Source organism: Paracoccus cavernae (assembly GCF_042430175.1).
Classification (GTDB): domain Bacteria; phylum Pseudomonadota; class Alphaproteobacteria; order Rhodobacterales; family Rhodobacteraceae; genus Paracoccus; species Paracoccus cavernae.
On record NZ_JBHMDZ010000043.1, the window covers coordinates 1 to 49338 of the forward strand.

Sequence of the window (49338 nt, forward strand, 5' to 3'; positions counted from 1 at the left end):
ACAAGCTCTCTTGTAGAGCATCCATGATGATCAGCCGCCTGTTCGAGCGGCAACCATTCCGATGAAAGACGTCCCACTTGCTGGGCACCCAGCAGCAGGCGCTCAACGATCGCCTGACCGGCAAGCAGATCCCAGCCCCTACCATGCCGGCCGCGCGCCCCATCAAGGAAGCTGCAATCACGCATGTCCTGAAACAGTTTTGGGTTGAGGGACAAGCTTTCGCAGAACTGGTCGTCGGATAGCCCGTTCGTCAAATCAGACAGAAAAGGCCCCGCCTTTTCGAGCTCATGCAGAGCCCAGTCATCCGGCTTATGGCGTGCGAGTTCGGTGCGTTCGGCCCCGAGTCTTTCTCGAAGCGCAGGCGCATCCATCTTCAGAAGATGCGCCAAGGCACCGATCGAAGTCCACCGTCTCTCAAGAACAGGTTCCCCCAGCAGTTCCGCGCCCGGACCTAGGGGCCAGCTTGACCCAATGTGTTCCCGCAAGATCTGTTTCAGTGGGTGGTAAGCCTTCGGACAGGCATCCCCCGTCAGCAAGGAATAAAGCGCACCGAACACCCGCTTCTGCCCGATCTCGGGCGAGTGACCTTCCTGATGCTCACTAAGAAAGCCGCAAATGGCGCCCTTCCCGGCCCGAGCCAGCCCAAATCCCAGATCAGCGTGATCGAGGTCGGAAAGGTCTGACGCGCCGTGTGCGCCGCTCTCGCGTTGCGCGACAAGGCTTCCAAGCGCCCCGCAAAACTTCGCTGCGGCCTGCAAGCCAAACTGATCCAGCCAGTTTGCCTGCTGCTTCTTTCCGGATAGACGCGCCCCTACCCAGTGGTCATAGGCCGTCGCGGATCGAGCCATCGTCAAACGGGAGTGGCCAGTGTTATCTCGTGCCGACTCCGCCAGCCGGAACGCAACATCATGACGCTCGAAACGATCATATCGCTGCCACAAGGGCTCGAGGTATTCACCGTGGCGTGGACAGGTGCGAACCAGTTCCAGCATCCAATCACCCCGGATGAAGCCTAGTCCGATCTCGCCGATGCTGTCATGCGCCAGAACGTCATCGGTCAAAATCAGCGTGTGAGAGCCGGCGGCATGGCGGAAATGGAAGCTGATCCCCGCCCGCTCCATCTGGCGGCGCGCGAAGTCGAGATCGCTTTCGCGGTATTGCACCGTATATTCCAGAGGCTGGTAATCACCGCCAAGCTTCAACTCCAGCGCGGGATCGCCGAGGCTTGCGTAATCCGACAAAAGCTCCTGCAGGATCTGGACTACGGTCTTGTTGTGAAAGATGCGCTGGTTGCGCCGCCGGCCGGCCAGCCAGAACCACGGGCGCAGCACCAGATCATAGCGGTGGCCGTTCTCGCCCACCCCCGCCCAACGCGCCTGCGTAACGATGCCGTCAAAAGCCCGAATACCCTCGCGCCCCTCGATTTCGACCGTGGCATGGGTCCCGACCAGCGCGTCGAAATCAAGATCGCTGCGCGTGGCCAAAGCCTCGACCCGATATTCGAAGAGATCGTTGAGCTGCTCGGTGCCGTCAAAGCGCAGGAGCACCAGAACATCGGGGCCGAGCGCGGTCGTCAGGCGGCCAAGCCGGTCCATCTGGCGCAAGGGAGCGTTCATGCGAGCCTCCGATCCTGTCTAAAAGGTCAGGTTACTGGTAGGCATATCGCGCAAATAGCGCAAGCTGGTCCGGACCGGAGGCGCGGAGGGACGGTCTTTTAGGGCATGGGGAGGCAAGCTGGCCCAAGGGAAATGCCCGTGAAAGTTGCGCTGCGAGGGGAAGCGAGGACACAGGACTGGACTCGTTGGTCTCCGCAACCGGAAAAGGGCAACTGCAGCGAGCGGGATCGCGGATAAGAACCGGTCGGGACAGCAGCAGCACGGGTTGGCGTCATGGGGGAAGGTTTCTTTCGGCTCTGCTACATAAATCTGGTGACGGATTCACTTTGTGAATCCAGCGTGATAGCTGGGTCGTATGAGCAGACCAACATCTCCGTCCTACAAGGCCCGTAACTGGCCCAGCCATAACCGAGCGCTGAAGCCCGTGGCTCTCTGACGATCAGGTTCGATCCGGCCATGACGTGGGAGCCTGCACCGGCCGGCAGGCGTGGCCGCCCGCCCGACTTATAGCGATGCCGCCATCCAGGCTTGCCTGGCATTAAAGTTACTCGTTGGGATGGCACTGCGCCAAACCACTGGGTTCGTCGAGAGCCTGATGCAGTTGATCGGCTTCGACTGGTCAGTGCCCGAGTTCAGCACGCTGTCGGGGCACCAGAAGACCCTCAAGATCAATATTCCTTATCGTGGTTCGGACGGTCCGCGGCACCTGCAGATCGACAGTGCCGGGATCAAAGTTGAGGGTCAAGGCGACTGGAATGCACGCAAGCATGGCAGGTCGATGCGACTCGTCTGGCGCAAGCTCCACATCGGAGTCGACGAGAAAACTCTAAAAATCCGTGCGGCCGTATTCACCGCCGATGGCGCCTTCGACATCCGTGAATGCCCATGATGCCATCGTCGCCCGAGCTGCCGCAGCGATCATCGTACCCCGCAAGAACGCCAAGCCCTGGAGGCCGTATCCCCCGGGGCTATCGCGCGCAACGCAATCCTGCACATATTGAAGCGCGTTGGCCGAACCATCTGGCGACGATGGAGCGGCTATCACCGTCAAAGCCGTGTAGAGACCCGAATGCACTGCGTGAAGCTGCTGGGCCAGCGCCTATCCGCCCGAGACTTCGACCGTCAGGTCGCCAGAGCTGCAAGTTCGAGTTGCCGTCCTGAACGGCTTCACCGCGCTCGGAAGCCTCGCAACGGAGCTCAAGGGATAAGTCCCCGTTCGGGGCAAGGCGAGCCGCGGCCGTCAGCTCGTTTGTGTAACTGGGCTGAGGCAAGGATCCGACCGGATTTCTGCGACTGGCCAATATTCCCTTTGTCGGCCTGACGCCCGATGGCCAACGCCTGCATCTGCTGCGCGTTGCTTCCGCGATCAGCGCCGATGTCGGCTCGGTATCGCCTTCCCCGTTCTCTATTCGCGACGGGCGGACGGGCGACGTCCCTGCGGCGGTCCGACATGCCACAATCATTTCGCTCAAGCTCGGCGGCAGCCCAATTGAATTTCATCGCATGAACAGGGCAATCACGGTGAGCATGACAAGCAGAAAAGGGCGGTTCCGGGCGCGGCTCGCCATGATCGGCGCACAGCCAATCCCTTAGGCGATCGACCCGGATCTCGATGCGGTTGCGTCGTTTCTGGCGCTGTCGTCCCGTTGATGCCGAACCGGAACCAGCCACAGTGTACAGGGGCTTCGCCGTAGGGCAACCAGAGCAATTGGCCATGGTTTTGGCCAGACCTATACGGTCGGCACGCAGGGCCGCTTTTCGCGACCCTGCCACTTGAGCGACACGCGCCGGTGCAAGTGCAAGTTCGGCTTGCGACAACACCATCACCATCACCATCACCATCACCAACCGCTATGGTCGGTCCCGCGACAAGTGCAAGCGACGGGGCAGCAGCCATACCAGCAAATGAAGCGCGGGCAATGACCACAGTCGAGCGGAGTCAGGTGATGAGCGCGTGGTTATTGTAGAGGTGATGGTCAGCCAGCTCGCGCGCCTCGCGCCCCTTCAGGAAAGGGCGCGCCGGCGCGAAGGCTTCGCGCGCGTCGCGCAATTGCGGGAACAGGGTAAAGATCTCCTCGCACGCGGTGGCCCCCACCGATTTCAGCGCTTCGGCACCCGTATAAAGCGTTTCCGTTTCCGCACCGTCCGAGGTGACGACTTCGTGGCGGTCGAAAAGCAGGTGGACATAGGTGACCGTGTCGCAATCCGTCGCGACCTCGATCCCGTCGAGCGCAAGAAGCTGCTTTGCCGCAACCAGCACCTCGGTTGCACCAAAAAGCTCTGCCGCGATGCGCGAGCGCACGAGGATCCGGTGTTGGGGCGAGACGACAAGATCGCGCGCAGGGGTGTTTTCGCCCAAGGCTCCGGCGGAAATGCGGATGGGGAGCAGATTTGGCGCGCCCGCAAGCGTTTCGCGTTCAAGCTTGCGCCTGCCGGTCCACCTCAGGGGTTGGGGCCCGTTGTCGAGGGTCAGAATAAGGTCGCCCACCGCAAGGGTTTCGACCGCGCGCTCCCCCTCCGGCGTGCGGATCATGGTGCCGGCGGTGAAACAGGGCACTGAGAGGTTCGGGGCTTGAATCCTAACGTCCTGACTCTCGAGAGTCGCAGAATCTCTCGCCCTGACGCTCAGAGTCTGTCCAGCTTGTTGGGGCACAGCCAGGCTCACCATGAAGTTCCCGTTCATGTCGGTCAGGCCCTGTCCGATCACTGATCCTTCCGCATTGCGCACTTCGATCACGGTATTCGGCTCAGCCTGCCCAATTACCGCGGTACCGTCCTGGTTCATGGACAGGTTGCTTGGCTCTGCCGGCGGTGTCACGTCGGGCGCGAATGCCGTTGCGGGGGACGAGGTGTTGTTGAAACTGTCGGTTGCCGTCACGAAAAGCTGCTCGCCGTTGGTGAAAGGCCGGGTCGTCGTGATGGAGTAGCGACCAAAAGGATCGCTGCGGGTGGTTCCGACCAACTCTCCCGAAGTGGTTCTGACCTCGATGGTCATGGACGGTTCGGCTGCACCGGAGACAATCGTTCCGGAAGTATTAATAATCGCGGTAGGGGTATTTGGCATGGGGGCTCTCTGACAGCGTGGGCTGATCTGCAATGCGGTGCCGGTTGTGGGAAATGCGGCAGTTCGCGTGGATTTCCGTTGAATTTACAGAACGTTGGACCAAAGACAAGGTTCCGGTCGACAGCCCTTAATATTGTTGTAGGTGCTATAGGGACTGTTACTCAAAGAGCGGCGCAGGAGGCAACTCAATCTGGAATCCGTCAGGGGCCGCGACCTGTGCACGGTGGGCACGGGTATTCGACTTCGCCTTCCGGCACCCGCAGCGCAAAGAAACGCGGTCGCGCCGGGGAAATGGCGGCATCCTCGATCACGGCAATATCCTGCACGCTGATCCGGTGATCGTCTTAGAGACACTGCTGCACCGGCGCGCCCCGATGTCCGTATCAAAACACGCGGGCCGAGGGGTGATAGATCGCCTCGTCATTGTCTTCGTTGATTCCCGCCGAAACCATCAGCGTGTCGGCAGAATGCGCTGCGGCACGGGTAACCATGATTGTCGGCCGCATGGAAACCTCAGGGAATGGACCGGAACGCTCCTGCCCTTAGTGCTTCGATGGTATCAGAGGGTAAAAGGCGGAAGGCGTTTCGCGCGGAGGAGTTGGCGCGGGTCTTCGCCTGCGAACCGTATCGCGATGGCGCGGCCGATCTCTACCGTACGATCGGGGCAAACGCGCTCCGTGGCGCTGCGCGTTGAAGCTGCGGCGGCCTGCGCCAGTGTTGCCGTGAACGGCGGTGTCGAGCGCTCGCCCAGCTTTTCAATCGCTTTATCGGGACATGCGCCGGATTGTGTTCGGTATCCTTTTTCGTCGCATGTCCCGTCACGCAATTTGCCCCACCGTCTTTCAGGTTCGGCATATTCGGAATCCGCTGGCTGCCATCCTTTCGTGCGCCATAGCGCAGAACCCGCCTCAGCGCAGATAGTGGATATGGGGCCTGCCGTGATGGGGCGAGGTGACGACGCGGGCCTCGACGCGGAAGACCTCGCGCAGAAGGGCCTCGGTCAGGACGGCTTCGGGCGTACCTTGCGCGACAATGCGGCCGCGGTCCAGCACCACCAGATGATCGCAAAACATCGCCGCATGGTTCAGATCATGGATCGCGATAATCGAGGTCAGCGAAATATCACAGATCAGGCGCAGCAACTCGATCTGGTGCTGGATGTCGAGGTGATTGGTCGGCTCGTCCAGCAGCATCTCGGTGGGGGCTTGCGCCAGCGCGCGGGCGATATGAACGCGTTGACGCTCGCCTCCCGACAAGCGCTGCCAGTCGTCGCGGGCGCGGGCCTCCATGCCGACGCGGGCCAAAGCATTGTCGACGATCTCGTCATCAGCCTTTGTCCAGCCACCCAAAGGCGGGTGATGGGGAATGCGGCCCAGTTTGACCACATCGCGGACTTTGACATTGGATTCGGTATTGGCGTGCTGCTCGACCAAGGCGATGCGGCGCGAAAGGGCCTTGCGCTTAATCTTTTGCAGGTCCTGACCGTCCAGTGTCACCCGCCCCGCATGGGCTTTGCGCAGCCCTGCCAGCAGGCGCAGCAGCGAGGATTTCCCCGAGCCGTTCGGACCCAGAAGGCCCAGCATCTTGCCCGGAACGGCCGAGATCGTGACATCATCGACAATGATCTTTTGCCCGATCTTCCAGCTAAGGTTTTCTGCCGCGATGGTCATGAGTTGCGCTGCGAACGGTAAAGGATGATCGAGAAAAACGGCACGCCCACCAATGCGGTGACGACGCCGATGGGCAAAACCTGCTGGGGCAGGATGATGCGCGACATGATATCGGCCAGCACCATGAAGATTGCGCCGGTGACCAGACAGGTCGGCAGCAGCCGCATATGGGATTGCCCGACGATAAAGCGCGCGGCATGGGGCACGACCAGACCGACAAAGCCGATCGAGCCGACCATGGACACGATCGTCGCCGTCAAAAGGGCGGTGACCCCAAAAAGGATGATGCGCACGGCATTGACCGAAATCCCGAGTGAGGCGGCCGCATCATCACCAAAAGCGAAGGCATCCAGCGCTTTGGCGAAATACATGCAGATCACAAAGCCTATGACGACAACGGTAAGCGCCAGCTGGAACTCGGGCCAGCGCACGCCGCCAAAACTGCCCAAAAGCCAGAACATCACATCCCGCGCCTGTTGCGCATTGCCCGAAGTGCTGACGATGTAGGAGGTAAGCGCATTGAAAAGCTGGCTGGCGGCGACCCCTGCCAAGATCGTCTTGCCCGCTCCGGCGCGCGCGCCGTCCGAGAGCAGCGCCACGAAAACGAAGGCGGCAAAGGCACCGACAAAGGCTCCGGCGGACAAGGTGACCGCGCCCGCGCCAAGCCCCAAGATCATGATCGAGACCGCGCCGGTCGATGCGCCCGCCGAGACGCCCAGCACATAGGGCTCGGCCAGCGCATTGCGCAAAAGCGATTGCAAGATCGCCCCGCACAGCGCCAGACCCGCCCCGCAGCAGGCCGCGACCAGCGCCCGGCTAAGCCGGTAGTCCCAGATCACGCTTTGATGGATCGGGTCCAGCGCGACCTCGCTCCAGCCGAATTTGTTGGTGACGGCGAAAAAGGTGGTGCGCAGCGGGATCGACATCTCGCCGATGCCCGTGCCCGCGGCAATGGCCAGCAGCAAAAGCGCCGAGGATAAAAGCAAAAACAGGCCAAGACCGGCCTGTTCCCCGAAATGTCGTTTGGGCATGCTCACTTGAGAAGACCAAGCTCTTCCAGCTGCGCGGCGACCTGCTCGGCGCCGTAAAGGGTGCGGATGGTCGGGTTCATGGCCTGGGCATCCATGGTCACGATATGGCCCTGTTTGACGGCCTCGAGATGGCTGATGGCGGGATCGGCCTTCAGGAAGGCGATCTTGTTTTCGGCCTTGTCCAGCTCCCAGCCGCGGGTCAGGGCGACCTCGCCCACCACGATCACATCGGGATTGGCGGCCATGATCCCCTCCCAGCTGACGGTGGGCCATTCCACCTCGGTCTGGATGACATTATGGCCGCCCAGAAGATCGGCGATGAAGCCCGAAGAGCCGTTCTTGCCACCCAGATAGGCATCCGCCTCGGGCGAGGGGCTGGAGAACCAGAAGGCGTAGGACAGACCATTGGCCTGCGTCGAAACCCGCGCGCGGATGGCCGCCTCGCGCGCCTTGAAATCCGCAATCAGCGCCTGACCGCGATCGGCCACATCAAAGATCTGCGAAAGCTCGTCGATCTCTTGGTAAAGCTGGTCCATGTTCCACATCTCGGCGCGCGCGCCATGCACATCGCCGCTGTTGTGGTTGGCGGTGCAAAGGGTTGGCGAGAGATAGCTGTTGATGCCGAGATTGGCGAAATCCTCGCGCTTGGCGACCTTGCTTTCGGGGCCGAGCAAATGGGCAAGCTGCGCCGCGACGAAATCCGGACGCTCCGCCAAAATCGATTCCAGCGTCGGAATTTCCTGAGACAGCCGTTTGACCTTGCCGTTCGCCTCGGCCAGTTCGGGCAGCACTTCCGAGGGCCAGAAAGCGGTGCCGACCATCTGATCCTCGACGCCAAGCAACAGCAAGATCTCGGCGCTGTTCTGGCCAAGCGTGACCGCGCGCTGCGGCGCTTTCTCGAAGGTCAGCTCGACCCCGCAATTGTTGATCACCAGCGGATAGGCCGTCGAAGCGGCAAAAGCGGGCGAAAGCGAAAGGGCGAGGGGGAATGCCATGCCGCAAAGGGCGCTGACCGACTTCAACGAAAACATGGCAACAGATCCAAAGCTGGAGGGCGGTTGACGCGAGAAAAACCCGCGCGCCTCTCCTATTGATGCGGGGCGGCGGGCGCAATACTAAATTAGTCAGGTAATTTTGAACATGAGGGAAACGTGCTGGTTTCCTCTTTCCAACGGGCTCTCTCTCGGGAGTTGGGTCGCGATCGAGAGGATCCGTGGCGCCATTGATGACGGGTCATCCGTCCCTCCCCCGCAAATCGCCCCGATGCCTTGGAAGTTCAGAAGATCAGACGATATCCGATGCCGGGCTCGGTTATGATCAGCCTCGAATGCTGGGCATCGTCGCCCAGCTTGTCTCTCAAGTGGCTGATCACAATGCGCAAATAATGGACGTCATCCCGATGGGCTGGTCCCCAGACGGTGCCGAGCAGATCGTGGTGCGAGAGCAGGCGCCCCGAATTGCGCGACAGAAGTGCGAGCACGTCAAATTCCTTGCGGGTCAGTTCGACCACCTGACCGTTCAGGCGAACCAACCTTTTCGCAAGGTCGATTTCCAGCCCTCCGACGGTGATGACGGCCGGCTGAGCGGCAGCCGCAACATTGCGGCGGGAAAGCGCCCGAAGACGGGCGAAAAGCTCGCCCGTGGCAAAGGGCTTGGTTACATAATCGTCGGCGCCCGCATCCAGTGCCGCGATGATCTCGGCCTCTTCCGAGCGGACGGAAAGCACGAGGATGGGCACGCGCGACCATTCCCTGATCGCTTGGATCACCTCTTTTCCATCGAGATCGGGCAAGCCCAGATCCACGAGCACCACGTCCGGCCCCAGGGTTGCGGCTTTGGTTATGCCTTCGCGTCCGCGAGCGGCCTCCTCGACGGTAAATCCCGCTCCTTCCAGCACGACCCGCAGAAAGCGGCGGATCGGCGCCTCGTCCTCGATGACCAGAACTCCGGTTGTGTCATTCATCTGCGATCTCGGCGATTGTCGGGGCATAGGGCAGGATCATGCGGATGGCCGCACCTGTGCCGGAGGGTGGCTCAATCGCTTCGACCTTGCCGTCATTCGCCTCGACCATGCCCTTGACGATCGCGAGCCCGACGCCCGTTCCCGCAGGCTGGCCGTCACCTTGTACGGCACGATGGAAGAGATCGAAGACACGGGCACGCTCGGGTTCCGGAATGCCCGGCCCCTGATCTTCGACAAGCACGGCGACGCCTTGGTCCAACGTCGTAGCGGAAAGCCGGATGGTGCTGCCTTCGGGGGCATATTTGGTCGCGTTCTCCATCAAGTTGACAAGCGATTGCCCGATCAGGACCGGATCGATCATGACCGCGGGAAGGTCTCTGGGCAAGTCGACGACCACATGAAAGACCGAAAGCGGCACGGCCAGATCGCTTTGCGCCCGCGCGAAAAGCTCGGCCAGATCGGTCGGCACCTGCCGCGCCGTCAGCGCGCCGTGGCCAAGGCGGGTCATGCTGAGCAGATTGGCGACATAGCGGTCGAGCCGCTCGGCCTCGGTCAGGGCACCGCGGATGAGCAGACGTTCGCCCTCGGGCGGCAGGCCGCCTTGCTCGACAGCCGAAAGCGAGCCGATCACCGTGACCAAAGGCGTACGCAGATCATGGCTGACACTGTTCAAAAGCGCCGCGCGCAGGGTCTCGGTCTCCGAGGCCAGACGCGCGCGTTCGAGATCGGATTCGATCTTGATGCGCTCGACGGCGACGGCGACCTGATCCTCGACCGCGGCCAAAAGGCGCCGCGTCTCGGGATCGCGTCCGCGCGCGGGGTCCAGAAACCGCACCCCGATCGCCCCGATCGGCGCGCCCTGCGTCGCCAAGGGCAGAAACATCCAGTCAGAGGCGGGCAAAGTGTCGGTCCCCGCCCCCGCAGGCACGTTCTTTTGATAGGCCCAAAGCGCTGCGGCAAAAATCTGGGGCGCCAGATCCTCTTCGACCGAGGGAAATCCCTGAACCTGCTGCAGATCCCCTGCCCCGTCCGGCATCAGGATCAGCGAGTGGCATTCCAGCGAATGGGCAATATGCGCCGCCGCCGCCCAAAGCACATCATCGGTCGTGCTGGCCGAGGCGATCTTGCGCGCAAAATCGTAAAGCGTCTGGGTGCGCGCCTGCGTAACGCGCATGAATTCGATCTGTTGCTTCAACCGGCCCGCAAGGCTGCCGGTGAAAAGCGCGGAAACCGTAAAGACCAACAGCGCCACCACCGATTCATGGCTGGCCACGCGCAAGGAATAATAGGGCGAGGTGAAGAAATAGTTATAGGCCAGAAAGCCCAGAACGCTGGCCAAAACCGCGCCCGCAATCCCGCGCCGCATCCCGATGGAGAGAACGCCCACCAGATAGATCACCGCCAGCGAGGCAACCGGCACGAAGCGATCAAACGGCGTGGCAATCGCGGTCGAGATCACCGTCACGCCCACAGCCTCGGCCAGAAGGATCGGCCAGCCCAAGGCCCTGCGCGGCGCCTTTTCGCGTCGGGGTGCGGGCTCGGATGTGGGGGCAAGGACCGTGACCTCGAAATCGACCGCTTTTTCAAGGATGCGCTCGGATAAAGGCGGCATGATCCGCGCGAGCAACCTTTGCCACCACCCCGCCCCGATCCTGCGCCCAAGGATCAGCCGCGAGGCCTTGTGACGGCGGCCCGCCGCCAGCAGCTCGTCCACGACATCGGCGCGGTCGGCGCGCAGGATCTGGACCTCGGCCCCCAGCCTTTCGGCCACGGCCAAGGCATCGGCCATCGCACCGGCGGCGGCAGGGCCGCGCCGCTCGATCTCGGGGGTGATGACGGTGGCCACGATCCAGGGAATGCGCGCGCGATCGGTCATGCGCCGCCCCGCCCGCACCAGCGCCTTGGCGCTGGCGGGATCATCCAGACAGACCATCAGGCGGTCCTGCGTCGCCAACCGTCCATTGCCCTGATTAAGCGCCAGCATGTCGGCATCGACACGGCTGGCGGCCGTGCGCAATGCCAGCTCGCGCAGCGCCGTCAGATTGGGCTTGGAGAAGAAGTTCAGAAGCGCGCGCCCCGCCTCGACGGGCATATAGACCTTGCCCTCGCGCATGCGCTTGATCAGATCCTCGGCGGGCAGATCGATCATGCGGATCTCGTCGGCGCGCTGCAAGATCGCATCGGGAACGGTTTCCTGCACGCGCACGCCCGTGATGCGCGCGACCACATCATTGAGGCTGTCGATATGCTGGATATTCAGCGTCGTATAGACATCGATGCCCGCGGCCAGAACCTCTTCGACATCCTGCCAGCGCTTGGGGTGGCGCGCGCCGGGCACATTGGTATGGGCCAGCTCGTCAATCAGCGCAAGACGCGGGTGGCGGGCCAGCAGGCCGTCCAGATCCATCTCCGATATCTGCCGCCCGCGATAGGTCACAATGCGGCGGGGCAGTTGCTCCAGATGGGCCAGCAATGCGGCGGTTTCGGCGCGGCCGTGCGTCTCGGCCAAAGCGACCACGGTATCGATGCCCGCGCCATGATCGGCGCGGGCTTCCTCGAGCATGGCATAGGTCTTGCCGACGCCCGGCGAGGCGCCCAGAAAGATCTTGAGCCGCCCCGGCGCCGAGCCCGCAGGCAGATCCGGCCCGGCCTCGGCATTGGCCTCGGACAGGAAGGTCTCGGGATCGGGGCGCGGGGCGTCATGGTCCATGGCGCGATCCTAGCGGATCATCGCATCAAGCGCGAGATTGGCCTGAAGCACATTGACAAGGTTTTCGCCAACAAAACCAAAGGCCGGACCGGTGCTGACCTCATGCAGCAGGGCGATCACCTTATCCTCGGGCAGATCGCGCGCCTGCGCGATCCGGGGCGCCTGACGCAGCGCCGCACCAAGCGTGATCTGCGGATCCAACCCCGAGCCCGAGGCCGTCGCCATTTCCGAGGGCACCGGCAGCGGCCCGAACGCCTTGGCGCGCGAGGTGACCTCTTGCAGCAGCGCCTGACTGGAAGGCGCAAGGTTGGTGCCCGTCGAGGAGGCCGCATTATAGGCCGGATCCGTGCCCGAGACGCGGCCATGCAGATAGCCCGGCCGCGTGAACTCTTGCCCGATCAGGCTTGAGCCGATGACGGCACCGTCGCGCGCAATCAGGCTGCCATTGGCCTGAGCGGGAAACAGCGCCTGCCCCAATCCGGTCATCGCCAAAGGATAGGCAATGCCCAGAAGCAGCGAAAAGAAGCCAAGGAAAACAAGTGCCGGACGAAGTTGCGAGATCATAAGATCACCTCAAGCCAGATGGGCCAGATCGACCAGAATGTCGATCAGCTTGATACCGATGAAGGGCGCGACAAGGCCGCCAAGCCCATAGATCAGCAGATTGCGGGACAAAAGCCCACCAGCCGAGGCCGGGCGGTATTTGACGCCTTTCAGCGCCAGCGGGATCAGCGCGACAATGACCAAAGCGTTGAAGATGATCGCCGACAGGATCGCCGATTGCGGCGTGCCAAGGCCCATCACATCCAGCACAGCCAGCCCCGGATAGGCCGCGACAAACAGCGCGGGCAGGATCGCGAAATATTTCGCGACATCATTGGCGATGGAAAAGGTCGTCAGCGCGCCCCTCGAGATCAGCAGCTGTTTCCCGACCATGACAATCTCGATCAGCTTGGTCGGATCGCTGTCCAGATCGACCAGATTGCCCGCCTCTTTGGCGGCGGGCGTGCCCGAGTTCATCGCCACCCCGACATCCGCCTGCGCCAAGGCCGGTGCGTCGTTTGAGCCGTCGCCGCACATCGCGACCAGCCGCCCCTGTGCCTGCTCGGAACGGATCAGTTCCAGTTTGCGCTCGGGCGTGGCCTCGGCAAGGAAGTCGTCGACCCCCGCTTCGGCGGCAATCGCGGCGGCGGTCAGCGGGTTGTCCCCGGTGATCATCACCGTGCGGATACCCATGCGGCGCAGCTCGGCGAAACGCTCGCGGATGCCGGGTTTCACGACGTCTTTCAGATGGATCACGCCCAGAATACGCCCGTTCAGCGCCACGACCAAAGGCGTGCCGCCCGACATGGCGATGCGGCGCACCAGAGGTTCGGCCTGAGCCGCGCCGCCTTCGGGAAAGCTGCGCGCCATCGCATCCGAGGCCCCTTTGCGGATCTTGCGCCCATCAGGCAGATCCACCCCCGACATGCGGGTTTGCGCGGTAAAGGGCACGAAATCTGCACCAAGACGCAAGATCCCCTCGACGAAACCATGCCGCTTGACCGCCAGATCGACGATGGATTTGCCCTCGGGCGTGTCATCGGCCAGCGAGCTGGCCCAGGCGGCCTCGGCCAGATCGGCCTCGGAGACGCCGGGGACGGGCAGGAATTCCTCGGCCATGCGGTTGCCGAAGGTGATGGTTCCGGTCTTGTCCAAAAGCAGCACATCGATATCGCCCGCCGCCTCGACCGCTCGGCCGGATTTGGCGATGACATTGGCCCTGACCAGCCGGTCCATGCCCGCAATGCCGATGGCCGACAAAAGCCCGCCGATGGTCGTCGGGATCAGCGTGACGAACAGCGCCGCCAGATAGACCACCGGAATCTGCGCGCCCGCCCAGCCCGCAAAGACCGGCAAAGTCGCCACGACCAGCAAAAAGACCAGCGAGAGCCCCGCCAGCAGAATATCCAGCGCGATCTCGTTCGGGGTCTTGGCGCGTTTGGCCCCCTCGACCAGCGCGATCATGCGGTCCAGAAAGGTCTCGCCGGGTTTTGCGGTCACTTTGACCACCAGCCAATCCGACACCAGCCGCGTCCCCCCCGTCAGCGACGAGCGATCGCCGCCGCTTTCGCGGATCACCGGCGCGGATTCCCCCGTGATCGCGCTTTCATCGACCGAGGCGACGCCCTCGATGATCTCGCCGTCCGTGGGCACGATATCGCCTGCCTCGACCAGGATCAGCTCGCCCGGCTCGATCGTGTCGATGTCTTTCATCTCGAAGAGATCGCGCCGCGCGGGATCAAGCAGCGCCTTGGCTTTGGCGCTCGAGCGCGTGGCGCGAAAGGCATCGGCGCGCGCCTTGCCCCGCCCCTCGGCCACGGCCTCGGCGAAATTGGCAAACAGCACCGTCGCCCAAAGCCATAGCGCGATCTGTAGCGACAGGAACGTGCCCGGCTGCCCCCATTTCGCCAGCGCCAGAACGGTTGTGACCAAGGCCACCAACCCGGTCGCAAAGATCACCGGATTGCGCGCAAGGCTGCGGGGATCAAGCTTGCGGAAGGCCGCCAGAACGGCTGGCCGCATGATCTCGGGGGCCAGCAGGCCGATTTCGGATTTTTCGTGTTTTGACATGGGTTTACCCTCAGAATGTCTGACCAGCCGAGATCGCCACCTGTTCGGCAATCGGGCCAAGCGCCAGCACGGGCAGAAAGGTCAGCGCGCCGATAATCAGGATCGTCGCAATCAGCAGGATGGTGAAAGCACGGCCATGGGTCGGGAAGGTTCCGGAGGTTTCCGGCGCGCGCGTCTTGGCCGCCAGCCCTCCCGCAATCGCCAGAACCGGCACGATATAGCCCCAGCGGCCAATCAGCATGGCCAGCCCGATCATCGTATTGTGCCAGGTTGAATTGGCGCCAAATCCGGCAAAGGCCGAACCGTTATTGGCCGTGCCCGACGTATAGGCATAGATCAGCTCGCTCAGCGCATGGGGGCCTGCATCCTGCACCGCCGGCTGGGCATTGCCCGTCAGAATCGACAGCGCCGACAGGATCAAAACGCCGATCGGCATCACCAGAAGGCTAAGCGCGGCCAGCTTCATCTCGCGGGCCTCGATTTTTTTGCCCAGCCATTCGGGCGTCCGCCCGACCATCAGCCCGGCGATAAAGACAGTGAGGACGACATAAAGCACCATGCCGTAGAAACCTGCACCGACACCGCCATAGATGATCTCGCCCAAAAGCATGTTGAACAGCGGGATCATGCCGCCAAGCGCCATCAGGCTGTCGTGCATCGCATTGACCGCGCCGCAGGATGCCACCGTGGTCGCCACGGTGAAAAGCACCGTCTGCGCCAGACCAAAGCGCGTCTCTTTGCCCTCCATCGAGACACCGGGATCGGTGATGCCAGCGTAAAGCGGGTTGCCATGGGCCTCGAAGAAGTAAGCGGCCAGCAGGACGGCAACGAACAGGACGCTCATCGCGACATAGATCGCGACCCCCTGCCGCTTGTCCCCGGCCATGCGCCCGAAAAAGAAGGGAAAGGCCGCCGGAATGCACAGAATCGCGTAAATCTGGATCAGGTTCGTCAGCGCGGTTGCGTTTTCATAGGGATGGGCGGCATTGGCGTTGAAGAAACCGCCGCCATTGGTGCCCAGCATCTTGATCGCATCCTGACTGGCGACCGGGCCTTGCGCGATGATTTGCTGCGCGCCCTCCAGCGTTGTTGCGGTGACCGATGCCAGCAGGTTCTGCGGCTGCCCCTGCCAGATCAGAGCAATTGTGATCACAATCGCGCCCGGCAAAAGCAGGTAAAGCACCGCCCGCGTCAGATCGACCCAGAAATTGCCCAGATCCTTGACCGAGCGCCCGACAAGGCCGCGCACCACCGCGACCGCCACCGCAATCCCCGTCGCCGCCGAGACGAAATTCTGCACCGTCAGGCCGAACATCTGGCTGAAATGACTGACCGTAGTCTCGCCACCATAGCTTTGCCAATTGGTATTGGTCATGAAGCTGACGGCAGTATTGAAGGCCTGCGACGAGGTCATCGCGCCAAAGCCCTGCGGGTTGAACGGCAGCCAGCCCTGAAGGCGCAGCACCAGAAACAAAAGCGCAAATCCCGCCGCGTTGAAGGCCAACAGGCTGATCGCATAGCTTGTCCAGCGCTGCCCCCGCCCCGAAACGCCCGCCACAGCCAGCAGCCGCCGCTCGAGCGGGTCGAAGAGGCGCAGCCGTCCGGTGAAAACCCGCTCCATATAGCCGCCAAGCGCCAAGCCAATCAGGGTCAGACCGACCAGAAACAGCGCAAAATAGATCAGATCGCCTGTCATCTCAGAACCTCTCGGGCGCCAGAAGCGCGAACAGGAAATAGACAAGCAGGGCCAGAGCAAGCGCTCCGCCCAGAACAAGGTCGAGCGTCATGACACCCCCTCAAAGACGGTCAGCCGCCCGCACCGCCAAGGCGGCGAGGGCAAAGACGGTCAGACCGCCTGCAAGAAACAGAAAGTCGAAAAGCATGGTTTTCTCCTGCGTTTTGATGGGAAAACTGTGCTTGCGGGGCGCGTAAAGGCGCTATGCGGAAAACCCCGATATGCGTAAAGCCAGCGTAAATTTTGCCGGCGAAGGCCCTCCTGCTCCTTGGCGGTGTCGAAGCATTAAGTTGTGTCGTGGAGGTGGCCTTGGGGCCTGTCGTGGTCCTCTCGTCGCGCAGCTTGCGCGGCGGATATGTCCGAGTTCACGCATCCCGCCCACAGAGCCGATACACCACCGGCTTGGGCGCGCTTCGGACGTTTGCGGGCTAGCAGCCTTCGGTTCCAAACCCATTGGTTTCAGGTTTCCGGCGTGATTCAAGTTCCGCAAGGAGACCAGACCGAGGGGCAGCTTCTACCGGCTTTTCGAGGGGCAGATTGAGCGTCTGAAGCGGTTTGGCGGGAAAGTGGTTCTGCGGGCGGATTTCTGACTCTCCAATCCTTCCAAGAGCCACGGCCCGCTCCGTGATCGCTTCGGAAACCGCCGCGTTTGGGAGGGGGCGCAGCTTGGAGCAACCGACCTCTGGCAGGACGGCCGGACCGTGAATGCGAATGATCCCCAATCATCACAATTCCGAGATTTCACCCCTTCGGAAACCTTCGGAAACCTTCGGAAAGTCGAGAGGAACTTCACTTTTAGCAAATAAAATCAGCGCAGTGAAAGAGACATATCCCAAGATCGAAAACCCGCCCGTCATTTCAGAACGGCCATTTACATACATTCGTGAATGTTTGTATGACCTTGTCTATGGTTGATTGAAGGTGGATCGCGACGTGAGACGGACCAAGGAAGATGCCGAAGAAACCCGCAATGCGATCCTCGATGCGGCCGAGATAATCTTCTCCGAAAAGGGCATTTCCGGCCCCTCGCTCGAAAGCATTTCGCGTGCGGCTGGTGCGACCCGCGGTGCGTTTTACTGGCATTTCAAGAACAAAACCGACCTGCTCACCGCCTTGCGCTCGCGCAGGGCGCTGCCGCAAGAAGAGCTGCTCGTGCTCGCGGCGACGCAGGGGCATGACGATCCACTCGGCTTTCTCGAAGCCACCGCCCATGAAATTCTCGCCATTTTCGAGGCCGACGAGAGCCAGCAGCGGATGCTGCGCATCTCGCTCCATGCCGCGGCCGATCAGGAACTGGCGGATTGGGTCAGCGGCATGAACAACGAGATTTTCGAGAACCTCCAGCGCGTCACGGTTCTGGCGCAAAAGGACGGCAGCCTCCACCCCGACTTCACCCCGCGCGAAGCGGCAATCCTGATGATGGTGACGATGAACGGCATCGTCAGCGAATGGCTGCGCTCCTCGCGGGCTTTCGGCCTGACCACGCTCGGCTGGAAGCTGATTTCGGCGCAGATGTCTCTGATCCGCAAGCCGCTCGGGCACAGGTCCGCGGGTTAACCCGCGACCCGACCAGCCAAACACCAACAGCCTGTTTTTTTCTCCTCCTCCCTGCCGCAAAGCACCCTCCCCGTCTTTGCGGCGCCGACTTTTCGTCCCCATCAGAAAGGCTCGTTATGAAACGACCCAGACTGCTTGCCTCCACCAGCCTGCTGGCCGGCGCCTTCCTTGCCGTCGCGGCCACCCTGCCCGCTTCGGCTCAGGATGCGCCGCCGCCCGTCGTCAGTACGGTGATTGTCAAAGAGGCACCTTTCACCCTGACGGCCCGCCTACCCGGCCGGATCAAGGCCTCGACCATTGCCGAAGTCCGCCCGCAGGTCTCTGGCATCATCAGCGAGCGCCTTTTCGAGGAAGGTCGCGCGGTCACGAAGGGCGAGCCGCTCTACAAGATCGAGGACGACACCTATTCCGCGGCCGTAGCCGCCGCAAAAGCCTCTGTCGAAGAGGCCGAGGCGAACTACGAGTTGGCCGTCCGCGAGGCCGAACGCGCCGAAGAGCTTTTCGCCACCCGCGCAGGCTCGGCACAAAAACGCGACAGCGCGGTCGCGGCCCGCAGCGCGGCCAATGCCGGTCTCCAGATGGCCAAGGCCAAACTGCAAAGCGCCGAAATCGATCTGGACCGTACCACGATCACCGCGCCGATTTCAGGCATCATCGGCCTGTCCCAGGCGACCACCGGATCGCTTGTCGGCGCGCAGCAGACGGGTGCATTGACCACGATCCGCGCCATCGACACGGTTTATGTCGATGTGACCCAATCGGCCAACGACCTTCTGGACCGTGCCGCCGACCTCAAGAACAACAAGGAAAGTCTGTCGGGTCACGCCACGCTTTTGCTGCCCAACGGCGTGACCTATCCCGAGACCGGAGAGTTGCGCGCCGCCGAACCGCAGGTCGAGCCGACCACCGGGATGGTGACGCTGCGGATTTCTTTCCCCAACCCCGACCTGCTGCTGCTTCCGGGCCTTTATGTCGAAGTCGAGTTGCCGCAGGCCACCGCCGACAAGGCCGTGCTCGTGCCGATGAATGCGGTGATGCGCGACCAAACCGGAGCGGCGAGCGCCTGGGTGGTCGAAGACGGCAAGGTCGCCGTGCGCGAACTGACGATCCTGTCTTCTTCGGGCAACCAATGGGTTACGACATCGGGTCTGGCAGATGGCGACCGGCTGATCACCTCCGGCTTCCAGAAAGCGGGCCCGGGCGCGCCGGTCTCGATCGCGCCCGATGAAGCTGTTGCCGGTCAGGAAGGCGGAGCTCCCGCTGCTTCCGGCGCGGCCGAGGAGCAGGCAGCCGCCAGCCCCGCAAGCGGCTCCGGCGCGCCGGTCCAAAGCGCAGAGGCCCGCTAGAGCATGGCACGGTTCTTCATCAACAGACCCATCTTTGCATGGGTCATCGCCATCATCATCATGGGCCTCGGCGCACTGGCGATCACGCGGCTGCCCATCTCCCAATATCCCTCGATCGCCGGTCCTTCGGTGGTGATCGGCGCGACCTACCCCGGTGCATCGGCCGAAACAGTGGCCGATACGGTCGTCCAGATCATCGAGAAGGAAATGACCGGCCTCGACGGGTTGCGCTACATCAGCTCCTCGACGACATCGACCGGACGCGCGACCGTGACACTTACATTCGAGATCGGAACCGATCCCGATATCGCGCAGGTTCAGGTCCAGAACAAACTGGCGCAGGCCGAAGCGGGCCTGCCCTCGGTCGTGCAGCGTCAGGGCGTGACCGTCGAGAAATCGGCGACCGGCTTTTTGATGGTCCTCGCGCTGGTGTCCGAGGACGGCAGCAAACGCGACCTCGACCTCGCCGATTACCTCAACTCCTATATGGTCGAGCCGGTCTCGCGGCTTGAAGGCGTCGGCAAGGTCGAAGTCTTCGGGTCGGAATATGCGATGCGCATCTGGCTCGATCCGCAAAAGCTGAAATATTACGACCTCTCGCCCAGTGTGGTGACGCAGGCGATCTCCGCACAGAACGCGCAGATTTCGGCGGGCAGCTTCGGCTCCATGCCAGCGCCCGAGGGGCAGCTGCTCAACGCCACCATCACCGCGCAATCGCTTCTCCAAACCCCCGAGGATTTCGAGCGCATCGTCCTGCGCACCGATACCGACGGCGGCATGGTTCTGCTCAAGGATGTCGCGCGTGCCGAACTCGGCACCGAGAACTACGAGATCGAGGCCTTCTTCAACGGCAAGGCCGCCGCCGGCATGGCGATCCAGCTCGCATCCGGCGCCAATGCGCTGGATACGGCCGAACTCGTCAAAGCCAAAATGGCCGAGCTGGCCGAGAGCCTGCCCGCCGGTGTCACCTACGAGATCCCTTATGACACGACGCCTTTCGTCGTGATCTCGATCGAGGCGGTGATCCATACCTTGATCGAGGCAATCGGTCTGGTTTTCCTCGTGATGCTGGTTTTCCTTCAGAACTTCCGCGCCACGCTGATCCCGACCATGGCCGTTCCGGTCGTGCTTTTGGGCACGATGGGCGTGATGGCAACGCTCGGCTTTACGATCAACACGCTGACCATGCTCGCGATGGTGCTCGCGATCGGCTTGCTGGTCGATGACGCCATCGTCGTCGTCGAGAACGTCGAGCGCATCATGGCCGAGGAACATGTCGGCCCCAAGGAAGCCACAGAGCGGTCGATGGACGAGATCTCGGGCGCGTTGGTCGGGATCGGCATCGTGGTCTCGGCAGTCTTCGTGCCGATGGCCTTTTTCGGCGGCTCGACCGGCGAGATGTACAAGCAATTCGCGGTAACCATCGTTTCGGCGATGGGACTTTCGGTGCTGATCGCCCTGATCTTCACGCCCGCGCTTTGCGCCACCATGCTCAAGGCGCACAGCAAGGAGCCGCCCAAGACTGCCATCGGACGTCTGGGCGCGGGCTTCAGCCGCGGCTTCGAGCGCCGTTTTTCCGGCCTGACCTCGGCCTATGCCGGCGGCGTGCGCCGGGTGACGGCAGGTCCGATGCGGATGTTGATCGTCTTTGCCCTGATCCTTGTGGGCATGGTCGCGCTTTACCAGCGCACCCCGACATCCTTCCTTCCCGACGAGGATCAGGGCGCGCTCATGACCATTGTCCAGCTGCCCTCGGGCGCAACCGCCTCGCAAACCGAAGCGGTGCTGAGAAAGGTCGAGAACTACTACAGCACCGCCGAGGCCAAGAACGTCGAAGCCGTCTTTTCCATTCGCGGCTTTTCGTTCTCGGGTCAGGGCCAGAACATGGGCATGATGTTCGTCAAGCTCAAGGATTGGAAGGAGCGCTCCGCCCCCGAGGATTCCGCGCAGGCCATTGCCGCCCGCGCCTTCGGCCCCCTGATGGGCGGGATCAGCGAAGCGATCGTGGTTCCGATCGTGCCGCCCGCCGTGATGGAACTGGGCAACTCGAACGGCTTCTCTGCCTATTTGCAGGCGAATGCCGGACAGAGCCATGAAGAACTTCTGGCAGCCCGCAACCAGCTTTTGGGCATGGCATCGCAGGATCCGCGCCTGACCGGCGTGCGTCCGAACGGGGTCGAGGATGCCTCGCAGTTCCGCCTCAATATCGACTGGGCCGAGGCGGGTGCGGTCGGCGTCACCGCCACCGATGTCGGCACCTTCCTCACGACGATCTGGTCGAGCTCCTACGTCAACGACTTCCTCTACGAGGGTCGAGTCAAACGGGTCTATGTGCAGGGCGAGCCCTGGGCGCGGACCTCGCCCGACGACATGGCCTTGTGGCGCATCCCGAATGCCAACGGCGATTTTGTCGATCTCTCGACCATCGCGACGCAGGAATGGGTCTTCGGCCCGCAGCAGGTCAGCCGCTATAATGCGCTGCCCTCGATGGGAATCGAAGGTTCGCCCGCAAGCGGCTACTCCTCGGGCGATGCGATGAACGCCATGGAGGAGCTGGCGGCGCAATTGCCGCCGGGCTTCTCGCTGCAATGGACGGGCATGTCGCTCGAGGAAAGAGAGGCGGGTGCAGGCGCCATGCTGCTTTACGCCTTGGCGCTGAGCACCGTCTTCCTGTGTCTGGCCGCGCTTTACGAAAGCTGGTCGATCCCGATCGCGGTGCTGCTGGCGATGCCGGTGGGCATTCTGGGTGCGCTTCTGGGCGCACTGATCGGCGGGCAGTCGAACGGCGTCTACTTCCAGGTCGGGCTTCTGACCGTGGTGGGCCTGACCGGCAAGAACGGGATCATGATCGTCGAGTTCGCCCGCGAGCGGATGGCGACGCTTGGCGAAGGTGCGCTCGAGGCCGTACGCAAGTCGGCAGAGCTGCGGTTCCGCCCGATCCTGATGACCTCTCTGGCATTCGGGCTCGGGGTGGTGCCACTGGTCCTGTCCTCGGGCGCGGGTGCGGGCGCTAGGGTCGCGATCGGCTATGCGACGCTCTTCGGGACGATCACGGGCACCGCGCTTGCGATCTTCTTCGTGCCGGTCTTCTTCATCCTCGTGACGCGGCTCTTCGACCGCTCGGGATCGGATAAAGGTGCCCCGAACAGCAAGAGCGCCGCGACGGGTCCGACCACGCCGGTCGCGGCCCAAGCCGCAAGCCCGACCACGGCGACATCTGCGGGCGCTTGACCCGCGGATGGATTCCTCCGGCACAGTTGCTCCGTTCTGCCGGCCCCGATCAGGCCGGCAGACAGCACCGGCGGCGGAAGCCCTTTCCGCCGCCGGATCTACCCGGGTGCCCCGTGCGGCAACCGCGCCGCGCGCCACCGGCTTCCCCCGCGCCCTGCAAGGGCCGCATGTTCGACCTTCCGCCCCGTCAGCAAGTCTGCGGGCCAATAGAAAAGGCTTTTTCACGGGCCGAAAACGTCAGCTCTCCCCCTTTTCGGCGTGACGCGCGCCACCCAGCCCTTTCCCTCAGGACGAGACAAACAGATGACACAATCGACACGCCTTTCCCGCCGCGGCCTTCTGGCAGGACTTTCCTCGGTCGGCCTGCTTGCGGCCTGCGGCACGACCACGCCCTTCACCGCACCCAAAGCCGATGTTGCCGACCGTTTCGCGGGCAATTCTCCGGCACGACGGGCGGGTGCGAATACATGGTGGGCGGCCTTCCGCGATTCCCAGCTCGACCGGCTGGTCAATGACGGGCTCGCGCGCAACCTCGACGTCATGAGCGCCGTCGCCTCGATCCGCGAGGCCGAGGCCAATGCCCGTCTTGTCGGCGCTAGCGATCTGCCGCAGATCACCGCCTCGGCGAGCGGCCAGCGCGGCGACAGCACCGGCGCGGGCACCGTTTCCGAAACGAGCTCGGGCACGCTCGGCGTTTCCTGGATGATCGATGTATTCGGTGCCAACCGCGCGGCACGCCGCGGCGCGCGTGCCGATCTCGATGCGGCCTATCTGTCGGCGGATGTGGCGCGGCTCACCGTCGTCAGCGCCATTGCTTCGGCCTATATCGACGCGCGCTATTACCAGAACATGCGCGATCTGACGCGGCAGAGCCTCGAAAGCCGTAAGCAATCGCTGCGCCTGACCGAGCAGCAGGATGTTCTGGGCGCTTCGACCCGCATCGACGTGCTGCAGGCCGAGCAACTGGTGACCCAGGCCGAAGCCGCGCTGCCGCCGCTCGAAACCGGCTTCGACCAATCGGTGAACCGGCTGGCGACCCTGACCGACAGCACCAGCAGCGCGGTCGCCGCCGCCCTGCGCAAATCGGGCGGCACCCAACCGCGCGCGCGCTATAGCGCCAGCGTCGGGGTTCCGGCCGATGTGATCCGCGCGCGTCCCGATGTCCGCATGAGCGAGCGCCAATTCGCATCCGCCATGGCCGGAGTGGATCAGGCACAGGCGGCCTTTTACCCCCAGCTCACCCTCTCCGGCTCGGTCACGCCGCTCAATATCAGCGGTGGCGGCAGCATGAAGACCTGGGGCTTCGGCCCGCAGCTTTCGGTTCCCCTCTTTTCGGGCGGAGCCAATAGCGCGCGTCTTTCCGCGGCCCAGGCCCGGGCCGAACAGGCGCGGCTGGCTTGGCGTTCGTCGGTTCTGGCGGCGGTCGAAGAGGTCGAAAACGCTCTTGCCGGCTATAACCGCGACTCGCGGCTGGTGGCGGCCCAGACCAAGCTTGTGGGCAATGCCGAGGAATCGGTGGGGCTGACGCGGGATTCCTACGAATACGGCGAATCCGAATTCTTCCCCGTTCTGGATGCCGAACGCGTGCTTTTGTCCTCGCGTCAGGAACTCGCCGGTGCACTGCGCCAGCAGAGCCTGAACTTCATCAAACTGAGTGCGGCGGCCGCAGGTGGTATCGGCCTGAAAGCGGCTGCTTCCTGAGACAGCGCGCCCTCACAAAGACGGATCGGGCCGGAGGCGGCCCGATCCCCAGACGCCCGCCATCACAAGCCCAAGCGGGCATTCGCCATCGACGGGCGGCCTCACCCGTGCCTAGACTTCTTCCGGCTGCCAGCGATCGGCAGCGAGATCCAAAGGATAGATCGGACGGCGAAGCTTCCGGAACGGGAAAAGGCTGTAATCCGAGCCGGTCACGCCCCCTCCGGCACATTCGACGACCGCGCTGGCGAGCGGTTCGAAGACGGGACGGCAATACATGCGCGATTTCATCACCAGATAGCGGGCCTCGGCGGGATCGATGCCGACCGAGAGGAAGACCGACTGGTCCCAAGGCTCGTGCGTGGTTTCGGTGACCAGCAGTTTTGCGGTACCGGTATCGATGACCGCCGCGCGACCCATCGCACATTCCATACCGGTATAGATCGGGCCGGTGATGGTGTAGCGTCCGTCCCCCAAGCGCGAAACCCTGCCCGTCACCCGCAACGGAGGGCGCGGCGCGGGAAAGCCTTCGGCCGCGATCTTGTTGCCGAGCTCCAGCGTGATCTCGCTGCCGCTTCCGGCGGCAAAGGCCTCCGCCACAGCTTGGGGATCATGGAACGGACCGGCGACAATGCCGCCCAGCCCCGCCTCGAGGGCTGCTTCGAGCACATCCATATTGTCGCAAGTGCCGCCCGACATGCAGTTGTCGCCGTGATCGAGCATCAGCACGGGCCCGCCATATTGCTCCGCCGCGCGCCGCGACGCGGCGATAGAGTCGGCCAACGGCTCCTGCGTATAGACGAAGCCCTCGCGCCTCGCCCAAACCGCGTCGGCGATCTTGCCCGCAACCGCTGCCGGATCGAGATCCGCTGTCGTCACCGCAACGACGCAGGGCCCCGCCTCGGCCAGATCGGCAGCCGGAAAGCCGCCGAAGAAAGTGACCCCGAGGACCCCCGCCTCTGCCTCTGCCGCGCGTGAAAGCGCGACAATATCGGCCATCGCGCCGTCAACGGTTGTATTCATCATCAGCGTATGCGCCAAAAGCGGCGGTTGGACGAGCGCCATGCGCGGCCGCGCCCCGCCCGAACGGATCTGCTCCATCACGCGGCAGACATGCGCGCCGGTCTCGAACATGTCGATATGGGGATAGGTCTTGAAGCCGATCAGGACGTCGCAATTCTCGACCATCTTGCGGGTGATATTGCCGTGCAGATCCAGCGCGACACCGACCGGAACTCCGGGCGCGGCACGGCGGATGCGGGCCAGAAGTTCCCCCTCGCCGTCGTCATGGCTCTGCGTGACCATAGCGCCATGCAGATCGAGCAGGATCATGTCGCAGCCGAGCCCGATATCGGCCAGAAGCGCAGCAGCCATGGCCTCGAAGGCCTCGTCGTCGACCGGACCGCTCGGCCAGGCATGTGCGACGAGCGGGCAGGAGATTTCCGCGCCAAGCCCCTCGGCATAGCGATGGAAGGCACCAAGGGCCGTCGACATCCCGTCGGCCAGAGCAAGCGCCTCGGCCCCCCAAAGCGGATTGAACGCCGCAAGCGGTGTGGGAAGCGGAGAAAACGTATTTGTTTCATGGTTCTGGCGGGCGATGACGATACGAATGGCACTGATCCTGCGACTGTCGGAGACGTGGGCGGAGCTAATAACATTCGCCGCGGGTGGGCAACGGCAGGCGCTTCAGACTTAGGGTTGAAGGGGGGCAGATCCGGCCACGTCGGCACGCGGCCCCATCAAGCGGGGGCGGCGAGACCCTTGCCTGTCCATCCGTCAGGCAGATCTCATGCGGAAAACAGCAAAGGCGGCACAAACCTGAAAATGCGTGGCGTCGGTCAGGCTGTGAACAGCCCGCCCGCTTGACCCGAAAGCATGCGTCTCTTCTGCGCAGGACTGAAAGTGCGAGGATTTGCGTCCATAACCTTGTCGCTCGAAGCAAGCCCACGCCCTTTGCTCTGTCGATGTCCCGACATACCCGCAGCGTCCCGACACCCGACGGAGACAGGCCGCGCCAAAGCCCTCCGGCTCGCCCGATCAGGCGAGCGAAACGGATTTCGTGAACAGGGTCCATATGCGCGCTTCGACCTCCCAATCGTCCTTGACGACGGGGCGGCTCGCGATCTCCCGATAGCCCTTCGCCCTGTAAAGACGCAGGGCGTCGCGGTGGGTGTCCGCCGCAATCAGGCTGATCGTGTCGTGACCGGCGGATCGGGCGATGGTCTCGGCCTCGGCCAGCAGAGCACTGCCCAGACCCTTGCCGCGAAACGCCGCATCCGTGGCCAGAACATTCAGATACCACGACCCAGGTGCCAGCGCCTCGAGCTCCAGCAGCGGCACGAAAATCGGCGGCGTGTCGGGCTCGATCGGGGCGGGCTCCTCCTCGGCGGGATAGCCGAGCAGACAGGCGCCGACCGCGCCGCCGCTCTCGGCAAGCCAAGCGTTGCGGTAGGAAAAATTGCCGCTCTCGCGCGCCGCCCGCTCTTGGCCCAAGGCCCAAGGGTCTCCATCCGGTCCGGCCGATTTGCGCCAGAAATGCAGCGGCAGATCATCCGCCGCCATATTGATGAAGCGCACCAGATGAGCGGCATCCGACGCTCTTGCCCTGCGGATCTCCATAGCTCTTTCCCGTCCTTGCCCGCGCCCTTTGCGCCTGAACGGTTTTCGACGATTTGGCGCGCGCTCGCCAGCCCTTTCCGGCACCGCAGGGCTGAGCAAATCGTCTGGCTTGCGCGGCGCGGCGTACCCGCCTACCAAAGACCATCACGCAGGCAACGCCCCATGAGGACAGCATATGAGCGAGACGGTTTTCCGCTTCCCCGCCCCCGGCCCCGAGCCCATCACCACCGATCTGGAGGGCTGGACCAAGATCGAGGGCAACCCGACCATGCGCTACTGGATCCAGCACAGCTCGCAGGACGGCAGCGTCATCTCGGGGACCTGGGAGGCGACGACCGGCACCTGGCGCGCGCATTACCAGTTCTACGAATTCGTGCATCTGATCGAGGGGCGCATCACCATCACCCCCGATGACGGCGCGCCCGTCACGCTGAACCCCGGTGACGCTTTCGTGGTCGAACCAAACTTCAAAGGCACCTGGACCATCGAAGCGCCGGTGCGCAAGCATTTTGCCATCAAGCTGAAGTAAGCCGCAGTAAGCCGCGCCGCCGTTCCGGTGCCTCCTTCGGGACCGGAACGGCCTTTGCAGGACCAACCGAAATGACTGCGCCCGATCTGATCCTGACCAATGCCCGCATCCTGACGATGGACCCCGACCGCCCCCGCGCCGAGGCCGTTTCCCTGTCGGGCGGCCGCATCCTCGCGGTCGGACGCGCGGACGAAATCGCGGCTCAGGCGGGTCCCTTGACCAGAACCATCGATGCGGGCGGCCGGACCCTGCTGCCCGGCTTTTTCGAAGGCCATGTCCATGTCGGCCTGGGCGGCGCGGATCTGACCCATCTCCATATCGGGCATCTGCACGGGGCGGAGGAGGTCGGCGCCGCCTTCCGCAGTTTTGCCACGAAAAACCCAGATATGCCGCTTCTGATGGCGCAAGAGGCGCATTACGACATTCTGGGCGGACCCGCGACGCGCCACGATCTCGATGCGATGATCGCCAACCGCCCGATCGCGATGATGTCGCCCGATCTGCACACGGTCTGGGCCAATACCGCCGCGCTCGAAGCCGCCGGCCTGCTTCACGGCGCATCCATGCCGCATGGCCACGAGGTCGTCATGGGCGCGGACGGGCTCGCAACCGGAGAACTGCGCGAGTTCGAGGCCTTCGGTCCGGTGATCGCCTATGCGGGCGAAGGCCGCATCAATCTCGGCATCGCGACCGGAGAGGAGCCCGACCCCCGCCCGAATGCCGCCGAACGCGCAGCCGACAAGACCCTGCTTTTACGGGGGATGGAGCATTGCGCCGCCCACGGGATCACCAGTCTCGTCAATATGGACGGCAACCGCTACACTTTGGAACTTCTGGCCGAGATGCAGGCCGAAGGCAGCCTGATCCTGCGGGTCAAGGTGCCCTTCCATTTCAAGCCGCATATGGGGCTTGATGCGCTTGAACGCGCCTCGGAGATGACGGCGGATTTCGGGGATGACTGGATCAGCTCGGGCTTTGTCAAACTCTTCATGGACGGGGTCATCGACAGCGGCACCGCCTTTATGCTGCACGACTACCCCGACCAGCCCGGCCACCGCTCGGAGCCGCTCTTTGCCCCCGCGCGCTTCAATGAAATTGCCGCCGAGATCGACCGGCGCGGCCTGCAAATCGCGGTCCATGCCATTGGCGACGGCGCGGTGCGGGCGGTGATCGACGGCTATCAGGCGGCGCGCGAGGCCAATGGCGCCCGCGACAGCCGCCACCGCATCGAACATATCGAGCTGATAGAGGCGGGCGATATTGCGCGTCTGGGCGCGCTCGGAATTACCGCCAGCGTGCAGCCGCCCCATCCTCCGGGGGTGATGGACTTTCCGCTCCAGCCGACGCTGTCGCGGATCGGCGCGGCGCGCCGGCAAGATGCCTATCTCTGGCGCGATCTGGCCGATGCGGGCGCCCCGATCGCCTTTTCGAGCGACTGGCCGGTGGCCGATGTCTCGGTGCTGCGCGGCATCGCGGCGGCCATGACGCGCAAGCCCTACGAGGGGGGATCCGACCAGCGCCTGTCGCTGATGGAGGTCTTGCGCGCCTATACGGCGGGCGGCGCTTGGGCGGCGCATCGCGATCAGGTGACGGGAATGCTGCGCGCCGGACTGGCCGCCGATCTGGTGCTGCTCGGCGGCGATATCGAGGCGACCGAGCCCGCGTTGATCCCCGATCTGGGCATCGCGCTGACGATCTGCGGCGGCCGCATCCTCCACCAATCGGGCCTTGCGGATTAAGGCAACGCGAGGCTTTCACGCGCGGGAAGGGACGGAAAGGGCATGGTGAGGGCATGGGCGCGCTCGGCCAAAGCTGCTAGAGAGACTGCAAAAACAGCGCCCGAAAGGACCCTCCGATGATCCGGCCCACAACCTCGTTCAAAGACAATCTCGCACTTTTGCCGCCCATCGACACGATCGCGCGCCTTGATCTTGTCGATCCCGATGGCGCGCTTGTCGCCTCCATCGAAAACCAGCCCGGCAAAAAGGGCTCGATCGCGGTTTATCAATATCTCGACCAGAGCTTCGGCCTGCTTGATGCCGGGGCCGCGACCCACGGCCTCGCGGTTTTCGCCGAACATACCGAAGATGCCCGCAACCGTCCCGGCGCCCATCCCAATATCGACCGTTTGCTGGAGATCGCCGCTGGCGCGACACCCCTGAGCATCGTGATCGTCGCGACCGAGAAACAGGGCTGATAAGCGTTCTGCGACGGCGCGCGCATCAATTGCCCGCGCGCCGACTTCGCCCCCCACCTGCCGGACCCTTGTCCGGATCTCGCCAGCCTGATCAGCCGGCCAAGGACGTTTCCCTGCCTGCATGGGCCAGCCTGCCCTTGTGGAACACGGCACCACGGGCGGGCAAACGCGCGACGGCTTCGGCCGAACAGCTGGCGGGCAGCAGGTTGAAACTGGCGTCGTCGCCGACCTTCGGCCAGACCTGAACGCCCCCGTCGTCGAGCGGCGTGACAAAGCCCGTCGCATAGCCGAGAGAACGACTCAGATCGAATTCGGTGCTGCGATATTGCAGGCGGGCGATCTCGTTGGCCTTTTGCAACATATCGCAATTGCCGAAGGAATCCCACCAATCGATCACGCTGTCGGTGCCGCAGATGACGTCGACTCCCGCCTCGTGGATCTCGCGCAGCGGCATGGCCTGCCTGCCGAGCGGGACGGCGGTTGCAAGAGTGACGCCCAAAGCCCTCATGCGCGCGACCATATCCGCCAACTCGGGCGCGGACAGCTCGGCCAGCGCGAAAGCATGGCTGAAGGTCACATTGCCCCGAAGCTGCGGATTTTGCTCCATATGACCCATGAGGCGCAGGAAAGTCGGAACGGCGGCCTCGCGCCCTTCGTGGAAATGGATGTCCAGCCCGACACCGAACTCCAGCGCGAGCGCGACGGTGGTATCAAGGGATTTCTCCATATCCTTGTCGAAAGACGTCGGATCGACACCGCCGAGATAGCCGACACCGCCCGAAGCCAGAGCCTCGCGCACCAGCCCCACGCTGTCCGAGGCCAGCAGGCCATGCTGCGGAAAGACGATGATCTCGGCTTCGAGCGTGTCTTTGACCCGCTCCAGCGAGGCCTTGAGATGCTCGAGATTGCCGAGCTTGCTGACCGGATCGACGTTGCAATGGGTGCGGCAAATCGTGGTGCCGCGGGACTGCATCAAGCGCACCATCGCGGCCGTCCGCTCCTGCGCGACCGGCAGCAGACCGGACAAAAGCGCGCGCTCCTGCGCGATGCGGTCCGCGATACTATGCTCGGTCGGAAGGCTCGCCTCCCAAGGCCCGCCATAGAAACTTTTGTCGAGGTGGATGTGCATGTCGCGAAATGTCGGCAGCATCAGCTGGCCCTGCGCATCATGGACGGCGGCCCCGGACGGGATGACCGCATCCGCGTCGAGGATCGCGGCAATCTTGGCCGCCGCGATGTGCAGCGTCTTCAGCTCGGTTCGGGTATGGGTGATGACGGGCTGCGAGAGCCATGATTTGCGCTCGTGGACAAAGCCGGTCTCGAGGCGGACATTGCGCAGATAATAGGCCTCGGGGAGTACCGCGAACGCTGTTTCCGGCGTGGTGATGATGCTGGTATCGATCATCGAGACCTCCTGTGCTGCGGCGCGGCCTTGCGCCAAAATGACGGCATAGTATTGTTCACAATATATCCGGAAATCCACAGCCCGCGCGCTGCGCCCTTGGTTCAGGCCACGAGCCGCAGCGGAGCACCGCCCTATCCGGCGAGATCGACCTCGGTGCCTATGCCTTTGGCACGGGCGCGCGCCACCATAAGGGCGCAAATCGCGATGTCCTGAAGGGCCAGCCCCACCGAGTTGAAAAGCGTGATCTCTTCCGCCGAGGTCCGCCCCTGCGTCTTGCCGGCAATGATATCGCCGAGCTCGGCAAAGGTCTGGTCCCCGTCCAGCGCCCCGTCGGCAATCGCCAGAAGAAGATCGCCGGAATCATGCATGGCAACCGGCAGGCAATCGAGCACGACCCGCGCCCGCGCCATCCCCGCCGAGTCGATCTCGCGGTGATCCCCGCGCGGCGGCGCACCGACCGCATTGATGTGCTGGCCGGGTTTGAACCAAGCCCCCTCGACCACAGGATCGCGCGAAGGGGTCAGCGTGCAGACAATATCCGATCGGGCAAAAACCTCCTGTTTTGAAGCGGCCGCTTCGACCACAAGGTCCGGAAATTCCTGCGCAGCAAGGGCGATCAGATTGGAGACGGTCGCATCCTTGCGCGACCAGACCAGAACGCGCCCGATCGGACGCACGACCAGATGCGAGCGGATATGTTCAAGTGCAAGCGCCCCCGCACCGATCAGGCCCAAAATGCGGCTGTCGGGACGCGACAGATGGCGCGAGGCGACGGCGCTGGCGGCGGCCGTGCGGATACGGGTCGGGATCTGGCCGTGGAAGATCGCGACCGGTGCGCCGGTATCCTTGGCCACCAGCGTGATCACCGAACGCTGCATCGGCAGGCCCTTTTCCACATTGTCCGGCACATCCGCCAGCAACTTCAGGAGCGCAAGATTTTGACGGTCGGCCAGCGCAGGCATGACAACAAACGCCCCCGAGCCGGAGGGCAGCGACATCGACAAAGCCCCCGGTTGTAGTGCGGTGCCTTTGGAAAGATCGGCGAAGATCGTCTCGACCTCGGCGACAACCTCGCCCATGGTCACGAGCCCCTCGACCTGAGAGCGCGACAGGATAAGCGTCGTTTTCACGGCTTGGTTTTGATCGGCACGGGCATCGGCATTCATGGGCGGCTCCGGTTGTGTTTGGGCTGGCAATGGATGGGCGCAGTCGTTTCCCATATGGCCCGACGGTCTTTCCCGTCTCTCGGCCCTGCCTTTACTGACTTTAATTGTGCACAATATCAAATACAGATGTTGACAATTACTTACAAGCTTTCGTGATGAGGCTCGAAGGACCGACAGCATCGACCCGCCAAAATCTTGACGGAGCGGCGCAAGGCGCTATTGCCGGTGACAGGCGGATCAAAAGCCGCGACAAAGACCAAGAGGGCCAACGCTTTTGCCCGCGAAGGCGCGGGTGCCCCCTTGATGACGGAATGCGGGAAACGAACGGAACGGGTGCACCGGTGAGCGAAGGTCATAGCGGGAACATGCCCGATCCGGACGGGGCGCGCCTGCCCTCCGACGAGGAACGGGTCCATGGCGATATCGTCAAGGCAATTTACGAACAGCGCCTTCGCCCGGGAACCAAGCTTGGCGAAGAGGCCTTGGCGGCCGCCTTCTCGGTCAGCCGCGCGAAGATCCGGCGCGTGCTTTTGTCGCTTTCCCAGCAAAAGCTGGTCGAGCTGATCCCCAACCGTGGCGCATTCGTCATCCGCCCGAGCGAAAGTGATGCGCGCGACGTTTTCACCATCCGCAAGAGTCTTGAAAACATCGTCGTCGAGCGGGTCGCCGCCAAACCCGATCCCGCCGTGATCCGCCAATTGCGCGCCCATGTCCGCGCCGAGATCGCCGCCCGCGACAAAGGCCAGCGGCGCGAGGCCATCCGCATGGCCGGCGAGTTCCACATCATGCTCGCCCGCTTGTCCGACAGCCGCGTGTTTCTGGGCACGCTTGAACCGGTCCTGATGCAAAGCTCGCTCATCGTCAGCCTCTATGGCGGCGGGCTGGTCCCGAGCTGTCCGGTCGAGGAGCACCAAGCAATCGTCGACGCCCTTGCACAAGGCGATGGCGCTGCGGCCTGTGCCTGTATGGGACAGCATCTCGCCCATCTCGAAGGCACGCTCCGGCTGGAGCTCGACGATGATGAGGAGCCCGATTTCGCGGCGATTTTCAGTTAGGTTCCGCCTCGGGTTGCCTATGCCTTAGCGGTCTGTCGGCCAGCCGACGCTAAGGGCAGCCCCCGCTACGGACCGTCCTTGATCCTCACCAAAGAGCGGGCAGCCCTTCCCTCTGCCACACGTCAGGGTTGTTGCGCGGAATGCCGCTTGCCGGTTGGGCTGCGCGCTGTGTCGCCTGCACGAAGCCTCCCGACCATTCAGCGCATTGTTTAGACGAAACAACCCGCTCCGGCGCGTCCGATCCGGGCCGCTATGCGCGCCGGATCTGATTCGCCGCAGGCCGGATCATGCGGCCAGCACACGACCGCTAAAGTTGATTTTTGGACCCGTTCGCGGCAGAATCTCCTCAAGCCGAAGTTTGATATCCGTCACTGGAAGGAGACACGATATGGCTTACTACACCGGCTCTGTTCTGGCCGTCCCGACCGCGAACCGGCAGAAACTCATCGATCACGCCGCCGCCATGTGGCCGCTGTTTCGCAAATATGGCGCGACCCGTATGACCGATCATTGGGGCATCGACGTGCCCAAAGGCAAGCTCACCGACTTTTACGGCGCGGTCGCGGCCGGACCCGACGAAGCGATTGTCTTTTCCTGGATGGAATGGCCCGACAGGGCCGTCGCCGACAAAGCCTGGGAAGACATGATGCAGGATGGCGACATGCAATCCCTGCCGGAGATGCCCTTCGACGGCAAACGCATGATCTTCGGCGGTTTCGATCCGATCCTGAGCGAGGGCAACGACAAGGGCGCGGGCTATCTTCAGGGCTTCGTTCTCGCCGTGCCCGAGGCCAACAAGGCCGCCTATCTCGCCATGGCGCGCACCGCATGGGACGAGGCGTTCAAACCCTATGGCTGCCTTGCGCTGGTCGAGGCCTGGGGGGCGGATGTGCCCAGAGGCCAACAGACCGACTTCTACCGCGCGACCAAGGCCGAAGCGGGTGAGGTGGTGGTGTTCAGCTGGACCGCCTGGCCCGACAAAGCCGTCTGCGACGCGGCGGGCAAAGCGATGGAGGCCGATATGGAGGGTAAGGACTTCCCCGAGATGCCCTTTGACGGCAAGCGCATGTTCTGGGCGGGCTTTGAAAGGATCACCGACTTTCAAGCCTGACGCGCGGTGCGGGAAGATATGGGCTCCGCCCGCCGGCTTGCCGCCTGTAACCGGCGTGGCGTGGTCTTCGGATCCTTGCCGCTTGCCGTGCCCTGCCACGCCCAAGCCGCGACCGGCTCGCGCCCATCGCCGCAGATTGTGATTTGTGGCGGATTCCGGCGGACGCTATGAATCAAGGAAATTCAGGAGGTTCCATGATCCGTTCAGCCCTTCCCGCCCTCTCCGCGCTTGTGCTTGGCCTTGTTGGGGGCGCGGCTTCTGCCGAGGTTGCCGTCACCATCCCGCTGGAGGTCGGCCCGACCAGTTCGGTTCTTACGGCGACCTATAGCTGTGCCGGAGGCGAGCCCTTTGCCGTGCAATATGTCAATGCCGGCGCGAATGCCTTGGCGCTCCTGCCGGTGGACGGTGACGAGCGTGTTTTTGTCAATGTCGTCTCGGCTTCGGGCGCGCGCTATGCTTCTGGGCCTTATATCTGGTGGTCCAAGGGCGACAGCGCGACGCTGGAAAACGAGATGGAAGACGGCAGCCTGACGGAATGCACCTCGACGGATTACCCTGCCGCCGAGTGATTTGCGGCCGAGCAAATCAAGGTCGAGCGACTTGAGGCCGAGGGACTTGAGGCGGAGGGACTTGAGGATCGAGTGATCCTGAGCCGGTGGCGGGCGTCAGCGGCTCGGCCCCTCTGTTTGCTCCTGCCTGCCTACCCTTCCGGCACGGGCTTTCGCCCATCAGTGGAAATCGCGGCTCGGGAACAGGCGCTTGGCCTGTTCGCGCGGGTGGCGCGCGGCGGAGCGGCCTTTGGGCTGCGCATTCGGGCGCTGCGTCTCGCCGCCCTTTTCGGTCTCCGCCCCGAAAGTCTCCGCGCCCGAAGACAAGGGCCGTCCCAAGGCGCCAAGGCGGGAGGAGAGATCCTCGATCCGCTCTGCCAGAAGATGGGTGACCGCGCCCTCGTGCTGGAGGCGGCCCGTGACGCGCAGCAGCCGCCCCGTGACGACGGCGGTGCGGAAGGTCTCGTAGATCTTGCGCCAGACCACGACATTGGCCGTGCCGGTTTCATCCTCGAGCGTCAGAAACACCACGCCCGAGGCCGTGCCCGGACGCTGGCGGGTGATCACGAGGCCGGTGATCGTGACCCGTCCCGCTGGCCTTGCCGGCAATGCCTGATTGGGAAGACTTTCCGGCAGGCCCGCCCGCAGAAGCTCCAGTGGATGGGCGCGCAGGGACAGACGCATCGCCAGATAATCCTCGATCACCTCCTGACCCAGGGTCATGCGGGGCAGATGGACCGCAGGCTCGGTCCCGCCCTCGCCGTCCATGTCGAACAGCGGCAAAGGTCTGGGACCGCAAAGCGCCTTGGCCTGCCACAGGGCCTCGCGCCGGTTCAGGCCGGTATCGCCGAAGACATCGCCCTCGGCCAGACGGGCAAGGTGATCGGGGGGGATCCCCGCGCGCCGCCACAGGCTTTCGACATCGGGATAGCCGTTGCCGCGCGCCGCCACGATCCAGCGCGCATCCTCTTCGCGCAGGCCCTTGATCTGGCGAAACCCCAGCCGCAGGGCGAGCTCTCCATCCGCGCGCTGCTCGAGCGTGCAATCCCATTCCGAGGCATTGACCGAAACCGGCCTGACCTCGACCCCGTGATCGCGCGCATCCCGCACCAGCTGGGCGGGGGCATAAAAGCCCATCGGCTGCGCATTGAGCAGCGCGCAGGTGAAAATCGCGGGATGGTGGCATTTGATCCAGGCCGAGATATAGACCAGCCGCGCGAAACTGGCGGCATGGCTTTCGGGAAAACCGTAAGAGCCGAAGCCCTCGATCTGGGCAAAGCAGCGGTTGGCGAAATCGGCGTCATAGCCGCGCTCCAGCATGCCGCCGACAAAGCGCGCGCGAAAGCCGCCGATCGTGCCCATGCGCTTGAAGGTCGCCAGAGACCGGCGCAGCCGGTCGGCCTCGGCCGGTGTGAAACCGGCGGCAACCACCGCGATCTGCATGGCCTGCTCCTGAAAGAGCGGCACGCCATAGGTCCGCGCGAGCACCTCCATCATCGCGGGGCCGAGGTCTTCGACCAGTTCGAGGCCCTGTCTGCGGTTGATGAAGGGATGGACCATGCCGCCCTGAATGGGGCCGGGGCGGACGATGGCGACCTCGCAGACCAGATCATAGAAATTGCGCGGTTTCATGCGGGGCAGGAAGTTCAGCTGCGCACGGCTTTCGACCTGAAAGACCCCGATCGCATCGGCGCGGCAGAGCATGTCGTAGACCTTGCCGTCATCGGGCGGCACATTGGCCAGATCGCGATATTCGCCGCGATGCCGGTCCAGCAGCTCGAAGCTCTTGCGGATCGCGGTCAGCATGCCGAGGGCCAGAACATCGACCTTCAAAAGCCCCAGAGCGTCGATATCGTCCTTGTCCCATTCGATGATGGTGCGGTCCTCCATCGCGGCGTTTTCGATGGGACAATAATCGTCCAGACGCCCCTGCGTGATGACGAAGCCGCCGACATGCTGGGACAGGTGGCGCGGAAAGCCGATGATCTCGCCGATCAGGCGCAACGCCAGCTGCACCCGCCGGTCCGAGGGGTCCAGCCCCGCCTCGCGCAGGCGGTCCTCTTCCGGCGCGCGGGAGGAAGAGCCCCAGATCTGCCCCGAGAGCCGCGCGGTGATATCCTCGCTCAGCCCCATGACCTTGCCGACCTCGCGGATTGCGGCGCGGGCGCGGAAATGGATGACCACCGCCGTCAGTCCCGCGCGCTCGCGGCCGTAGCGTTCATAGATCCACTGGATGACCTCTTCGCGGCGCTCGTGTTCGAAATCGACATCGATATCGGGCGGCTCGCCGCGATCCTTGCTGATGAAGCGCTCGAAGATCAGCGTGATGCTTTCGGGGGGAACCTCGGTGATGCCGAGCAGGTAGCAGACAACGGAATTGGCCGCCGAGCCCCGCCCCTGACACAGGATCCCTCTGGAACGGGCGAAGGCCACGATATCGTGCACGGTCAGGAAATAGGGCGCGTAATCGACCTCGTCGATCAGGGCGAGCTCCTTTTCGACGCGGCTGACGATTTTGGCGGGCGGGCCGGCGGGATAGCGGCTTTGCAGCCCTTGACGGGTCAGTCGCGCAAGCCGCGCCTGTGCCGGTTCGCCGTTCAGCGCCTCGTCCGGATATTGATAGCGCAGCTGGCCCAGATCAAAGGCGCAGGCATCGGCGATTTCGATGGTGCGGCGGATGGCGGCAGGGACGCGGGCGAAAAGGCGGGCCATTTCCTCGTGGGATTTCAGGCGGTGCTCGCCATTGGCCAGACGCCTGAGACCGATCGTATCGATGGTGCAGCCCTCGCGCAGGCAGGTCAGCACATCGGCCAAAGGCCTGCGGGCCGAGCGGTGCATCATCACATCGCCCATCGCCGTCAACGGCAGGTTCAGCGCCTGCGACAGGCCCGACAGAAGCGTCAGCCGCTGCGCGTCGCGCCCGTCATAGACCGGAGCCGCGCCCAGAAAGCAGGCGCCGGGGAAATGGCGGGCGATCTCTTGCAGATCGGCTTCGGGCGGCGGGGTCTCAAGCGGATCGGGCGGCAGCGCGATCAGGATCATCCCCGCCCCCCAGTCGATCAGATCGGCACGACCGAGACGACATTCGCCTTTGGGCGCGCGGCGTTTGCCAAGCGTCAAAAGCCGCGTCAGCCGCGACCATGCGGCAAGATCCCTGGGCAAGGCGATCCAATGGACGGGACTGTCGGTCAGAACCAGCCGCGCACCGGCGATCAGCTTGGGCAAGGGCGCGGCCCCAAGCTGCGTTCGCGCGGGCGCCTTGCCGTGAACCTGCCGGCTCGAGCCGTCCCGACGCAGGGCCGAGCGGATCTGCGGGGCATCGGTTGTCCGCAAAGCCGCCCCTGCTGCACCTGACGCTGCATCCGCCCTCGCCCCTCCATCAGCCCCCGCCCCATCGCCGGCGGCTTGGGCGGCGGCCAGCTTTTCGGCCTCGATCTCGCGCAGGCGGGCCAGTTCCTTCAACGCCGAATAGGCCCGCACCACCCCCGCGACCGAATTGCGGTCGGTGATGGCAATCGCCTTCAGCCCCAGCTCGGCGGCGCGGGTGACCAGCTCTTCGGGATGGGAGGCCCCGCGCAAAAAGCTGAAATTCGAGGTCACGCAAAGTTCGGCATAGCCGCTCACAGGAATTCTCCCTGCACCGACCAACCGGGGGATTGCGGAGTGTGAAACAGCCACAAACGCGGGCCTTCGCGGGTCTCCACCCGCCAGTAATCGCGCATGCCCAGGCCCCATGCCGGATCATCCTCCCACCAATCGGGGGTGATGCGTTCGGGGCCATGGGCGCGCCATGTGTGAAACGCCATGCGCCGCCAGCGGAACGAAACCGGCGGGTGCCCCGAGACCGAGACCAGCTGCTCGGGCGCGAAAAAGATCACCGGACGTTTCGGCCCCGAACGGGCTGGCCAGAGGCTGGGCGGGCGATAGGCGGCAGGAACCTTGACGAAGCTGCGCTCGGGCAAGCGGCTTTCGACCGGATGGGCACGGATGACGGCACCAAAGCCGAGGCGGTTGCCCAGCTGCGAGATCAGATCGGCGAGATCATCCTCGGCCTTGGCTGCCTGATTGCCGATCTGCTCGGGGGCCAGAGGCTCGACCACATGGGCCTCGAGGCGCAAGGCTTCGATGCCGAAGCCGGAATCGGCCTCTTCGACATGACGCAGGAACAGGGCCGAGATGCGGGCGGGATCGCGCATGGGCCGCGCAAGGCCGATGTCGATGTGCAGGGTTTCGTGATCCACGCGCTGCAGATCCAGACGCAGACGCCGCGCCCCCATCTGCGCTTGTGCCAGCTTTGCGCAAAGCCGTTCCAGTAGCCGGTCCAGCCCCGCCATGACATCCGCCGTCAGCCCGATCGGCTCGGGCAGGCTGATGCGGACATCAAAATGCGGTGCCTCGGCAAAGGTCGCGATCGGCTCGGGCAAAAGGCCCAAAGCCTGATCCAGACGCTGCGCCGGTTGCGGGCCGAAGCGGCGGGCCATGGGGGCGCGGGGCTGGTCCATCAGATCCCGAATGCGGTTCAGCCCCATGCGCGCAAGGCTTTCCAGCAGATCATCGGACAGGCGCAGCGCCGCCAACGGCAGCGGGGCCAGCGCCTGCTCCACCCTGCCTTCCGCAATAACGCCGCCACCATGGCGCGCCAGTGCCCATGCCGCGCCTCGCGTCGGCGCGATGGCGGTTCGGGCGTCAAAGCCCGCGCGTTCGAGCCGCGCCTGCACATCCTCGCGCAGCGCCGCCTCGCCGCCAAGCAGATGCGCGGCCCCCGTGATATCGGCCACCAGCCCCTCGCCGCCTTCGAGCCCGACCAGCGGCGCATAGCGCAGCATCCAGCGCCGCAACCGTCGCAACCCCTCGGCCTCGAGGGCGGGATCGGCGGGCGCGGTCGACAGATCGGGAAAGACCGCGCGGGCATCGGCCAGAGGCATGCCGCGATGAAGCCCCAGCCCCGCCGCCGCGCTGTTGACGCAATGCAGCCGGTCGGAATTGCCCGCACGCGCGATCAGCGCAAAGGGCCCCGCCACGGGGCGCTTGCGCAACCAGAGGTCGCTTGCGAGCCTCGTAAATGCTATGACCAGCAGCCGTCGCGTCATCCCGAGCCACAACCCGACTTTAAGTGTTCCCTATTTGTTCTAGATAGGCCGGCAATGAGGCAAAGTCGAGTCCACCGCGCGGCCCTTGGTTGCAACCCGAACCGCGTCCGCAACCGGACCGCCGAGCCGGGCCGCCGAGCCGGGCCGGATCAGCGAACGCTGCGCAGGTCGGGGCCGAGAGGTCGAGGAGCCGGTCCCTGCGAGCCCGCCTGCGGCGCCACCCGATCCGGCACCAAACAGACACTGTAAAAGCACACCGGATTACACCGCCAAAGGCGCTTTGCTCACTTTACTTTAACATTGATTTGCCCGACAACTCACGCATGTTTACCATAGATCGTGTTTTGACGAATGCAGGATCACAGGCGCTCGAAGCCGAGCGTCGCAACCTGCGGATTGAACGCTCGACCGCATTTCTGCGTCGCCGTTTCCCCGACCGGATCGCCCATCTCGGCGACGGCGATCTGGAAGAATATACAACCGCGCATTTCGCGGGAATGGCACGGGGCGGGCTGGTTTCCGAACAGGACCAGCTCTCGGCGCTCGCGCCTGCAATTTACTGGGGGCAAAGCTGGTGGGATGACGACATGCCCGCCAGCATGCTGTCCCATGGCGGCCATTGGGAGGGACCGGCGACCCCGCGGGCCTTCCTGTCGCGCTGTCTGACCGGATTGGAGATCTGGCACAAGGCCATGCGCGCGGATCTGGAGAACCGCAATCGGGTCGCGACGCTGATGCAGAGCCTCTATTCCGACCAGCGCGCCATTGCCGCCCGCGGCACGGATCCGCACGTGTGGTGCGCGGAATTCGCGCCCGCGATCTGGTCCCTGATGGACGAGAAAGCCCGCCACAACCATACGACGCAGGCGGTGCGGAGTGCCGCGCGCGTCCTGCCCTCCTTTCAGGACGGCATCCTTTTTGCCTGTATCGGCTTGGTGCTTGGCGTCAACTTTGCGCAAAACCCGCTTTATCCGCAATTCGCGCGGGCCTTGGCGGGCGAAGAGCCTGACGGGGCCAGCAGTCGGCCCGAAGCCGGTGCCGACGCACGCCGGCTTGCATTGGGACAAGCGCTTGTCGCCTATTGGAAACAGATCGAGGGAGAGCCCGAACAATGATCCCCCCCGCGATTGCACAAGGCTGCATCGGCTTCTGGGCCGGCCTGACGCAGGGCTTTGCCGCCCCCAAGGTCACGCCCTTCTCTCCGCCAGCATCGCAAAACGGCTCGGGCCCGACCTCCGGCACGACCTCGGGGACCGCGGCAGGAAACGGGAGCGACTCGCTCGCCCGCGAAGTTCAGGAGGATGCCGCCAAGACAGGTGCCTCGGGCGACGGCCAATCGACCCAGACCTGCTGCCCGCCACCCGACTGGATGCCCATCGCTTTGGGCGAAAAAGGCGTGTCCGAATATGCGGGGGCCAAGATGAACCCGCGCATCGCCGAATATTTCAAGGCGGCGAAATTCTGGGGCAAGGACGATTCCGGCGCCGAAAATGCCTGGTGCGCCTCTTTGGTGGCCTATGTCATGAAAACCGCCGGATACGGCATCGCCACCGATGCCTTTCGCGCCCGCGAATGGGAGGCGCGCTGGCCGGACGGGCAAAAGGCCAGCCGGCCGGTTTACGGTGCGATTGCCGTGAAGACGCGCAAAGGCGGCGGCCATGTCGGCTTTGTCGTGGGCACCGTCCCCGGCAAGCCCGGATATCTGGCGATTCTGGGCGGCAACCAAAGCAACACCACCAATGTCAGTGCCTATCCGGCCTCCGATTTCCATGCTTTCATGCTGCCGAAGGGCTATGATTATTCGTGCTGCGTGCTCGAGGATTATAGCGGAAAGATCGGCGGGAAAGGATCTGAATCGTAATGTCCGGAGCCGCGCCATGAGAAACGTCCTTTTCGCCGCCGCACTATGCACGACCGCCCTGCCCGCCTACGCAGCCGAGGAACGCGGCATCGTCGTGCTGAGCGGCAATGTCTGGGCCGATGGTGCGCGCAGCTCGATCGAGGGGCGCGCCATGATCTGCGGCCTCAAGGGCCCGAGCTCGTTTTTGTCGCTGCGCACCGCCCCCGATCGCGCCTCGGTCGAGATCGCCAAGCTGGGCGAGATGGTGATCGTCGAGCTGACCGGCGAGGTAGAGGACAACTGGGCGAAAACCAAAACGGTGATCTACGAGGTGGCTCAGGACGGCAACCTTCTGCCCGAGGAAAACCGCGGCAGCCTGAGCATCGCAGGCTGGCTGCACAGCGATTATCTTTGCAATTACATGTATTGACGAACAATGAGTTACGGCCTGAATGCGCCGCTGCGCGCCAAAGAAAAGCAATGGCTGATCGAAGCCGAGCTGACCCGCGGCGCAGCGCCCCGCTCCGCAGCCGAGCCCGTGCGCGAATGGATGCGCATTGCGGTGCGCGCGCCGACCGAGGATGCGGCCCTGCAGCGCGCGGACAGCCATTTCGGCACCCCGCTTTCGGTGCGCCATATCGCTTTGGACAGCACAGCCTCGCTTGACGAAGAGGCCGAACTTTTGGCGCGGCTTTCCGACGGAGCCGCCCTCGTCGCGACCCCGCCGCGACCCGCCCGTGTCGCCGGTGCGCACCTGCCGGACCGGCTGGTGGTCGGCTCAACCGCCAAACCCCAACTCCGCTCCCGCCCCCAAGACAGCGGCATGGACCTTTTGCCCGATGCCGTCCGCGAGGCGGGCGCACAGGTCTACGCCGTTCTGGATGGTGCCTCGGTCTTCGGATTGGCCGAACGTCTCGAGGGCTCGGGGCTGGCGTGGAAATGCCTGTTTCAGGGCGAAGCCGCCCAGATCCATGCCGCGGCCGCGCCCTATCTCGTCGCGCTGCGCCCCGACAATCCCTTGACCGCGAAACTGCTGCGCCCCCTGCCCGACGGACGCGAGGCCAGCCCCTCATCGGCCCTGCAAAGCGGAATTTTTCTGGCAAGTCCGGTTTCGCTCGAAGGGGTGTGGCGTCATCTGCGCAAATTCACAATGCTCGAAGATCCCGCGCGCGGCGGGCGGGTCTTTTTCCGCTTCTTCGACCCTCTGGTTTTCCGCACGCTGGTCGCCAATCTCGCGCCCGATGATCTGGCGGCTTTTTGTCGCGGAATCTCGGCGCTGGCCGCGGTGAATGCCGAGGGCGGCTTTACCACGATCACGCGACAGGATGCGGCATCATGAGCCGCCGGATCCTGCCTGTCCCCGCCCTGCTCGATAGCCAGTTCGGAGAATTCCCGCGCCGCTCGGTTCCGCCCGAACTGGAGAGCACCCTTTTCGCGCCCGGAGCCGAGACCTATGCGATCATCGATGCCGGACGGATCGCGATGTTCGATGCCGAGACCCTCGCACAGGGCGCGCCCTTCGCCTGCCTTCTTGGCGGGGAAGCGGTCGAAAAGCTCGGAAACTGGGCGGCGTGGATCTTCCGGCTGGGCAAGGACGACCGGCTGACGCGGCAGCTCTTCACGATGGCGCAGGACGGGCGCGGCGGGCTCTGGCCCTTGCGCAGCGCGGTCTTTTTGCGCTCGACCGAAAACCTCGAGACGCTGCGCAGCCATTTGCGCCGCTTCACGCAAATCCCCGACGAGGCGGGCAAGCGCTATTTCCTGCGCTTTTACTGCCCCGATGCCCTGCCCGTCATTCTCGGGCATCTCGAAAATGATGGTGCCCGGCGCGAACGCTGGTACCGCCATCGCGGTAAAACCGTGGTCGAGAGCTACTGGATCCCCGATCCCGATGCTCCCGCGATGATCGTCCATCACCACGACGACACCCCGCCCGCCCATCCGGCAAACATCCCCTTCCAGCTCGATGCGGCCTACCGCCATATCATGGCCGAGATCCGCCGCATCCAGCAGCGCCGCAAGATTGCCGATGCGGTTCTGTTGAGCGAAGGCAATGCGCATGATCTGAGCGCGCATGACTGGCACCGGATTGTCGATGCCACCATCGATGCGGCATGGACCGCCGGCGTCGGGCCCGAGCGCGCGATGGCCTATATCGCGATGGGTGCTTTGACGCGCGGCCGCGCCGTTTCTGCCGAAGAAATCTCCCGGATCCTGCAGCTTCCCGACAGCCCCGGCCAGCAGACCGAACGGGCCCGCCGCTTTGCCGAAGGCGCGGAGCAGGCCCCTGTTATTCACGATGATTGGGTTTTACGCAGATGAGCGATTTCAAAACGACTTACGAGACCGGACAAAACAACGGCATCGCATCGCTGTCGGCTTCGGGCTCTGCCGCCGCGACCACAGCGCCCTGCGAACGCGAGGACATCATCTCGATCTATCCGGTCCGCATCGGCTGGGGCGATCTGAAAGGCGACGTCAACGGCGGCTTCACCTATCCCGCCAGCCTCGCGCCCTTCGCCTCCCCGAGCTCGCCCGCATCGACGGGTGGCTTTGCCTTGCGCCAGCTGCGCGGCGGACATGTCATGATCTATGACGTCAAGGAGCGCACCTGGTCGATCTTTTCCTATGCGCGCAACGCCACTCCGGCGGGCGGCAGCTTTACGCATTGGACGTGGAAGCCCGGCGACACCGATTGGCACCAGAGCGGCGCGGCGACGCCGATCGCTTTCGTACCCGACAGCGCGACCGAGATCTATATCTGCTTCATCGAACATCTGTGGTCGCGCGCCACATTCCAGCGCGCCCACAACAACGAGAACGGCTTTCGCGACAAGGTGATGCGGCGCGTCACCCTGACCGCACCCTCGGCCGCAACCTTTTCCGCGCCCTTGTCAGAGCTGGCGCAAAAGGTCGAGGAGTTCTCGCCCAACGGCCTTGTCCAGCCGCATGAGGACTGGCGCGTCCTGAGCGAAACTCCGGGTGCCAAGATCGATCCCGCAGCGATCCTCAACGTGCCGATGGCGAAGGGAAAGAAGGTCGCTCCGGTCATGATCGCGCTGCATGATCCGGCGGGTGTCGTCCTTGAGATGGCGATGTCGCATGCCAACCGCATGGCGATCCGCGCGCAATATCTCGAGGTCAACGCCTATGCGCTGACCACCGCCCGCGCGACGCAGGTCATGCAGAATTACGCCAAGCAGCAATTGCTCGATCCGCGCCTGTCCTATTTCAAGAAATACGCGCTCGAGAAATGGGGCGACGCGATCAGGCCCGAGCGCGACAGCTTCCTGATCGAGGCCGAGGAAACGCTCAAGAACTTCGAGGCCACGATCAAAGGGCCGCTCGATGCCTGGCAGAAATATTTCGAAATGGGCCTGCGCAGCCCCGATGCGACACCGGGTTCGCTCCAGACCCATCTTCTTAACTTCGACCGCACGCCGACCGACGGCCGCGATGTCGCGGGACTGGCGCGGTTCGCCCATGATTGCGTCGCCACGATCATCGGCTCGCAGGCGGGACAACAGCGGGTGTCCAAAGTGCTGATGGCACCGGACCGGTGGACCGAACAGCTCAATCCCGTGAAGGCCTTCATGCAGATCGTGGGCGCGGGGCTGACGTCGGTCAAGGAATACGCCAGCTACAGGACCTCGATCACGCAGGCCGCCGACGAGCTGTTGCGCGACATCTCCCTGCCGATGGCCTTCGAGATCACCAAGCTCGGGCGCGAGGAGCTTTTGAAGGATGTGAACATCGTCGGCAAGCACATCCACAACCGCACGGTGACGCGGGTTTTTGTGAATGTCGACGACGCGATGAAAGAAATCAACCGGCGTCCGCGCGAGACCTCCTCGACCGACAATCTCAACCGCAGCCACAGGGTTCACCACGTCCAGACGCCGCTTGGCTTGTACAAATATGACGGGATCGTCCATGTCGCTGGACCGGACGGGGTGGCAACGGTCGGGGCGGTCGCCTCCGGTTTCGGCATTCTCGCGAATTCGCTCAACATGATGGAGCTGATGGCGGCGACCGAGCGCTCCAAACTGAGCGGGATGGCGGGCGCGATCGGGAGCAACCCCTATCTCGGCCTCACCCTGACGACCATCGACACGATGAACCAGCTCTTCGAATTCACCAGCAAGCTGGCCGCAAGGGCCGGCATGGGAGAGGCCCGCGGCTACCAGATTTCCGGCAAGCTCAGCCGTGCCCAGTTGACGGCTTTGATGAAGGGCAAGACCGTCACGCAGGATCTGGTGAAAACCGTGGTCGCGCGCGGCGGCGAAGCGCCGCCCGTCACCCGCGTGGCTGCTGCGCCGCGCACCATGATGGCCACGGTCGGCGTCAAGGTCCTGAGCGGCGCGGGCATTGCGCTTGGTCTGCTCGACCTCTTCAACGCGGCGGAATCCTTCCGGCGGGGCGACAATATCGGCACGATGTCGAATATCGCTTTGGGCGTCGGCGCGATCTTGATGGCTTGGGGCGGCTTCGTCGGTCTTTCGACGGGTGCGAGCGTCGTCGGCGCGATTGCCGGCCTCATTTTGGTCATTCTCGGCGCGGTCCTGTCCTTCTTCGTCGATGATCCGGTGACGAGCTGGCTCAAGAACGGCTATTGGGGAACCTCCCGGTCCTATCTTTACTGGCGCGACACCAGCCGCGTCGCGTTCAGCGCCGCAAGCGGCTCGGCCCATCTCGGGCAACGCGACTACATCGTGCAAAAGAAGGCCGATTTCGATTTCCCCAAATATTTCGCGCGCGAAATGCAGCAGTTCAACGAATTCGTCTACTGGCCGCAAAACAGCCCCGACCCTGCCGCGATCACCTCGAACGACCGCAATTGGCTGGGAATCAAGATCCGCACCGCCGCTCCGGTCAGGGCCTATTCGGTCTCGTTCCGCCTGCCCAACTACATCCCGGGATATTCGGTCTTCACCGGAAAGATCATGGCGGTGGTCTTTGCCGATTCCCCGAGGCTCAGACAATCCGCGAGCAGCCGCTGGGATGTCTCGGACCAGTTCTGGGAAAGCGCGACCTATACGCAAGGCGATATCGTCACCGGAAGCTTCTTTCTGCGGGTGCCCGAGAACCAGAATGCGAGCACCTACGACGACATCAACTGGGAGCTGCTGCGGGTCGAACTGGACAAGGGTTGGCTCTACACGCCTCTGCCAGGCCTTGTGCTTCCGCGCAAATACAAAGATCACTTCTTCGGCGGCGAATGGGACGACAAGGGCAGTGGCGAGGGGGATGCGATCGTGATCAGTGGCAGCGCATGAACAGCGAAGATCTGCTGGTTTTCTCCGTCATCGGATTCTTCATTCTCGTCGGCGCGGTCGGGATCTACCTGCTCGCCCGGCTGGCCAAGCGGGACAGGGTCCGTTTGCTCTTGCGCAGAAAGACGCCGATGCCGCGCGAGCGTGGCGCGGGCTCGGCCTATGCTTTCGCCGCGCTGGCGGATTGGCAGGCGGATGCCGGAAGCGCACTGGCTTCGGTCCGCAAAAGCATTCCCGCCACCGGCCCCCATCTGCTCGCGCGCGACGCCGATGTCGCGATCCTGCGCAGCGCGGGAGACCACCTGCGCCGCATCGTCTTGGTCGTCTTCCTTTTCGTCCCGCTGATGGGTGCGAGCCTGCTCGTCTTGATCAAAAAGACGGCGCGCTTCATCCTCTATCCGGCGGATCGCGGCTATACCAGCATGGTTCAGACGGAAAGCGGCGTCGATGTCCAGCACCATGTCTACGACCTGATATTCGCCAATTACCTCCGCAGCCTGACCGACGATTTCCAGTTCTATTTCAGCGAGATCGCCATCCGGAATTTGGGCGGCCTCGGCAAGGCCATTCAGGCCTTCCTGCTGTCGGATCCGTTTTTCCTGAGCCTCTTCGTTGCGCTTCTGGTCCTGACCGCCGTGGTCATCGTGCCGCGAACCGCGCCGCCGCTGGCCTTCGACCGCAGGCGCGACATGATCTATACGGTCCGGCGCGGCCGCCTTTATGCGGCGCCTTGGTCCAAGGCGATGGTGACGATGGCGGCTATCGGGCGCAACACCTCTCCGGCTTTTGCGCTGGCGGATCGGGAGGGTAGCGGCGGCACCCGCTGGTTTTCCCTCGCCGCATGGGGCGATTTCCATTCCCCCGTTGATGACAGCCACCTCGTGAGCGTCATCGACCCTTCGGACCGCTGGGTCGCGCAACTGGAATGGCTCGAGGGTTTCAGGGCGGGTTCGCCCGATCTGCAAGGCAGCGCGCAGGCTCCGCAGCCGATGCGCCTGCTGCTTCCGCGCGAAGGCCGTCTGCCCGAGGGGCTGCCTGCGCGGTTGGACATGATCAAGCGCGAGAAAAAGCGGGACTGATCCGACGGCAGTCTAATCGCGGGCGACAAGGCCCAGATCCGCCGCGCCCTCGGGGCACCCTGCCCCCGAAGCCTATGGCGCAACCGGCTGCAATCAGCCCCGCTGTCCCGATTGTTTCGACCGCCCCGCAATCTCGGCGAAATTCAAAACCGCGCGGCTGCGGTTCGTGCGCTTCCACGCCAGAACCGTCTCTATCCGCAGCGAGGGCTCCGCAAAGGGACGCGCGGCGAGGTTCTTGCCCAAAAGATCGAGCAGGCTCGCGGGATAGACCGTCACCCCCAAACCGGCCGCCACAAGGCCGAGAATGCCGAGCGTATTGCCGGCCTCATGCGCCGGACTGAGCCAAAGCCCGAGCGCGCCGAAAATATCCTCGAGACGGTGGCGATACTCGCCCCAATCGGTGACATCGCCCAAAATCAGCCGCTGGTCGGCCAGATCGGCCGCGCGAATGCTCTCTTGCGCGAGCAAGGGGTGATCGCGGGGCGTCACGAGGTAAAGCGGATCCGCCTCGAGGGTGATGCTGTGGTAATCGGCATTGTCGTAGGGGCCGATCAGAAAGCCGATATCGATCTCGTCATTGGCCAGAGCGAGCTTTTGCTTTTGCGTATGCAGATAGCGCAGCTCGGTGCGGACCTTGGGATAAAGACGCTCGAATTCCGCAACCGTCCGCGGCATCACCCGCGTGGCCGAAAAGGACATGTAGCCCACCCTCACCCTGCCCTCGCGGCCCTGCGCGACCTCGGCGGCCCGAGCGATCGCGCTGCGGTAGCTGCCCAGAACCTGCGACGCACTTTGGTAAAGCGTGCTTCCTGCCGGTGTCAGCGAGACCTCGTGCGTGGTGCGCTCGAACAGGGCATAGCCGATATCGCCCTCGAGTTTGCGGATGCGGCGGCTGAGGGCCGACTGGTCCAGCGCCAAACGCTCGGCGGCGCGACGGAAGTTCAGTTCCTCGCCCAGAACGAGGAAGGAGCGCAGCAGGGTCGTATCGGGAAGATCGCGCATGACAGCCCTTTGGTAATGCATAAAGCGCATCAAGAATGGCTCAACCGTCAATTCAAAGCAACACGGCGGCATGACAGTTTTGCGTCATCGGACACAGCATTCTTCAAGGAGAAGAGAATGAGCGACGTTGACGCCAAGGAACTCGACCGTCTGTTGCAGCAGGCTTTCGATACGGCGAGCAAACTTTATC

Annotated in this window: 36 protein-coding genes and 1 pseudogene; 18 read left to right on the forward strand and 19 right to left on the reverse strand. The window is 63.8% G+C overall.

Going from position 1 to position 49338, the window contains the following annotated elements; all coding sequences use genetic code 11:
- The coding region (locus ACFFUC_RS13880; RefSeq protein ID WP_377687187.1) for a type VI secretion system Vgr family protein at positions 1-1616 on the reverse strand (1616 nt) is incomplete at its 3' end.
- A gap of 355 nt (positions 1617-1971) precedes the next feature.
- Here ACFFUC_RS13880 and ACFFUC_RS13885 point away from each other — a divergent pair.
- Positions 1972-2824: pseudogene (locus tag ACFFUC_RS13885) on the forward strand (IS5 family transposase).
- 731 nt (positions 2825-3555) lie between these two features.
- Here ACFFUC_RS13885 and ACFFUC_RS13890 read toward each other — a convergent pair.
- The 11 genes from ACFFUC_RS13890 to ACFFUC_RS13940 all read right to left on the reverse strand — a co-directional run bounded on the left by ACFFUC_RS13890 (position 3556) and on the right by ACFFUC_RS13940 (position 16454).
- Entirely contained in the window at positions 3556-4680 is a 1125-nt protein-coding gene (locus tag ACFFUC_RS13890; RefSeq protein WP_377687188.1) for a Hint domain-containing protein, read from the reverse strand.
- A 383-nt stretch (positions 4681-5063) separates the two neighbouring features.
- Positions 5064-5186: a hypothetical protein gene (locus tag ACFFUC_RS13895; RefSeq protein WP_377687190.1), complete on the reverse strand. Its 123-nt coding sequence runs from the start codon at positions 5184-5186 to the stop codon at positions 5064-5066.
- 402 nt (positions 5187-5588) lie between these two features.
- The gene (locus ACFFUC_RS13900) at positions 5589-6350 is read right to left on the reverse strand and encodes an ABC transporter ATP-binding protein (protein WP_377687191.1); all 762 of its coding nucleotides are present in this window, start codon (positions 6348-6350) and stop codon (positions 5589-5591) included.
- Positions 6347-7381, reverse strand: a complete 1035-nt coding sequence (locus ACFFUC_RS13905) for a FecCD family ABC transporter permease (protein WP_377687193.1) — start codon at positions 7379-7381, stop codon at positions 6347-6349. The genes ACFFUC_RS13900 and ACFFUC_RS13905 overlap by 4 nt, the downstream gene beginning before the upstream one ends.
- A gap of 2 nt (positions 7382-7383) precedes the next feature.
- Positions 7384-8412 (reverse strand): ABC transporter substrate-binding protein, encoded by a 1029-nt coding sequence (locus tag ACFFUC_RS13910; RefSeq protein WP_377687195.1) that lies wholly within the window; start codon positions 8410-8412, stop codon positions 7384-7386.
- 245 nt (positions 8413-8657) lie between these two features.
- On the reverse strand, positions 8658-9344 hold the full coding sequence (locus tag ACFFUC_RS13915) for a response regulator (RefSeq protein WP_377687197.1): 687 nt from the start codon (positions 9342-9344) through the stop codon (positions 8658-8660).
- Positions 9337-12054 (reverse strand): DUF4118 domain-containing protein, encoded by a 2718-nt coding sequence (locus tag ACFFUC_RS13920; protein WP_377687199.1) that lies wholly within the window; start codon positions 12052-12054, stop codon positions 9337-9339. The genes ACFFUC_RS13915 and ACFFUC_RS13920 overlap by 8 nt, the downstream gene beginning before the upstream one ends.
- 9 nt (positions 12055-12063) lie before the next feature.
- Positions 12064-12618, reverse strand: coding sequence for a potassium-transporting ATPase subunit KdpC (gene kdpC, locus ACFFUC_RS13925; protein WP_377687201.1), 555 nt, complete (start codon positions 12616-12618; stop codon positions 12064-12066).
- Positions 12619-12627: 9 nt separating this feature from the next.
- Positions 12628-14667, reverse strand: a complete 2040-nt coding sequence (gene kdpB, locus ACFFUC_RS13930) for a potassium-transporting ATPase subunit KdpB (RefSeq protein ID WP_377687203.1) — start codon at positions 14665-14667, stop codon at positions 12628-12630.
- A 10-nt stretch (positions 14668-14677) separates the two neighbouring features.
- Complete coding sequence (kdpA, locus tag ACFFUC_RS13935; RefSeq protein WP_377687206.1) at positions 14678-16363, reverse strand: potassium-transporting ATPase subunit KdpA; 1686 nt, start codon at positions 16361-16363, stop codon at positions 14678-14680.
- Between the two features lies 1 nt (position 16364).
- On the reverse strand, positions 16365-16454 hold the full coding sequence (locus ACFFUC_RS13940; RefSeq protein ID WP_377687208.1) for a potassium-transporting ATPase subunit F: 90 nt from the start codon (positions 16452-16454) through the stop codon (positions 16365-16367).
- An 881-nt stretch (positions 16455-17335) separates the two neighbouring features.
- Between ACFFUC_RS13940 and ACFFUC_RS13945 the strand changes: the two genes are divergently transcribed.
- The 4 genes from ACFFUC_RS13945 (at position 17336) to ACFFUC_RS13960 (ending at position 24237) form a co-directional block, all read left to right on the forward strand.
- Complete coding sequence (locus tag ACFFUC_RS13945) at positions 17336-17959, forward strand: TetR family transcriptional regulator (RefSeq protein WP_377687210.1); 624 nt, start codon at positions 17336-17338, stop codon at positions 17957-17959.
- Positions 17960-18075: 116 nt separating this feature from the next.
- Complete coding sequence (locus ACFFUC_RS13950; protein WP_377687212.1) at positions 18076-19305, forward strand: efflux RND transporter periplasmic adaptor subunit; 1230 nt, start codon at positions 18076-18078, stop codon at positions 19303-19305.
- A 3-nt stretch (positions 19306-19308) separates the two neighbouring features.
- Positions 19309-22536 carry an efflux RND transporter permease subunit gene (locus ACFFUC_RS13955; RefSeq protein ID WP_377687215.1) on the forward strand — a complete coding sequence of 1076 codons (3228 nt, stop codon included), beginning with the start codon at positions 19309-19311 and terminating at the stop codon, positions 22534-22536.
- 303 nt (positions 22537-22839) lie between these two features.
- Complete coding sequence (locus tag ACFFUC_RS13960; RefSeq protein ID WP_377687216.1) at positions 22840-24237, forward strand: efflux transporter outer membrane subunit; 1398 nt, start codon at positions 22840-22842, stop codon at positions 24235-24237.
- Between the two features lie 111 nt (positions 24238-24348).
- Here ACFFUC_RS13960 and ACFFUC_RS13965 read toward each other — a convergent pair whose 3' ends face one another.
- Both ACFFUC_RS13965 and ACFFUC_RS13970 read right to left on the reverse strand, forming a co-directional pair.
- Positions 24349-25887 (reverse strand): M81 family metallopeptidase, encoded by a 1539-nt coding sequence (locus ACFFUC_RS13965; protein WP_377687256.1) that lies wholly within the window; start codon positions 25885-25887, stop codon positions 24349-24351.
- A 384-nt stretch (positions 25888-26271) separates the two neighbouring features.
- Positions 26272-26853 (reverse strand): GNAT family N-acetyltransferase, encoded by a 582-nt coding sequence (locus ACFFUC_RS13970; RefSeq protein ID WP_377687218.1) that lies wholly within the window; start codon positions 26851-26853, stop codon positions 26272-26274.
- Positions 26854-27028: 175 nt separating this feature from the next.
- Here ACFFUC_RS13970 and ACFFUC_RS13975 point away from each other — a divergent pair, with 175 nt between their 5' ends.
- The 3 genes from ACFFUC_RS13975 (at position 27029) to ACFFUC_RS13985 (ending at position 29579) form a co-directional block, all read left to right on the forward strand.
- Positions 27029-27382, forward strand: a complete 354-nt coding sequence (locus ACFFUC_RS13975; protein ID WP_377687220.1) for a cupin domain-containing protein — start codon at positions 27029-27031, stop codon at positions 27380-27382.
- A 71-nt stretch (positions 27383-27453) separates the two neighbouring features.
- Positions 27454-29121 (forward strand): amidohydrolase, encoded by a 1668-nt coding sequence (locus ACFFUC_RS13980; protein WP_377687222.1) that lies wholly within the window; start codon positions 27454-27456, stop codon positions 29119-29121.
- Positions 29122-29237: 116 nt separating this feature from the next.
- Positions 29238-29579, forward strand: coding sequence for a DUF2322 family protein (locus tag ACFFUC_RS13985; protein WP_377687224.1), 342 nt, complete (start codon positions 29238-29240; stop codon positions 29577-29579).
- Positions 29580-29670: 91 nt separating this feature from the next.
- Here the strand turns inward: ACFFUC_RS13985 and ACFFUC_RS13990 are convergent, their stop codons facing one another.
- Complete coding sequence (locus ACFFUC_RS13990) at positions 29671-30984, reverse strand: amidohydrolase (protein ID WP_377687226.1); 1314 nt, start codon at positions 30982-30984, stop codon at positions 29671-29673.
- 131 nt (positions 30985-31115) lie between these two features.
- Positions 31116-32150, reverse strand: coding sequence for an ornithine cyclodeaminase family protein (locus ACFFUC_RS13995; protein WP_377687228.1), 1035 nt, complete (start codon positions 32148-32150; stop codon positions 31116-31118).
- 341 nt (positions 32151-32491) lie between these two features.
- Between ACFFUC_RS13995 and ACFFUC_RS14000 the strand changes: the two genes are divergently transcribed.
- The 3 genes from ACFFUC_RS14000 to ACFFUC_RS14010 all read left to right on the forward strand — a co-directional run bounded on the left by ACFFUC_RS14000 (position 32492) and on the right by ACFFUC_RS14010 (position 34885).
- A complete protein-coding gene (locus tag ACFFUC_RS14000) occupies positions 32492-33205 on the forward strand; it encodes a GntR family transcriptional regulator (protein ID WP_377687231.1) in 714 nt (237 codons plus the stop codon).
- 388 nt (positions 33206-33593) lie between these two features.
- On the forward strand, positions 33594-34316 hold the full coding sequence (locus ACFFUC_RS14005; protein WP_377687233.1) for a DUF1428 domain-containing protein: 723 nt from the start codon (positions 33594-33596) through the stop codon (positions 34314-34316).
- A 194-nt stretch (positions 34317-34510) separates the two neighbouring features.
- Positions 34511-34885 carry an MliC family protein gene (locus ACFFUC_RS14010; protein WP_377687235.1) on the forward strand — a complete coding sequence of 125 codons (375 nt, stop codon included), beginning with the start codon at positions 34511-34513 and terminating at the stop codon, positions 34883-34885.
- Between the two features lie 159 nt (positions 34886-35044).
- On the opposite strand, the gene ACFFUC_RS14015 is transcribed toward ACFFUC_RS14010, so the two are convergent.
- Positions 35045-38488 carry an error-prone DNA polymerase gene (locus ACFFUC_RS14015; protein WP_377687237.1) on the reverse strand — a complete coding sequence of 1148 codons (3444 nt, stop codon included), beginning with the start codon at positions 38486-38488 and terminating at the stop codon, positions 35045-35047.
- Complete coding sequence (locus ACFFUC_RS14020) at positions 38485-39900, reverse strand: Y-family DNA polymerase (protein ID WP_377687239.1); 1416 nt, start codon at positions 39898-39900, stop codon at positions 38485-38487. The genes ACFFUC_RS14015 and ACFFUC_RS14020 overlap by 4 nt, the downstream gene beginning before the upstream one ends.
- Before the next feature lie 377 nt (positions 39901-40277).
- Between ACFFUC_RS14020 and ACFFUC_RS14025 the strand changes: the two genes are divergently transcribed.
- The 7 genes from ACFFUC_RS14025 to ACFFUC_RS14055 are packed head-to-tail and all read left to right on the forward strand — an operon-like array spanning position 40278 to position 48146.
- Positions 40278-41069: a hypothetical protein gene (locus tag ACFFUC_RS14025; protein WP_377687241.1), complete on the forward strand. Its 792-nt coding sequence runs from the start codon at positions 40278-40280 to the stop codon at positions 41067-41069.
- Positions 41066-41815: a TIGR02594 family protein gene (locus tag ACFFUC_RS14030; RefSeq protein ID WP_377687243.1), complete on the forward strand. Its 750-nt coding sequence runs from the start codon at positions 41066-41068 to the stop codon at positions 41813-41815. Before ACFFUC_RS14025 ends, ACFFUC_RS14030 begins: the two co-directional genes overlap by 4 nt.
- 16 nt (positions 41816-41831) lie before the next feature.
- A complete protein-coding gene (locus tag ACFFUC_RS14035) occupies positions 41832-42224 on the forward strand; it encodes a hypothetical protein (protein WP_377687244.1) in 393 nt (130 codons plus the stop codon).
- 6 nt (positions 42225-42230) lie between these two features.
- Positions 42231-43133: a DUF4123 domain-containing protein gene (locus tag ACFFUC_RS14040; protein ID WP_377687246.1), complete on the forward strand. Its 903-nt coding sequence runs from the start codon at positions 42231-42233 to the stop codon at positions 43131-43133.
- Positions 43130-44116, forward strand: coding sequence for a DUF4123 domain-containing protein (locus ACFFUC_RS14045; protein ID WP_377687248.1), 987 nt, complete (start codon positions 43130-43132; stop codon positions 44114-44116). Before ACFFUC_RS14040 ends, ACFFUC_RS14045 begins: the two co-directional genes overlap by 4 nt.
- Complete coding sequence (locus ACFFUC_RS14050; protein WP_377687250.1) at positions 44113-47070, forward strand: toxin VasX; 2958 nt, start codon at positions 44113-44115, stop codon at positions 47068-47070. The genes ACFFUC_RS14045 and ACFFUC_RS14050 overlap by 4 nt, the downstream gene beginning before the upstream one ends.
- Positions 47067-48146 carry a hypothetical protein gene (locus ACFFUC_RS14055; RefSeq protein WP_377687252.1) on the forward strand — a complete coding sequence of 360 codons (1080 nt, stop codon included), beginning with the start codon at positions 47067-47069 and terminating at the stop codon, positions 48144-48146. Before ACFFUC_RS14050 ends, ACFFUC_RS14055 begins: the two co-directional genes overlap by 4 nt.
- 93 nt (positions 48147-48239) lie before the next feature.
- On the opposite strand, the gene ACFFUC_RS14060 is transcribed toward ACFFUC_RS14055, so the two are convergent.
- Positions 48240-49148 carry a LysR family transcriptional regulator gene (locus ACFFUC_RS14060; RefSeq protein WP_377687254.1) on the reverse strand — a complete coding sequence of 303 codons (909 nt, stop codon included), beginning with the start codon at positions 49146-49148 and terminating at the stop codon, positions 48240-48242.
- Positions 49149-49338: the final 190 nt, after the last annotated feature.

Excerpts from the sequence above, each read along its gene's own strand:
- ACFFUC_RS13890 (WP_377687188.1), bottom strand. The coding sequence starts at position 4,680 with ATGCCAAATACCCCTACCGCGATTATTAATACTTCCGGAACGATTGTC.
- ACFFUC_RS13895 (WP_377687190.1), bottom strand. The coding sequence starts at position 5,186 with ATGCGGCCGACAATCATGGTTACCCGTGCCGCAGCGCATTCTGCCGAC.
- ACFFUC_RS13900 (WP_377687191.1), bottom strand. The coding sequence starts at position 6,350 with ATGACCATCGCGGCAGAAAACCTTAGCTGGAAGATCGGGCAAAAGATC.
- ACFFUC_RS13905 (WP_377687193.1), bottom strand. The coding sequence starts at position 7,381 with ATGCCCAAACGACATTTCGGGGAACAGGCCGGTCTTGGCCTGTTTTTG.
- ACFFUC_RS13910 (WP_377687195.1), bottom strand. The coding sequence starts at position 8,412 with ATGTTTTCGTTGAAGTCGGTCAGCGCCCTTTGCGGCATGGCATTCCCC.
- ACFFUC_RS13915 (WP_377687197.1), bottom strand. The coding sequence starts at position 9,344 with ATGAATGACACAACCGGAGTTCTGGTCATCGAGGACGAGGCGCCGATC.
- ACFFUC_RS13920 (WP_377687199.1), bottom strand. The coding sequence starts at position 12,054 with ATGGACCATGACGCCCCGCGCCCCGATCCCGAGACCTTCCTGTCCGAG.
- kdpC (WP_377687201.1), bottom strand. The coding sequence starts at position 12,618 with ATGATCTCGCAACTTCGTCCGGCACTTGTTTTCCTTGGCTTCTTTTCG.
- kdpB (WP_377687203.1), bottom strand. The coding sequence starts at position 14,667 with ATGTCAAAACACGAAAAATCCGAAATCGGCCTGCTGGCCCCCGAGATC.
- kdpA (WP_377687206.1), bottom strand. The coding sequence starts at position 16,363 with ATGACAGGCGATCTGATCTATTTTGCGCTGTTTCTGGTCGGTCTGACC.
- ACFFUC_RS13940 (WP_377687208.1), bottom strand. The coding sequence starts at position 16,454 with ATGACGCTCGACCTTGTTCTGGGCGGAGCGCTTGCTCTGGCCCTGCTT.
- ACFFUC_RS13950 (WP_377687212.1), top strand. The coding sequence starts at position 18,076 with ATGAAACGACCCAGACTGCTTGCCTCCACCAGCCTGCTGGCCGGCGCC.
- ACFFUC_RS13955 (WP_377687215.1), top strand. The coding sequence starts at position 19,309 with ATGGCACGGTTCTTCATCAACAGACCCATCTTTGCATGGGTCATCGCC.
- ACFFUC_RS13960 (WP_377687216.1), top strand. The coding sequence starts at position 22,840 with ATGACACAATCGACACGCCTTTCCCGCCGCGGCCTTCTGGCAGGACTT.
- ACFFUC_RS13970 (WP_377687218.1), bottom strand. The coding sequence starts at position 26,853 with ATGGAGATCCGCAGGGCAAGAGCGTCGGATGCCGCTCATCTGGTGCGC.
- ACFFUC_RS13975 (WP_377687220.1), top strand. The coding sequence starts at position 27,029 with ATGAGCGAGACGGTTTTCCGCTTCCCCGCCCCCGGCCCCGAGCCCATC.
- ACFFUC_RS13980 (WP_377687222.1), top strand. The coding sequence starts at position 27,454 with ATGACTGCGCCCGATCTGATCCTGACCAATGCCCGCATCCTGACGATG.
- ACFFUC_RS13985 (WP_377687224.1), top strand. The coding sequence starts at position 29,238 with ATGATCCGGCCCACAACCTCGTTCAAAGACAATCTCGCACTTTTGCCG.
- ACFFUC_RS13990 (WP_377687226.1), bottom strand. The coding sequence starts at position 30,984 with ATGATCGATACCAGCATCATCACCACGCCGGAAACAGCGTTCGCGGTA.
- ACFFUC_RS13995 (WP_377687228.1), bottom strand. The coding sequence starts at position 32,150 with ATGAATGCCGATGCCCGTGCCGATCAAAACCAAGCCGTGAAAACGACG.
- ACFFUC_RS14005 (WP_377687233.1), top strand. The coding sequence starts at position 33,594 with ATGGCTTACTACACCGGCTCTGTTCTGGCCGTCCCGACCGCGAACCGG.
- ACFFUC_RS14010 (WP_377687235.1), top strand. The coding sequence starts at position 34,511 with ATGATCCGTTCAGCCCTTCCCGCCCTCTCCGCGCTTGTGCTTGGCCTT.
- ACFFUC_RS14025 (WP_377687241.1), top strand. The coding sequence starts at position 40,278 with ATGTTTACCATAGATCGTGTTTTGACGAATGCAGGATCACAGGCGCTC.
- ACFFUC_RS14030 (WP_377687243.1), top strand. The coding sequence starts at position 41,066 with ATGATCCCCCCCGCGATTGCACAAGGCTGCATCGGCTTCTGGGCCGGC.
- ACFFUC_RS14035 (WP_377687244.1), top strand. The coding sequence starts at position 41,832 with ATGAGAAACGTCCTTTTCGCCGCCGCACTATGCACGACCGCCCTGCCC.
- ACFFUC_RS14040 (WP_377687246.1), top strand. The coding sequence starts at position 42,231 with ATGAGTTACGGCCTGAATGCGCCGCTGCGCGCCAAAGAAAAGCAATGG.
- ACFFUC_RS14045 (WP_377687248.1), top strand. The coding sequence starts at position 43,130 with ATGAGCCGCCGGATCCTGCCTGTCCCCGCCCTGCTCGATAGCCAGTTC.
- ACFFUC_RS14050 (WP_377687250.1), top strand. The coding sequence starts at position 44,113 with ATGAGCGATTTCAAAACGACTTACGAGACCGGACAAAACAACGGCATC.
- ACFFUC_RS14055 (WP_377687252.1), top strand. The coding sequence starts at position 47,067 with ATGAACAGCGAAGATCTGCTGGTTTTCTCCGTCATCGGATTCTTCATT.
- ACFFUC_RS14060 (WP_377687254.1), bottom strand. The coding sequence starts at position 49,148 with ATGCGCGATCTTCCCGATACGACCCTGCTGCGCTCCTTCCTCGTTCTG.